50 protein-coding genes (1 of these 50 cut by a window edge) are annotated in these 57,344 nt (G+C 70.6%); 21 read left to right on the top strand and 29 right to left on the bottom strand.

Features of this window, described 5'->3' with window-relative positions:
- Both IEY82_RS01820 and IEY82_RS01815 read left to right on the top strand, forming a co-directional pair.
- Positions 1-95, top strand: the final stretch of a protein-coding gene (locus tag IEY82_RS01820) for a hypothetical protein (RefSeq protein WP_189122146.1). Its footprint begins 547 nt before the window's first position; the window shows 95 of its 642 coding nt (coding positions 548-642); its start codon lies beyond the left edge, outside the window; it ends in the stop codon at positions 93-95.
- Positions 96-682: 587 nt separating this feature from the next.
- Positions 683-1,057 (top strand): STAS domain-containing protein, encoded by a 375-nt coding sequence (locus tag IEY82_RS01815; protein WP_189122145.1) that lies wholly within the window; start codon positions 683-685, stop codon positions 1,055-1,057.
- On the opposite strand, the gene IEY82_RS01810 is transcribed toward IEY82_RS01815, so the two are convergent.
- From IEY82_RS01810 to IEY82_RS01795, 4 genes are all read right to left on the bottom strand, one after another.
- Entirely contained in the window at positions 963-3,230 is a 2,268-nt protein-coding gene (locus tag IEY82_RS01810; RefSeq protein ID WP_225262003.1) for a terpene synthase family protein, read from the bottom strand. The genes IEY82_RS01815 and IEY82_RS01810 overlap by 95 nt on opposite strands.
- Positions 3,227-4,579: a family 2B encapsulin nanocompartment shell protein gene (locus tag IEY82_RS01805; protein WP_225262001.1), complete on the bottom strand. Its 1,353-nt coding sequence runs from the start codon at positions 4,577-4,579 to the stop codon at positions 3,227-3,229. Before IEY82_RS01805 ends, IEY82_RS01810 begins: the two co-directional genes overlap by 4 nt.
- Before the next feature lie 69 nt (positions 4,580-4,648).
- On the bottom strand, positions 4,649-6,055 hold the full coding sequence (locus IEY82_RS01800; RefSeq protein WP_189122144.1) for a family 2B encapsulin nanocompartment shell protein: 1,407 nt from the start codon (positions 6,053-6,055) through the stop codon (positions 4,649-4,651).
- A gap of 103 nt (positions 6,056-6,158) precedes the next feature.
- The gene (locus tag IEY82_RS01795; protein WP_189122143.1) at positions 6,159-7,208 is read right to left on the bottom strand and encodes a polyprenyl synthetase family protein; all 1,050 of its coding nucleotides are present in this window, start codon (positions 7,206-7,208) and stop codon (positions 6,159-6,161) included.
- Between the two features lie 359 nt (positions 7,209-7,567).
- Between IEY82_RS01795 and IEY82_RS01790 the strand changes: the two genes are divergently transcribed.
- Together IEY82_RS01790 and IEY82_RS01785 are read left to right on the top strand one after the other, a co-directional pair.
- Positions 7,568-8,128 carry a DUF4142 domain-containing protein gene (locus tag IEY82_RS01790; protein WP_189122142.1) on the top strand — a complete coding sequence of 187 codons (561 nt, stop codon included), beginning with the start codon at positions 7,568-7,570 and terminating at the stop codon, positions 8,126-8,128.
- A gap of 85 nt (positions 8,129-8,213) precedes the next feature.
- Positions 8,214-9,254, top strand: coding sequence for an NAD-dependent epimerase/dehydratase family protein (locus IEY82_RS01785; RefSeq protein ID WP_189122141.1), 1,041 nt, complete (start codon positions 8,214-8,216; stop codon positions 9,252-9,254).
- 6 nt (positions 9,255-9,260) lie between these two features.
- Here IEY82_RS01785 and IEY82_RS01780 read toward each other — a convergent pair whose 3' ends face one another.
- From IEY82_RS01780 to IEY82_RS01760, 5 genes are all read right to left on the bottom strand, one after another.
- The gene (locus tag IEY82_RS01780) at positions 9,261-9,641 is read right to left on the bottom strand and encodes an STAS domain-containing protein (protein WP_189122140.1); all 381 of its coding nucleotides are present in this window, start codon (positions 9,639-9,641) and stop codon (positions 9,261-9,263) included.
- 124 nt (positions 9,642-9,765) lie between these two features.
- The gene (locus IEY82_RS01775; protein ID WP_225261999.1) at positions 9,766-10,131 is read right to left on the bottom strand and encodes an STAS domain-containing protein; all 366 of its coding nucleotides are present in this window, start codon (positions 10,129-10,131) and stop codon (positions 9,766-9,768) included.
- Positions 10,128-11,438, bottom strand: coding sequence for a PP2C family protein-serine/threonine phosphatase (locus IEY82_RS01770; protein WP_189122139.1), 1,311 nt, complete (start codon positions 11,436-11,438; stop codon positions 10,128-10,130). The genes IEY82_RS01775 and IEY82_RS01770 overlap by 4 nt, the downstream gene beginning before the upstream one ends.
- Positions 11,439-11,584: 146 nt before the next feature.
- Entirely contained in the window at positions 11,585-12,757 is a 1,173-nt protein-coding gene (locus IEY82_RS01765; protein WP_189122138.1) for a glycosyltransferase family 4 protein, read from the bottom strand.
- Complete coding sequence (locus IEY82_RS01760; RefSeq protein ID WP_189122137.1) at positions 12,754-13,593, bottom strand: sulfotransferase family protein; 840 nt, start codon at positions 13,591-13,593, stop codon at positions 12,754-12,756. Before IEY82_RS01760 ends, IEY82_RS01765 begins: the two co-directional genes overlap by 4 nt.
- 101 nt (positions 13,594-13,694) lie before the next feature.
- Here IEY82_RS01760 and IEY82_RS01755 point away from each other — a divergent pair, with 101 nt between their 5' ends.
- The 4 genes from IEY82_RS01755 to IEY82_RS01740 all read left to right on the top strand — a co-directional run bounded on the left by IEY82_RS01755 (position 13,695) and on the right by IEY82_RS01740 (position 17,770).
- Positions 13,695-14,252, top strand: coding sequence for a DUF6624 domain-containing protein (locus IEY82_RS01755; protein WP_308015909.1), 558 nt, complete (start codon positions 13,695-13,697; stop codon positions 14,250-14,252).
- A 23-nt stretch (positions 14,253-14,275) separates the two neighbouring features.
- The gene (locus IEY82_RS01750; RefSeq protein ID WP_189122136.1) at positions 14,276-15,025 is read left to right on the top strand and encodes a metallophosphoesterase; all 750 of its coding nucleotides are present in this window, start codon (positions 14,276-14,278) and stop codon (positions 15,023-15,025) included.
- Positions 15,026-15,244: 219 nt separating this feature from the next.
- On the top strand, positions 15,245-16,753 hold the full coding sequence (locus IEY82_RS01745; RefSeq protein ID WP_189122135.1) for a M28 family metallopeptidase: 1,509 nt from the start codon (positions 15,245-15,247) through the stop codon (positions 16,751-16,753).
- Positions 16,754-16,948: 195 nt separating this feature from the next.
- On the top strand, positions 16,949-17,770 hold the full coding sequence (locus tag IEY82_RS01740; protein WP_225261995.1) for a DUF1206 domain-containing protein: 822 nt from the start codon (positions 16,949-16,951) through the stop codon (positions 17,768-17,770).
- A gap of 65 nt (positions 17,771-17,835) precedes the next feature.
- Here the strand turns inward: IEY82_RS01740 and IEY82_RS01735 are convergent, their stop codons facing one another.
- Genes IEY82_RS01735 through IEY82_RS01725 form a run of 3 tightly spaced genes read right to left on the bottom strand, consistent with a single transcriptional unit; the run spans position 17,836 to position 20,298 of the window.
- On the bottom strand, positions 17,836-19,254 hold the full coding sequence (locus tag IEY82_RS01735; RefSeq protein WP_189122134.1) for a pyridoxal phosphate-dependent decarboxylase family protein: 1,419 nt from the start codon (positions 19,252-19,254) through the stop codon (positions 17,836-17,838).
- 40 nt (positions 19,255-19,294) lie between these two features.
- Positions 19,295-19,669 (bottom strand): MFS transporter, encoded by a 375-nt coding sequence (locus tag IEY82_RS01730; protein ID WP_372459670.1) that lies wholly within the window; start codon positions 19,667-19,669, stop codon positions 19,295-19,297.
- Positions 19,666-20,298 (bottom strand): TetR/AcrR family transcriptional regulator, encoded by a 633-nt coding sequence (locus IEY82_RS01725; RefSeq protein WP_189122133.1) that lies wholly within the window; start codon positions 20,296-20,298, stop codon positions 19,666-19,668. The genes IEY82_RS01730 and IEY82_RS01725 overlap by 4 nt, the downstream gene beginning before the upstream one ends.
- 175 nt (positions 20,299-20,473) lie before the next feature.
- Here IEY82_RS01725 and IEY82_RS01720 point away from each other — a divergent pair, with 175 nt between their 5' ends.
- Positions 20,474-21,703: a PP2C family protein-serine/threonine phosphatase gene (locus tag IEY82_RS01720; protein ID WP_225261993.1), complete on the top strand. Its 1,230-nt coding sequence runs from the start codon at positions 20,474-20,476 to the stop codon at positions 21,701-21,703.
- 18 nt (positions 21,704-21,721) lie between these two features.
- On the opposite strand, the gene IEY82_RS01715 is transcribed toward IEY82_RS01720, so the two are convergent.
- The 3 genes from IEY82_RS01715 to IEY82_RS01705 all read right to left on the bottom strand — a co-directional run bounded on the left by IEY82_RS01715 (position 21,722) and on the right by IEY82_RS01705 (position 23,898).
- Entirely contained in the window at positions 21,722-22,888 is a 1,167-nt protein-coding gene (locus IEY82_RS01715; protein WP_189122132.1) for a class I SAM-dependent methyltransferase, read from the bottom strand.
- Positions 22,889-23,041: 153 nt separating this feature from the next.
- Positions 23,042-23,368, bottom strand: coding sequence for a TraR/DksA family transcriptional regulator (locus IEY82_RS01710; protein ID WP_189122131.1), 327 nt, complete (start codon positions 23,366-23,368; stop codon positions 23,042-23,044).
- A gap of 167 nt (positions 23,369-23,535) precedes the next feature.
- A complete protein-coding gene (locus IEY82_RS01705) occupies positions 23,536-23,898 on the bottom strand; it encodes a hypothetical protein (RefSeq protein WP_189122130.1) in 363 nt (120 codons plus the stop codon).
- Between the two features lie 102 nt (positions 23,899-24,000).
- On the opposite strand from IEY82_RS01705, the gene IEY82_RS01700 reads away from it, so the two are divergent.
- The gene (locus tag IEY82_RS01700) at positions 24,001-24,348 is read left to right on the top strand and encodes a hypothetical protein (protein WP_189122129.1); all 348 of its coding nucleotides are present in this window, start codon (positions 24,001-24,003) and stop codon (positions 24,346-24,348) included.
- A gap of 36 nt (positions 24,349-24,384) precedes the next feature.
- Positions 24,385-26,628: a protein translocase subunit SecD gene (gene secD, locus IEY82_RS01695; RefSeq protein ID WP_189122128.1), complete on the top strand. Its 2,244-nt coding sequence runs from the start codon at positions 24,385-24,387 to the stop codon at positions 26,626-26,628.
- Positions 26,629-26,665: 37 nt separating this feature from the next.
- Here secD and IEY82_RS01690 read toward each other — a convergent pair whose 3' ends face one another.
- Together IEY82_RS01690 and IEY82_RS01685 are read right to left on the bottom strand one after the other, a co-directional pair.
- Positions 26,666-28,414: a glycoside hydrolase family 2 protein gene (locus IEY82_RS01690; RefSeq protein ID WP_189122127.1), complete on the bottom strand. Its 1,749-nt coding sequence runs from the start codon at positions 28,412-28,414 to the stop codon at positions 26,666-26,668.
- Complete coding sequence (locus IEY82_RS01685) at positions 28,411-29,700, bottom strand: MFS transporter (protein WP_225261992.1); 1,290 nt, start codon at positions 29,698-29,700, stop codon at positions 28,411-28,413. Before IEY82_RS01685 ends, IEY82_RS01690 begins: the two co-directional genes overlap by 4 nt.
- Positions 29,701-29,903: 203 nt before the next feature.
- Between IEY82_RS01685 and IEY82_RS01680 the strand changes: the two genes are divergently transcribed.
- The 8 genes from IEY82_RS01680 to IEY82_RS01645 all read left to right on the top strand — a co-directional run bounded on the left by IEY82_RS01680 (position 29,904) and on the right by IEY82_RS01645 (position 39,572).
- The gene (locus IEY82_RS01680) at positions 29,904-30,779 is read left to right on the top strand and encodes an FAD binding domain-containing protein (RefSeq protein WP_189122126.1); all 876 of its coding nucleotides are present in this window, start codon (positions 29,904-29,906) and stop codon (positions 30,777-30,779) included.
- 1 nt (position 30,780) lies between these two features.
- Positions 30,781-31,362, top strand: a complete 582-nt coding sequence (locus tag IEY82_RS01675; protein WP_225261990.1) for a (2Fe-2S)-binding protein — start codon at positions 30,781-30,783, stop codon at positions 31,360-31,362.
- Positions 31,359-33,749, top strand: coding sequence for an aerobic carbon-monoxide dehydrogenase large subunit (locus tag IEY82_RS01670; protein WP_189122125.1), 2,391 nt, complete (start codon positions 31,359-31,361; stop codon positions 33,747-33,749). Before IEY82_RS01675 ends, IEY82_RS01670 begins: the two co-directional genes overlap by 4 nt.
- A gap of 13 nt (positions 33,750-33,762) precedes the next feature.
- A complete protein-coding gene (locus IEY82_RS01665) occupies positions 33,763-34,707 on the top strand; it encodes an XdhC family protein (protein WP_189122124.1) in 945 nt (314 codons plus the stop codon).
- Positions 34,708-34,711: 4 nt separating this feature from the next.
- A complete protein-coding gene (locus IEY82_RS01660) occupies positions 34,712-35,602 on the top strand; it encodes an AAA family ATPase (RefSeq protein ID WP_189122123.1) in 891 nt (296 codons plus the stop codon).
- 12 nt (positions 35,603-35,614) lie between these two features.
- Complete coding sequence (locus IEY82_RS01655; protein ID WP_189122122.1) at positions 35,615-36,394, top strand: SRPBCC family protein; 780 nt, start codon at positions 35,615-35,617, stop codon at positions 36,392-36,394.
- 19 nt (positions 36,395-36,413) lie between these two features.
- Complete coding sequence (locus tag IEY82_RS01650; protein WP_189122121.1) at positions 36,414-37,604, top strand: vWA domain-containing protein; 1,191 nt, start codon at positions 36,414-36,416, stop codon at positions 37,602-37,604.
- A 69-nt stretch (positions 37,605-37,673) separates the two neighbouring features.
- A complete protein-coding gene (locus tag IEY82_RS01645) occupies positions 37,674-39,572 on the top strand; it encodes an APC family permease (RefSeq protein WP_225261988.1) in 1,899 nt (632 codons plus the stop codon).
- A 49-nt stretch (positions 39,573-39,621) separates the two neighbouring features.
- Here IEY82_RS01645 and IEY82_RS01640 read toward each other — a convergent pair whose 3' ends face one another.
- The 6 genes from IEY82_RS01640 to IEY82_RS01615 all read right to left on the bottom strand — a co-directional run bounded on the left by IEY82_RS01640 (position 39,622) and on the right by IEY82_RS01615 (position 48,839).
- Complete coding sequence (locus tag IEY82_RS01640; RefSeq protein ID WP_189122120.1) at positions 39,622-40,854, bottom strand: type II toxin-antitoxin system HipA family toxin; 1,233 nt, start codon at positions 40,852-40,854, stop codon at positions 39,622-39,624.
- Positions 40,841-42,589 (bottom strand): DUF262 domain-containing protein, encoded by a 1,749-nt coding sequence (locus tag IEY82_RS01635; RefSeq protein WP_189122119.1) that lies wholly within the window; start codon positions 42,587-42,589, stop codon positions 40,841-40,843. Before IEY82_RS01635 ends, IEY82_RS01640 begins: the two co-directional genes overlap by 14 nt.
- A 234-nt stretch (positions 42,590-42,823) precedes the next feature.
- Positions 42,824-43,780, bottom strand: a complete 957-nt coding sequence (locus IEY82_RS01630; protein ID WP_189122118.1) for a LysR family transcriptional regulator — start codon at positions 43,778-43,780, stop codon at positions 42,824-42,826.
- Entirely contained in the window at positions 43,777-47,088 is a 3,312-nt protein-coding gene (locus IEY82_RS01625) for a helicase HerA domain-containing protein (RefSeq protein ID WP_225261986.1), read from the bottom strand. Before IEY82_RS01625 ends, IEY82_RS01630 begins: the two co-directional genes overlap by 4 nt.
- Positions 47,085-47,810, bottom strand: a complete 726-nt coding sequence (locus tag IEY82_RS01620; protein WP_225261984.1) for a hypothetical protein — start codon at positions 47,808-47,810, stop codon at positions 47,085-47,087. The genes IEY82_RS01625 and IEY82_RS01620 overlap by 4 nt, the downstream gene beginning before the upstream one ends.
- A 3-nt stretch (positions 47,811-47,813) precedes the next feature.
- The gene (locus IEY82_RS01615; protein WP_189122117.1) at positions 47,814-48,839 is read right to left on the bottom strand and encodes an endonuclease domain-containing protein; all 1,026 of its coding nucleotides are present in this window, start codon (positions 48,837-48,839) and stop codon (positions 47,814-47,816) included.
- A 246-nt stretch (positions 48,840-49,085) separates the two neighbouring features.
- Between IEY82_RS01615 and IEY82_RS01610 the strand changes: the two genes are divergently transcribed.
- Entirely contained in the window at positions 49,086-49,856 is a 771-nt protein-coding gene (locus IEY82_RS01610) for a SigB/SigF/SigG family RNA polymerase sigma factor (RefSeq protein WP_189122116.1), read from the top strand.
- A gap of 66 nt (positions 49,857-49,922) precedes the next feature.
- Here IEY82_RS01610 and IEY82_RS01605 read toward each other — a convergent pair whose 3' ends face one another.
- Positions 49,923-50,477, bottom strand: a complete 555-nt coding sequence (locus IEY82_RS01605) for a hemerythrin domain-containing protein (protein ID WP_189122115.1) — start codon at positions 50,475-50,477, stop codon at positions 49,923-49,925.
- Positions 50,478-50,582: 105 nt separating this feature from the next.
- Entirely contained in the window at positions 50,583-52,241 is a 1,659-nt protein-coding gene (locus tag IEY82_RS01600) for a catalase (RefSeq protein ID WP_189122114.1), read from the bottom strand.
- A gap of 186 nt (positions 52,242-52,427) precedes the next feature.
- Here IEY82_RS01600 and IEY82_RS01595 point away from each other — a divergent pair, with 186 nt between their 5' ends.
- Complete coding sequence (locus IEY82_RS01595) at positions 52,428-53,609, top strand: TerC family protein (protein WP_189122113.1); 1,182 nt, start codon at positions 52,428-52,430, stop codon at positions 53,607-53,609.
- Positions 53,610-54,017: 408 nt separating this feature from the next.
- Here IEY82_RS01595 and IEY82_RS01590 read toward each other — a convergent pair whose 3' ends face one another.
- The 4 genes from IEY82_RS01590 to IEY82_RS01575 form a co-directional block, all read right to left on the bottom strand.
- Entirely contained in the window at positions 54,018-54,566 is a 549-nt protein-coding gene (locus IEY82_RS01590; RefSeq protein WP_189122112.1) for a hypothetical protein, read from the bottom strand.
- A 10-nt stretch (positions 54,567-54,576) separates the two neighbouring features.
- Positions 54,577-55,656: a lytic polysaccharide monooxygenase auxiliary activity family 9 protein gene (locus IEY82_RS01585; RefSeq protein ID WP_189122111.1), complete on the bottom strand. Its 1,080-nt coding sequence runs from the start codon at positions 55,654-55,656 to the stop codon at positions 54,577-54,579.
- A 138-nt stretch (positions 55,657-55,794) separates the two neighbouring features.
- Positions 55,795-56,316 carry a pyridoxamine 5'-phosphate oxidase family protein gene (locus IEY82_RS01580; RefSeq protein WP_225261982.1) on the bottom strand — a complete coding sequence of 174 codons (522 nt, stop codon included), beginning with the start codon at positions 56,314-56,316 and terminating at the stop codon, positions 55,795-55,797.
- 70 nt (positions 56,317-56,386) lie between these two features.
- On the bottom strand, positions 56,387-57,202 hold the full coding sequence (locus IEY82_RS01575; RefSeq protein WP_189122110.1) for a ferredoxin reductase domain-containing protein: 816 nt from the start codon (positions 57,200-57,202) through the stop codon (positions 56,387-56,389).
- Positions 57,203-57,344: the final 142 nt, after the last annotated feature.

Below are 57,344 nucleotides of genomic sequence, written 5' to 3'. Positions count from 1 at the left end.
CCCCTCGCACCTGCACGCCCTGCACGGTGACCCCGCCGGTCCGCACCCCGGGCACCCGCGTGCCGTCCGTCCGCACGCCGCACTCGCGCTACTAGGACGACCACGGTTCCATGCCAAGGGATCTCGGTGTTCGCGCTCGCGCGGGGGCATGAGCGCGCACCCGCGTCCAGCGCCAGAGCGAACCGTGAGGAGCGGATCGCGCCGGGGAGGCACCGCCTGATGGCGGCGGTGTTCCCCAGGCGCGAACTCCGGCGCGCGGGCCGGTGATGGCGGCTTTCAGTAGGCCGTCCGGCCCCGGCCGGTGAAGATCATCATGAAGGTGAGAGCCCCGGACTCCGGCGGCGACGAGCACCACAGTGGCGGGTGGTGTCGGCGACGCAGCCGCCGGCGCGGCAAGGTCCGTCTACAGGGCGGCCGAGCAAGGTAGTCCGCAGGGCAGGCGAACGCCCGGCTGGTCGAGATACCTCGACCAGCCGGGCGTTCTGGCGTTCAGGGTGGATCTACTTAACTGTGCGCTCTAATACCACTATTTTATTGCGAATATCACGAAACAAAACACCTTTCGTGTAATCTGGTTGCGGGTTATCGTCAGCTGTCGATGGCGGTCATCCTCCCCGGTGGCAGGGCCACCGGACGGTCCGGAGACAACCCCCACGCTCGTAGAAGAGGGGGTGTGAGGCCGGTGAGCGATGACGCGGACGTCACGCGACAACTGATCTACGAGGACGACCTCGTCCGGATCACCCTGAGCGGGGCGACAGACCCTCCCCTCCTGACGCTCGTCGGCGAGATCGACGTGACCAACAGCGAGGCGCTGAGGAGGACGCTGACGTGCTGTCACCGGGACCGCGGGCAGGTGGACGTCGACACCGGCGAGCTGGCCTTCATCGACCTGTCGGGCCTGCGCGTGCTGATCATGCCCGCGGTGCCCCCGGCGGAGTGCTGGATAAGGCTGCACAACGTCACGGCGTACCAACGCCGACTGCTGACCCTGATGGGCTGGTATTACCGGACGCACCCGGAATCGGGTGACCCGGCGCTGTGGGCCTACCCATAGCGCCGAAGACGAGGGTCGCGGCCGAGGTGCCGAGACCGGTCGGCCCACCCAGCCGCCACCGCGGTGGCTGGTGGTGGCGGCGCAGGGAGGACTCGTCATAGCGTCGGCAGTCGCGATGCCAGACCAGGATCCCCGACATCCAGTGCTCCAGGTCGCGCACATAGCCGCCCAGCACGCCCCGGGCCTCCTCTGACAGCTCGAAGTCGTCGTACAGGACGGGCAGCTCGTGCTCGGCCACATGCTGGAACTGCCGCATCCGCGACGCGATCAGGTCGGCCACCACGTCCAGCGCGGCCGGATAGCCGCAGCCGAAGAAGCTCTGCACGACCAGCACGCAGTTGTGCACCTCGCCCTCGAACTCGATCTCCTTCTGGTAGGAGAAGACGTCGTTGAGCAGGGCGGCGTAGTCCATGGCTGAGTTTTCCAGCGACCGCATCGGCCCGCTGTCGTAGACCTCGCGGGGCACCTGGTCACCGTGGCTGAGGCGGCACAGGCTGGCCGTGAGCTCGGAGCCGAACGTCTTGCGCCGCATCTCGACGTAGTCGACGGGGTCGGGGATCCGGTTCGCGGTCTGGTTGTCCAGCTCCCACAGCCAGCTGTCGATCATGTCCTCGATGGCCGTGCGGAACCTGCGCCGGGCCTCGGGCTCCATCGGCCCCGCCGTGCGCGACCACAGGTCGGCGAGGCCGCGTTCGAGCGCGCTGGCCGGAGCGGGCAGCGCGGAGCCGTCGAGCGGCATGAACAGGCGGAGCCGCTCGACGGTGATGCGGGCGGCGGCCAGGTTGCGGGTGCGGCCGAAGACGACGGGGAAGTAGTCGTCGCCGTAGGTGCCCCAGGCCAGCCAGGCCGACGACAGGTCGAGCTCCTCCGGGGAGGCGTCGGGGTGGATGCCGGCTGCGCACAGCGGCAGGTCGTAGTCGGCGATCTTCTGCTCGTCCCAGACGGCCGAGCCGGTGACCCCGGGCTGCGCCTCCAGGATGCCCATCTCGTGCGCCCAGGCGATGACGTTGGCGCGGGAGCGGTCGAGGTGGGGCGAGAGGCGGGGCTCGAACGGCATGGGCAGCTCGGGAATGCGCGAGGGCCCGACGGGCTGGTGGGGGACGTGGGTGAACGACCGGATTCGCTGGGCGCCGAGGAGCCCGGTGATCGACGCCGGGCCCAGGACGCCGCCGGTCCGGGCCCGCTCGTTCATGTAGCGGCTGGAGCGCAGGTGCCACTCGTGACCGCCCGACTGCCAGTCCTGCAGCCCCTTCACGTACGCCATCACACCCGCGCAGGAGAGCGGGTCGAGGCCGTGCGCCACGAAGAGCGGGCCCAGCTCGGTGAGGGTGGTGTGCTCGAACTGCTGGAGCCGCGAGGTGAGCAGGTCGTTGACGGCGTCGGCCGCCTCCTGGGTGGTGCAGCCGAGGAACGTCTCCAGGACCAGGACGCCGTTGCTCAGCTCGCCCTCGTCCTCGACCTCCCGCTGGTAGGAGAACAGGTCGTTGCGCAGGTGGACCCCGTCGGAGAACGCGTCGCGCAGCACCCGCATCGGCCGGGAGCCGGCGATGCGGGCGGGCACCTCGGCGCCCACGGCGTGCTCGATCAGCCCCGCCGACCACGGCGCCCCGCCGACCTTGCGCCGCATCTCGATGTACTCGACCGGGTTGGGCACCCGGTGCGCGTTGATGTTGGACAGCTCCCAGAGCGACTCGTTGAGCAGATGCCGGGTGCTCTCGGCGAAGCGGGCCCGCCAGTCGGGTGAGCGGGCGGGCACCGTGCGGGCCCACAGGTCGGCCAGCCCGGCCTCCACGGGGTTGGCCGGCTCGGGCAGGCCATCGGTCAGGTCCATGGGCATGAAGGCGGGCAACCGGTCGAGATAGGCCTTGCCGCCCTTGCGGTCGCCCGACCGCTTGAACGTCTCCAGGAAGTGGTCGTCGAAGAAGAACACCCACACGTACCAGTCGGTGACCAGACTCAGCTCGGGCCCGTCGCAGTCGGGATGGGTGTAGGCGCACAGCAGGGCGTAGTCGTGGGCGCGCAGGTCGTCGAGGGTCCAGATGCCCGAGCCCTCCAGCATCCCCATGTCGTGGGCCCAGCGCTCGGAGTGCTCTCTGGCCTCCTGTACGTGCGGGTTGAGCCGAGCGGGATACGGCTGGTAGAAGTCGGGCAGTTCGAAGGGCTGACCGCTCAAGAGGTGGCTCCGATCTCGACGTGGTCCAGCATGCCGAGCGCGTCGGGCACCAGGACCGCGACGGAGTAGTAGGCGCTGACCAGGTAGGTGACGATAGCCCGCTCGTCGATGCCCATGTCGCGGACACTGAGGCCGGGCTCGCGCTCGCCGGGGAGGCCGGTCTGCCGCAGGCCGACGACGCCCTGATCGGCCTCGCCCGTCCTGAACGCGAGGATCGAGGTGGTGCCGTGGCGGGTGACCGGGAGCTTGTCGCACGGCAGGATCGGCACGCCCCGCCAGCCGGGCACCGTCCTGCCCGCGACCTCGACGGGCTGCGGGTAGACGCCCAGCCGGCTGCACTCGCGGCCGAAGGCGGCGATGGCGAGCGGGTGCGCGAGCAGATAGCGGGTCTTCTTGCGGCGGGTGAGCAACTCGTCGAGGTCGTCGGGGGTGGGCGGGCCGCCTCGGCTGGGCAGCCGCTGACGGGGATCGACGTTGTGCAGCAGCCCGAAGTCGGGATTGGTGAGCAGCTCGCGCTCCTGCGACTCGCGCACCGCCTCGACGGTCAGCCTGAGCTGCTCCTGGGTCTGGTCGATCGGTTCGCTGAACAGGTCGGCGACCCGGGTGTGCACCCGGAGCACCGCCTGGGAGACGCTCAGCTCGTAGGTGCGGGGGCTGAGCTCGTAGTCGACGAACGTGCCCGGCAGCGTGGGCTCGCCCCGGTGGCCGGCGGCCAGCTCGACGGCCGCCTCGCCGTACTTGTTGCGTGGTCTGGACGTCGCGGCCCGGTGCCGTGCGAGGTGGTCCCGGAGGGACGGCGAGCGGTCCGCCGCCACCCGGAACACCTCCCACGGCAGCGCCAGCACCGTGCACGGGGTGCGGGCCTCCAGGGTGAACCGCCAGCGCGCCTGCGGCGACGGGGGGTCGCCCCCGGCGTGGTCGCCGTCGGACAGCGTCGCCCGCACGACGCTGTCGCCGTACTGGCCGGTCTGGAGTTTGGCGGCGCGGCCGTGCACGATCAGGAGCAGGCTGCCGGCCGGCTCGCCGGCCCGCGCGATCGTCTCGCCCCGGTCGAACTCCCGCTGCTCGAACAGCCCGGCGAGCGTGTCGAGCACCGCGGCGTCGTCGAACCCGCGCAGCAGCGGCAGCTCGGTCAGGCTCGGCGGGACCACCCGTACGCGGGAGCCCGCACTCGTGAAACTCACCCGGCCGCCGCCCACCGGGTAGCTGAGCCGCCGGTTGACCCGGTAGCTTCCGCCGGCCACCTCGACCCAGGGGAGCACCCGCAGCAGCCAGCGCGGGGAGATCTCCCGCATCTGCGCGACCGTCTTGGTCGTCGTGGCGAGCGTACGCGCCGCCGCGGTGTCCAAGCTCAGCCGTGTGTCTCTCTGGTCCCGCTCCGTCACACCGAACACCGCCAATCTCCAGACCCCGGTTGTCTAGTCCTCGCGACCGATCTCGACGTCCTCGAGGACGCCGAGCGCGTCGGGCACCAGGACGGCGGCCGAGAAGTAGGCGGTGACGAGGTAGGACATGACGGCCTGCTCGTTGATGTTCATGAACCGGACCGAAAGGCTCGGTTGGTACTCGTCGGGGATGCCCGTCTGGTGCAGGCCGACGACCCCCTGGTTCTCCTGACCGGTGCGCATGAGCAGGATGGAGCTGGTGCGGGTGTCGGTGACCGGGATCTTGTTACAGGGGAAGATCGGCACCCCCCGCCAGGCCGGCACCCGGTGCCCGTTGACCTCGCTGGCCTGCGGGTAGAGCCCACGCTTGGAGCACTCCCTGCCGAAGGCCGCGATGGTCTGCGGGTGGGCCAGGAAGAAGGCCGGCTCCTTCCACACCTTGGACAGCAGGTCGTCGAGGTCGTCGGGGGTGGGCGGGCCGGTGCGGGTGCGGATGCGCTGGCTGAAGTCGGCGTTGTGCAGCAGGCCGAAGTCGCGGCTGTTGATCAGCTCGTGCTCCTGCCGCTCGCGCAGCGCCTCGATGGTCAGCCGGAGCTGCTGGTCGAGCTGGCTCATCGGCTGGTTGTAGAGGTCGGAGACCCGGGTGTGGACCCGCAGGATCGTCTGCGCGACGCTCAGCTCGTATTCGCGGGGGCTCGACTCGTAGTCGACGAACGTGCCGGGGAGCGTCGGCTCGCCGGAGTGCCCGGACGACATCTCGATCGCGGCCTCGCCGTAGTCGTTCTGGGCCTTGCCGCCGCAGTCGCGCAGCCGGTCGAGGTGCTCGCGCAGCTCGGGCGACCGGTCGAGGATCTGCTGGAAGTCCTGGCGGGACAGCGTGAGCACGGTGCACGAGGTCATCGCCTTCGCGGTGAAGCCGAAGCGGCCGGGGTCGGTCAGCAGGCTCTCACCGAGGTAGTCGCCGTCGGCCAGCACCCCGAGGCTCTGCTCGTCGCCATAGGCGCCGTGCCCGATCTTGACCACCTTGCCGTGCGCGATCAGGACGAGCTGGTCGACCGGGCCGTCCTCGGCGACGATCGCCTGGCCGGGCTCGCACTCGCGCTGGGTGAAGCGGTCGGCGAGGGCTTCGAGGATCTCCATGTCGTCGAAGCCGCGCAGCGGGGGCAACTCGGTCAGCTCGGCGGGGATGACCCGCACCTCGGCGCCCGTCGTGGTGAACGTGATGCGGCCGTCGCCCAGGGTGTAGGTGAGCCGGCGGTTGACCCGGAAGACGCCACCGGCGGTCTGCACCCATGGCAGCAGTCTCAGCAGCCAGCGGGAGGTGATCTCCTGCATCTGCGGAGGGGTCTTGGTGGTCGTGGCGAGATTGCGCGCGGCGTCGGTGCCGAGGCTGAGCTGCTGCTGGCCGTTGGGCGCGGTTGATTCGGTCGTTTCGGTCATGCTGCATCACCCATCTTGATCTGTAGGGCCTGGCCGGGGACTGCTGGAACGTTCCAGGGCGCGTGGAGACGCCGGGGGCGCTCGGGCGATGAGGTTGCTCCTTCTAGCGATCGCGATGGGCGAGCTGGACGGCGAGCACGGTGAGCGCGCTGCGCGCCTCGGGGGCGAGCGGCGCGAGCGCGAGCGCGTCGGTGGCCATCCGGACGCGGTCGTCGATCATGTCCTCGACCTCGGCCAGCGCGCCGGTCACGCGGATGATCTGACGCAACTCGGCGGCGTGCTCCTCGGTCAGCTCGGGATGGCCGTGCCAGGCGCGCAGGTAGGCCTGCTGGACGGGCGTCGCCCGCTGCACGGCGTGCGCGAACAGCACCGTGTGCTTGCCCTCGCGCAGGTCGTCGAGCGCCGACTTGCCCGTCTCGGCCGACGAGCCGAACGTGCCCAGCACGTCGTCGCGGAGCTGGAACGCCTCGCCGAGCGGCAGGCCGAAGCGGGAGTAGGAGTCGAGCAGCGCGGGCGACGCGCCGGCCAGCGCGCCGCCGATCTGCAGTGGGCGCTCGACGGTGTACTTGGCCGTCTTGTAGCGGATGACCGTGAGCGCCTCGCGTACGGTGGAGCCGGATCTGAGCTGGGCCAGCATGTCGAGGTATTGACCGCTGATGACCTCGCTGCGCATGGCGTCGAACAGGTGGTGGGCGGCGCGCAGCCGCCCGGGCTCCACCCCGCAGGACGACAGCAGGGCGTCGGACCAGGCCAGGCTGAGAGTGCCGAGCAGGATGCCGCCGGCCTGGCCGAAACTCTCGGCGCCCGGCCCCTCGTGCAGTCGCGACAGGCTGCGGTGGACGGTCGCCTGGCCGCGGCGCAGGTCGCTGCCGTCCATGATGTCGTCGTGGATGAGCAGCCCGGCGTGGCACAGCTCCAGCGCCGCCGCCGCGCTGATGATCTCGTCGCAGTCGTCGCCGCCGGCCCCGCGCCAGCCCCAGTAGCACAACTGCGGCCGGATGCGCTTGCCGCCGTTGAGGATGAAGCCGGTCAGCAGTTGGTAGGCCGCCACCACGTCGGGGTCGCTGACCGGGGCGCGCCACGACTCGAGGAACCGGCCCAGCCGATCGTCGATGCGTGGTCCCACAAGGTTGTGCGTGAAGCCGACCGTCATGGCACACCACTCCTCCCGCAAAGATTTCGCTACGTGTAGTTACTCATTCAATACGGAGCGTGTAAAGCCTCTGGCGTCACTGGAGTAATGATCGGTCCCAGCAGTCACACGCGGCGCGGGGCGCCGGGCGTCCGGACGGGTGACGAAAGCGGCTCCGGCCGACGTTGCCGGAGACGTGCGAACGGCGGTCAAGGGCGTCCATGACCAGGGCAACCTCTGTGGTCCCAACGCCAACGTCCGCCCATGAGAGATGCGGCAGGCGGCCGAAGCGCTGGACGCGACGACTACCCGGCGTATAGGCAGTGTGCCTAGTCGTAGTCGATCGTCGCCTGCTTCAGACCGATGGGGATCCCATGTCCATGCGCCGCTCATACCTGGGCCTGCTCGCCGCCGCCCTCGCCGTCACCGCCTCCGCAGGATGCGGCGGCTCCGTCACCACCGCCGGCACGGGCCTCGCGGCCTCCTCGCCGACCGCCACCAGCGCGGTGCAGCCCTCCGACCGTGACAAGACGTGGCTGCGGAAGACCCACCGGGGCAACCTGGCCGAGATCGGGGCGGGCCGGCTGGCCGAGCAGAAGGGCACCTCACAGCAGGTCAAGTCGATCGGCGAGATGCTGGTGAAGGACCACGGCGAGCTCGACAAGCAGGTCGTGGAGCTCGCCGGCAAGCTGGGGGTCAAGCTGCCGGAGGGCATGTCCGAGGACCAGCGTGCGCAGGCCAAGAAGCTGGCGAACGCCTCGTCGGCCCAGTTCGACCGCGAGTTCGTCACGCAGATGACCGCGGCGCACAAGGTCGCGATCGCCGCCACCAAGCAGGAGATCGACCGGGGCTCCTCGCCGGAGGTCGTGGCGCTGGCCAAGTCCGCGCTGCCCGCTCTGGAGGACCACCTGTCCCTGCTGGAGAAGGCGGCGGGTTCCTGACGCGGATCCCGGTCGCCGCGGGGCCATCGGGACAACACGCGAAACGTCCGGTTTCGGGCCACTGAGCAGGGGCAGCGGGGGACGCATGAAAGTGGTCGTGGTGGGGGCGACGGGGAACGTCGGCACCAGTGTGGTGCGGGCGCTGGAGGCCGACGGCGAGGTGACCTCCATCGTGGGGGTCGCCCGGCGGATGCCGAGCTGGCGCGGCGGACGTACCGAGTGGCGGCGCGCCGACGTGGTCACCGACGACCTGACGCGGATCTTCGACGGCGCCGACGCGGTGGTGCACCTCGCCTGGCTCTTCCAGCCGACCAGGGACGCCACCGTCACCTGGCGGGCGAACGTGCTGGGCAGCATGCGCGTCTTCCGGGCGGTGGCCGAGACGGGGGTGCCCACCCTGGTGCACGCCTCGTCGGTCGGCGCGTACTCGCCGGGGCCCAAGGACCGCGCGGTGGACGAGAGCTGGCCGACCCATGGCTGGCCGGGTGCCGCGTACGGCCGCGAGAAGGCCTACGTCGAGCGGGTGCTGGACGTCTTCGAGAACGACCATCCCGGCATCCGGGTGGTGCGGATGCGGCCCGGCTTCATCTTCAAGCGGGAGGCCGCGACCGAGCAGCGCCGCCTGTTCGCGGGCGCGCTCGTGCCGCGGCGGCTGATCCGGCCCGGCCGGATCCCGTTCGTGCCCGACATTCCGGGGCTTCGGCTGCAGGCCCTGCACGCCGACGACGCGGGCGAGGCCTTCCGGCTGGCCGTCACGCGGCCGGTGAGCGGGGCGTTCAACCTGGCGGCCGATCCGGTGCTCGACCCGGCCGAGCTGGCCCGGCTGCTCGGCGCCCGGACGGTGCCGGTCTCCGCCTGGGTGGCCAGGAGCGCGATGGCCGCGGGCTGGCACCTGCGGCTGCTGCCCGCCGCGCCGGGGTTGCTGGAGCTGGTGCTGCAGATCCCGATCATGAACATGGACCGGGCCCGCGACGTGCTGGGGTGGACGCCGAGGCATACGGCGGGCGAGGCCGTACAGGAGCTCATGGAGGGGCTGCACGACGGAGCCGGGCTGGACACGCCGCCGCTCGCGCCGCGTGGCGAGCCGGCCGGGGAGATCCACGCCGGAGCGGGGGTGTGGCCGTAGGGGCGGTCAGGCGACGCTGCCGCCGTTGTCGGGGGCCGGCGGAGCGAGGACGATGGTCAGGGCCTCCTCGACCGTCGCGTGCACGGGCAGGTGAGCGTCGATCCGGGTGATCTGCACCATCCGGGCGGGCATCGGCCGGAGCGCGGCCAGGCGAATGCTGCCGCCGTGCCGGACACAGTGGGTGTAGGCGTTGAGCAGCACCCTTAACCCCGAGCTGTCGAGAAAGCACACCTCGGTCATGTCGAACACGAGATGGTCGTCGGGCCGCTGGCGCGACTCGTCGATGAAGCTCTCCAGCCGGTCGGCGTTGGTGGCGTCGAGGTCGCCGCCCACAGCGATCACCGTGACGCCCGGGAGGTGCTGGCAGGCGTAGGTCAGCCACGACATCTGGTGCCCCGGGCGTCGGGCAACGGTGTTGGACTGTAGGTCGCCATGGACGAACGATAGCCCTTCGGGGCGCGCCGATCGCGGTGTACCGGGTCCCGGTTTGGCGGCGAGCCGCCGGGACGGCTCAGTCGCTCTCCGCGACGGCGGCGGTGGCCTGATCGGCGCTCGGGTACAAGGGGAACGCCTGGGACAGACCGGTCATCCGGAAGATGCGTTCGAGCCGCGAGGTGAGCCCGGCCAGGGCGATCGAGCCCCCGCGTTCCAGCATGAGCTTGCGGAAGATGAGGAAGACGCGGATGCCGGTGGAGTCGCAGAACTCCAGGCCGCTCAGGTCCAGCACGAGGTTGCGGTGCTCTGGAGCGAGCACGCCCTCGATGTCGGAGCGAAGCTCCGCGGCGTTGATGTAGTCGAGCTCGCCGGTCAGGGACAGGACGCAGACTCCCGCGCCGGTGTCGGCCGAGACCTGCGTCATGTGAACGGGTGCGGTCACCGGGAGTGCCTTTTCACGATCGGAGGTACGGTCAGGGCCAGGACGGCCGTGTCGTCGGTCAGGCCGGGGCCGAAGGCCGAGAGAGTGTCCTCGAACTGCTCCACCATGGCCTCGGCGGACTGCCCGGCGAGTTTGGCGGCCAGACCCATCAGGCTGTCCTCACCGTACATGTGCCCGGCTCGGGTCCGAGCCTCGGTGAGCCCGTCGGTGTAGAGGAGCAGCCCGTCGCCGGGCTCCAGCCGCGTGTTCGCGACGGCGAAGTGGGCCTCGGGCAGCAGCCCGACCAGCATGCCGCCCTCGGTGTGCAGGGCGTCGACGGCGCCGCTGGACCGCACCGCGAGGGCGGGCGGATGACCGCCTCCGGCCAGGCTGACCTCGACCCCGTCGCGGCCGGGCGTGAGCACGCCGTAGACGACCGTGCAGTAGCAGGGGTCGGCGCCGAGATACTCGTCGAGCAGCACCGCGTTCAGGTTGGCCAGCGCGGCGCGCGGGTCGCCGTCGTAGACGGCGGCGGCGCGCAGGGTGTGCCGGGCCAGGGCGGTCACCACGGCCGCCTCGGAGCCCTTGCCGCACACGTCGCCGAGGAAGAACGCCCAGCGGTCCTCGTCCAGGCGGAAGACGTCGTAGAAGTCGCCGCCCACCTGGTCGGCCGAGGCCACGTGGTAGAGCGTGGCGATGTCGAGCCCCGGCACCTTCGGCGGCGACGGCGGCAGCAGCACCCTGCGCAGCGTCGAGGTCAGCAGCTCCAGCCGTCGGCGCTCGGCCTCGGCCTGCTCGCGCAGCCTGCGTTCCAGGGCGACCGTGTTCATGGCCGACAGGCGCAGCTCCAGCTCACCGGCCACCACGGCGGCGAGGTCGGTCAGGGTCCGCATCTCCTGGAAGGTGGTCTCGCGCGGCTGGTCGCCCAGCACGTTGACGGTGCCCAGCCGGTGGCCGTCGGCCGTGATGATCGGGGCGGCGGCGTAGAAGCGCACGCCGAGCTGGCTCACCAGGGGGTTCGCGGCGGTCCGCGGGTCGGTCAGGGCGTCGGACACGCTGTAGGGGTCGGACTGCAGGATCACCGACGCGCAGAGCCCGGGGTGGCGGGGGATCTGGCAGAGCCCCTCGGGCAGGCCGGTGTGCGCCCTGAACCAGACGTGGTCCTCGCCCACGATCGTCACCGAGGCCATGGGCACGTCGAAGACCCGGGCGGCGAGCAGGGCGATCCGGTCGAATGTGCCGTCGGGTGGCATGTCCAGAATCCGGTAACGGCGCACCGCCGCCAGTCTCGCCGTCTCCACTTCGGGGTCGATCAGCGTTGCCGTCATATGGTCGCGGTCACCGTTTCTTAGAGGAGTCTCCCCAAAAGTGTACTAAAACCTCAAAAATGCAGATGTCTACCGTTAATGGAGATAACTTCGCTTGAGTAGTGCACATATCGAGCATACGGCCAGCTCGGCGGCGTTGTGATCGGTCAACTGGTCCAGTGGGTGTCGATGATCGGCTCCCGGGAGAGAAGCTCGGAGAAAAGGTCCTCCCAAAGCGGCATGATGACGTCGGGCGCGTAGTTCAGGGCGGTCTGCGCGGCCGCCGCGCCGATGCGCAGGCGCAGCTCGCGGTCGCCCATCAGCCGGTCGAGGGCCGCGGCCAGCCCGTCGACGTCCTCGGGCGGCACGAGCAGCCCGTCGACCTCGGGCGTCAGGACGTCGGCCGGGCCCGTCGGGCAGTCGAACGCCGCCACCGGCAGGCCCTGACCCATCGCCTCGATCATCACCATCGGCAGCCCCTCGAAGCGGGACGACAGCGCGTAGATCGACGCGTTCGCGAGCTCCTTGTCCAGCCGGTCGGTACGCCCCATCAGCCGGATCCGGTCGCCCATCTCGTGCTCCTCGATGAGCGAGGCCAGGTGGTCCTTCTTCGGACCCGAGCCGAAGATGCGCAACTGCCAGCCGGGATGCCGCTCGGCTGCCCTGGCGAACGCGGGGATGAGCAGGTCGTAGCCCTTCTGCCGGACCAGCCGCCCGGCCGTCACCACGATCGGGTCGGTCTGCCGGGACGGCTCGTGCGAAAGGTGGACGGCGTTGGGGATGCGCACGACGGGCGTGCGGGGCAGCAGCGCGCGGTATTCGCGCTGGTTGGTCTTCGTGAGCACGACCACGGCGTCGAAGCGGCCGTAGTAGCGGGCGATCTCCTTGCGGACCGGCTCGGGATAGGCGGCCAGGTTCATGTGGTCCTGCGCCACCCTGATGACGCCCTTGGGAGTGCGGCGGGCGGAGATCAGGTTGAGGGCCGGCCGGGTGGTCACCAGGATGCCGTCGTCGAGGCCGGACACGTAGTCGATGACCGCCTTCTCCACCCGCTCGGTGAAGTATTCGGCGGCGAACTCGCCCCACGGGACCATCTTGCCCCGCAGCCGCCGCCACACCTTGCGGCCCAGCGAGTCGGCGAGGATCCGCTCACGCTGGTCGACCAGCGTCACGATCTTCACCCGGGAGTCGAGGCCGAACTGCGGGGCGTTGCGCCGGCGGATGACGCTGACGATCTCCACCTGGTGGCCGAGCTCCGCCATCGCGCCCGCCTGGTTGAACACCGTGCGGATCGTGCCGCCCAGTCCGTACGCGTGCAACAGCAGATAGCGGATCTTCACAGGTAACCCCAGCTTTGGCACATCGGCTTGAGGATCTCGGGGATCTCCTCGGGCGTAGGGAGATCGCGGCCGGGCTGCACCGTGCCCGAGCGGATCTTGTCCTGCCAGTCGCCCAGCCCCTTGCGGATGACGCCCGGCTGCCCGTAGTCGAGCATCTCGGGTGCCCACGGAATGGAGAGGAACTCGCAGATGGCCCGCGTCTCGCGCTCGGGATCGGTGGTCAGGCTCTCGTAGCGCACGGTCAGGCCGGTCAGCCCCTTGCGTGCCCGCTGCACCGCCTTCATGTAGCGCAGGGCGTCGGCCGCGGCCTCGGCCCGGGTGCGCTTGTCGGGGCTGGCCTCGTACCAGGAGGTGGCGATGGAGGCGGGGTGACGCAGCAGGAAGACGAAGCGGGCGTCGGGCCAGCAGGTGGCGATGCGCTGGTAGGCGAAGGAGTTGGCGGGGGTCTTGTCCACGATGTACTGCTTGCCGCTTCGTACCAGCTCGCGGTGGAGCACGCGGTCCCACAGCAGGTGTTCGAGGTCGGCCTGGTTGTGGCCGAGCGCTTCCATGGCCTTGCGGGCCAGGGAGGTGCCGAAGCCGACGCTGAGGCGGCGTACGTGGAGCTCGTGCGGCGCGTGCAGGAGCGGGTGGGCGTCGAGCATCGCGCGCAGCAGGGTGGAGCCGGAGCGCACGGGTGACAGGATGAACACCGGCTCGGTGAGAAGTCTGTCGGTGGCGGGATCCGCGGGCGGCCTGACCGCGCTCTCGGGCGGTGGAGTAGCCTTCCTGACCCGCTCGAAACGGACACCCGCGTATCTGCCGAGCGCCGAGTTGAGCTTCGTCTGCCAGGTCATGCGGATGAAGGCTACCCAGAAAACCTGGGCATTCCCTGGGAGCGACCCCTCGCCTACGGTCGTGGTGGGGTTTGCGGGCAGGAGGGCTCGACGTGCGCGCGATGGTGTCATGGCTCCTGGTGTTCGCCGCGGTCTCGATGCTCCCCGCATGCGGCGCCGCCGGACCGCGCGAGCCGGGGCTGAGGAGTGAGCTGTTGCGGATGCTCGACCGCGACCAGGCGTTCAGGACCATGGAGGCGCCCGAGGAACAGTGGCGGCGGGTCGAGGAGGCCAACACCCTGCGCATGAAGCAGATCCTCGACACGTACGGCTGGCCGGGCCGGTCGCTGGTCGGCGAGGACGGCGCCAAGGCGGCGTGGGCCCTGGTCCAGCACTCCGATCTCGACCTCGCCTTCCAGCGCAGGGGGCTCGTCCTGATGCGGAAGGCGGTGGACGACGGCGACGCCGAGCCGAGCGAGCTGGCCTTCCTGGAGGACCGGGTACGGGTCGCCGAGGGCCGCCCGCAGGTCTACGGCACGCAGTGGGAGCTGACGCCCGAGGGCGAGTGGCGTCCGCGGACGCCGATCGAGGACGAGGCCCGCGTGGACGAGCGCCGGGCCGGGGCCGGGATGAAGCCGCTGCGCGAGTACCTGCGTGAGCTGCGCACCTTGGCCGGATGATCCGGTGGTGAAAAAATCTAGACATGATCGTGATTGCCCATCTCAGCGACACACATCTCGACGACACCCCGCGCAGCATCGAGCGGACGCGCAGGGTCGCCGAGTTCCTCGACGGCCTGCCCTACGACTTCGACGCCGTGCTGGTCACCGGTGACATCGCCGACCACGGCCGGGCCTCGGAGTACGAGGAGGCCCGCAAGCTGCTGGACTTCCGTCACCCCACGTTCATGGGCCCCGGAAACCACGACGACCGGGCGGAGTTCCGCCGGGTGCTGCTGGGCGAGCCGCCCAGCACGGCCCCGATCAACCAGGTGCACCGCACGCCCAAGGCCGTCTACGCGCTGTGCGACTCCACCATCCCGGGCGAGGACGCCGGGCATCTGGCCGACGAGACGCTCGACTGGCTCGCCGGCGTGCTCGACGACACCCCGGCCGACGTCCCGGTGATCGTGGCCTTCCACCACCAGCCGATCGTGCTGCACCACCGGGGCATCGACCCCATCGGCCTGCGCGAGCCCGACCGGCTCGCCGAGCTGGTCGGACGGCATCCGAACATCGCGGCGGTCCTGTGCGGCCACTGCCACGCGGCGGTCGCCTCCGACTTCGGCGGGCGTCCGCTGCGGGCGGCTCCGGGCGTGGTCTCCAGTCTGAAGCTGCCGTGGGAGTCGGGCGCGAGCCTGGCCGAGGACATCGACTACGACGTCGCGCCGTCGCTGGCCTTCCACATTCTCGACGGCGGCCGGTTGCTGACCTACTACCGCGTGGTCGGCTGACCGTGCGGTGGCTCTGATCTGCTCCGGGGTGGTTTGCCAGATCTATCGGTGAGGGGAAGAACTTCTCACCGATGTCCGGCTCGTCATGGTGTTCGGGATTCGTCCATCGGTCACCACTCACAGGTTGGGCCCTAGGCGGGCCTTGATTGTGGGGTTAAGTTCCAATAGGCGCTGTCTCGGGGGATCTTGCAGCGCATTTGGTGTCGTTGGAGGATCCACATGCGCGTTTCCCTGATGAAGGGCGTCACTGCCGTGCTCGCGGCACTCGCCCTTCCCCTGGCCCTGGCCACTCCGGCCAGTGCCGGCCCGGTCGACGACGTCTTCGCCAAGCTCCTGGTGAAGCAGGTCAAGGGCGCTAACGTGACAAAGCACCTGAACGCCCTGCAGGCCATCGCCAACGCCAACGGTGGCACCCGTGCGGCGGGGACGCCCGGCTACGACGCTTCCCGCGACTACGTGGCGGACAAGCTGCGCAAGGCCGGCTACAAGGTCACACTCGACGCGATCGACTTCGTCCAGGGCTGGACCGAGAACAACCCGCCCACCCTGGAGATCCCAGGACAGAAGACCTACGTCCCGAACGAGGACTTCCACACCTTCCAGCCCTCGCCCGCCGGTGACGTGACGGCGCAGGTCCAGGGGGTGGACCTGACCCTTCCGCCGACACCCACGCCGACCTCCACCAGTGGTTGCGAGACGTCGGACTTCGCGGGATTCGTCCCGGGCAACATCGCGCTCATCCAGCGGGGCACCTGCGCGTTCGCCGCCAAGATCCGCAACGCCGGGTTCGCCGGCGCCTCCGGCATCATCGTCTTCAACGAGGGCCAGCCGGGCCGCACCGACGCCTTCCCGCTGGACATCGGCGAGTGGCGGGCCGGCGTGCCGATGGTCTTCGCCGACTTCGCGGTGGGCAACGAGCTGGCGGCCACGCCGGGCACGACCGTACGCCTCAAGGTCGACGCCACGCTCCAGCTCGGCACCAACCACAACGTGATCGCCGAGACCCGTGGCGGCGACCCGGGCAAGGTCGTGATGGTGGGCGCCCACCTCGACAGCGTCCCGGAGGGGCCCGGCATCAACGACAACGGCTCCGGCAGCGCGGCCATCCTGGAGACCGCCCTGCAGATGAAGCACTACCCGGTCAAGAACAAGGTCCGGTTCGCCTTCTGGGCCGCGGAGGAGATCGGCCTGCTCGGCTCCGACCAGTACGTCGAGGAGCTCACCCAGGCACAGCGTGACCGGATCAAGGTCTACCTGAACTTCGACATGGTGGCCTCGCCCAACTACGCCTACAAGCTGTACGACGGCGACGACTCCGACGGCGCCGGCAGCCCGGCCGGCCCGCCCGGATCGGCCCAGATCGAGAAGCAGCTCGAATCCTTCTTCGACAGCCGCGGCCTGGCCCACGTCGGCACCGACTTCGACGGCCGCTCCGACTACGGCCCGTTCATCGCGGTGGGCATCCCCTCCGGCGGCATCTTCACCGGCGCCGAGGGCATCAAGACGCCCGAGGAGGCCGCCCTGTTCGGCGGGACCGCGGGCGTGGCCTACGACGTCTGCTACCACCAGGCGTGCGACACGACCGCGAACATCAACGCGACCGCGCTCGACGTCAACGCCGACGCGATCGCCGACTCGACCGCCAGGTTCGCCTTCAACCTCCGGTCCATCCCGGCCCGTGACACCGCCGCCGCGGCGGACCGCGTCGCGGTGAAGTCCGCCGGCTGATCCCGGCTCCGAGGAGGGCGGTCACCTCGGTGGCCGCCCTCCTTCGCGTGGTGGCGAGCCCGCCGCCGTTCCGCCTTCCGCCGGCTGCCGAAAAGGGTTCCCGTCGTGGTCAGCGGCCGGATGCGGTCAGCGAAGGCGTACAACGTCTGTTTCAGGGCACTTTGCCATTCCTTGACCGACACTTGAGGAGGAACGGTGAGCACTGCGGAGCAGGCGGGGCGCCAGGCGCAGTCCATGGCGCGCCGGGCAGCCGACCATCCGGCACTGGACCGGCTCGCCAGGGTCGGCCTGGCGTGCCGCGGGGTGCTGTACGCGCTGATCGGGGTGCTGGCGGTACAGATCGCCATCGGCGGCGGCAGCAAGGAACAGGCCGACAAAGGCGGCGCGATCGCCGCCGTGGCGGATCTGCCGTTCGGGGAGGTGATTCTGTGGATCATGGTGGTGGGCTTCGCCGCCCTGGCGCTGTGGCAGGCCACGGAGGCGCTGTTCGGCGGTCTCAAGACCGCTGACCGCGCCGAGGCGGCCGTCCGGACCGGTGTGTACGTGCTGGTCTGCTTCACGCTGCTGTCGATGCTGCTGTCCGGCAAGGCCACGTCCGACGACGAGAAGTCGCAGGACGTGACCGCCAAGCTGCTCGAACTGCCGGGCGGCCAGCTGATCGTCGGCGCCATCGGCCTCGCCGTTCTCGGCGTGGGCGTCTACTGGATCCACTCGGGGATCAAGAAGAAGTTCCTCGAGGAGCTCAACCTCGGCCAGATGTCGCCGCGCGCCCGCTCGGTCATGGAGCGGCTCGGCATGGCCGGCTACATCGCCCGCGGCGCGATCGCCGGGCTGGCCGGGATCTTCGTCGTCCAGGCGGCGATCACCTACGACCCGGACAAGGCCGGCGGCATGGACCACGCGCTCCGGGCGTTCGCCGACACCCCGGTCGGGCCGTGGCTGCTGGTGCTGATCGCCCTCGGCCTGGTGCTCTTCGCCGGCTACTGCTTCGGCGAGTCGCGCTGGCGCCGCACCTGACCGTCACCCGAAGCGGGTTGGTGGCCGAACCTCACGGAGGTGAGGCCACCCATCCGCTCGCCCGCCTACTGGTAGATCACGGACAGGAATCTCACCAGCACCGCCTCGCGGGTGGCCGCCGGCAGCGCGTCGAGCACGGCGTTGACCACGGCCATCTCCGGCTGCCCGGCGCCCGGCCGGAGGTCCACGCCGACGGAGGCGGCCAGTTCGGCGAAGGTGGCGTCGTCCAGGGACTCCAGGTCGAGCCCGGCGATCAGGTCGACCAGGCCCTCCGGCAGCTCGGCGGGGCCGCGCGACCGGGCCGCCTCGGCCGACTCGGCGATCACCTGGAGCATCGCCTCGACCCCGGCCAGCGTCACCCCGGTCACCGTGATGTGCAGGTTGGCCGGAATGCCGGCGTAGGACAGCTGCGGCTGCAGGAACCAGCCCCGGGCGCGGGCCTCGTCGGCCAGCGTGAACACGTCGACGTCGGTGCCCCGGAAGGCGATGAGCGACGAGTCCGGCTCGCCGAGCACCTCCAGGCCAGGGATCTCGGCGATCCCCGCCCGTAACCGGGCGGCCGCCCGCAGCGTGGACCGGCCGAGCTCCAGGTAACCCTCCCTGCCCAGCGCGCGCAGGGTGGCCCAGGCGCCGCCCAGCGGACCGGCCGACCGGGAGCTCTGCACGGTGGCGTTGATGATCGTGTAACCGGGCCAGGCGGCCGACGCGAAGTACGCCTTGCGGCGCATCGCCGGGTCGGCGAACAGCAGCACCGAGGCGCCCTTCGGGGCGTAGCCGAACTTGTGCAGGTCACAGGAGAGCGAGGTGACACCGGGCACCGACAGGTCGAACGGCGGCACGTCCGCTCCCGCCTCGCGCAGCCACGGCAGCAGCCAGCCGCCCACGCACGCGTCGACGTGGCAGGGCACGTTCGCGGCGGCGGCCACGGCGGCCACCTCCTCGATCGGGTCCACGACGCCCTGCGGGTAGGAGGGCGCGGAGGCGACGACCAGCACGGTGTCCTCGTCGATCGCCTCCTTGATCCCCAGCGCCGGCACCCGGTAGGTGCCGAGGTCCACGGGCACCGGGCGGACGGTCACCCCGAGGTAGTGGGCCGCCTTGTGGAAGGCGGGATGGGCGGTGACGGGCAGCACCAGGTTGGGCCGCTCACGCCCGGCCGCGTCGCGGGCCGCCTTCACCGCCAGCATGATCGACTCGGTGCCGCCGCTGGTGAAGATGCCGTGGCCGCCGCCGAGCAGGTCGGCCACCGCGCCGACGACCTGCTTCTCCATCTCGACGATGCTGGGGAAGGCGGTCGGGTCCAGGCAGTTGACCTCCAGCATCTCGAAGTAGGCACGGGCCGCCGCCTCGTGCACCTCGCCGCGCCCGGTGTCGTAGACGTAGGCCGTGACCTGGCCGCCTCGTACGGGCAGGTCGTGCTCCTTGAGCCGGGCGACCTCCGCCAGCAGCTCCTCGACGGTCGCGCCGGTTTCGGGCAGATTCACACGTTCTCCTTAACTCGTACTCCTTCATTCGAAATTCCGGTCAGCCGGCCGTACCGGACGATGAACGGCAGGCTGAGCAGCATGAGGACCGCGGGCAGCGCGGTGAAGCCGAAGGCACCGCGAACATCAGCGCGAACGCCAGGGGCAGCCCGACCGCCCCGGCCAGCATCAGCCGGGTCCGCCTCCCCATGCGCACGGCCTCGCGGTCGCTGGCGGCGCCCACGAGCGGGTTGAGCAGCACGTCCCAGATCTTCGGCACGACCAGCACGGCGCCGGCCACGGCGGCGGGCACGCCGAGCATGTCGGTCAGGTAGTAGAGGAGGAGCAGCCCGGGGACGGCGGAGAACACGCCGGTGCCGACCGAGCCCGCGCCGTAGCCGAGTAAGCGGCCCCTGCCGAGCCGCTCCGCGCTCACGGGGCGTCGCCCGGCAGGCGGAGCATGCGGTGCACTAGCTGGTGCAGGTGGGCGCGGAAGCGGCGCAGCTCGACCCGGTCGTCGGTGCCGTGACGGTTGCCCTGCTCGTCCAGCACGCCGCCCTTGGCGAAGCCGTGGACGCACCAGACGACCGTCCACACGGCGTACTCCACGTCGGCCGAGGAGTCGATCACGCCGGCCGCGACCACCGGCCGCAGCGCCTCCATCACCGCGGACATCAGCGGCTGCACGTACTGCTGTTCCAGCTCGGTCAGGTCGCTGGCGTCGGACAGCCAGCGGTGCATCCACAGCGCGGGGACCTCGGGGTTCTCCACGCTGAAGTCGAGGTAGTCGTCGACCACCCGGTGGATCGCCAGGACGGGGTTCGTGCCCGACAGGTCGGACAGCGACGCCTCCAGCATCATCCGTTCGGCCCGGTGGGCGCGCTCCATCACGGCCAGGTAGAGCTCGCGCTTGCCGCCCATGTGGTAGTTGACGGTGGCGATGTTCAGGCCCGCCGCGTCGGCGATCGCCCGGGTGGAGGTGCCGTCGTAGCCCAGTGCCGCGAACAGTTGTGTGGCGACCTTCAGGATGAGAGCGACCTGGCCGCGGTTGTCGGCGGATGTCATGTCGCAGAAGGTAGTCGCCGGGCCGATTCCCGGTCAATCGCTTGATGGAAAGATTCGGCCATTATCTTCTCGAATAGGAGCAAAACGGATATTTCATACGATGTGTCACAGGAGGGTACGTCTCCAGATCGGGGTAGAGGACGGAGGCCGGACGACCACCGGGAGGACCAAGGCGATGATCGCCGACCACGGCGTGCTCCGCATGCTCACCGGACTACTGGACGACAGCCACCTGGCCTCGCTGGAACAGCTTCCGGAGCTGGTCCAGAAGCACGCCGCGCTCGCGGGCCTCGACGAGGTGAGCGTCTACCTGGTGGACCTGCAGCAACACCTGCTGCGCCTGGTGACCGGGAGCGGCGGCGACGCGCAGCAGACCTTCGGGGAGCGACCGGCCGAGTTGCGGGTCGAGGCCACGCTGGCCGGGCGGGCGTTCCAGGAGGTGCGGGTGCTTCCCATGCCGGCGACGGAGCAGGGGCCGGCCGGCTGGTGGGTGCCGCTGCTCGACGGCACCGAACGGCTCGGCCTGCTGCAGGTCAGGGTCGCCGACCCGGACGACGGCGTCGAGGAGGTCATGCGGCACCTGGCCTCCCTGGTGGCGCTCATGCTGGTCAGCCTGCGGACGCGCAGCGACACCTACGCCCGGCTGGTGCGTTCGCGGCCGATGCACGTCGCCGCCGAGATGCAGTGGCAGCTGACGCCGCCGCTGACGTTCGCCACCGAGGACGTGACGATCGCGGCGGTCATGGAACCGGCCTACGAGGTGGGCGGCGACGCCTTCGACTACGCCCTGGCCGGCGACGTCGCGCACCTGGCGGTCTTCGACGCCATGGGCCACGACGTCGCCGCCGGGCTGACCGCCAACCTGGCCATGGCGGCCTGCCGCAACCACCGCCGCCAGTACATGGGGCTGGTCGCCAACAGCGAGGCGATCGAGCAGGTGCTGATCGAGGAGTTCGGGCGGACGACCCGCTACGTCACCGCGATCATGGCCGAGCTGAACGTGCGCACCGGCCTGCTCTCCTGGGTCAACCGCGGCCACCACCCGCCGGTGGTCATCCGCGGCGGCCGGTGGGCCACCGTCCTGGAATGCCCGCCCTCCCACCCGCTCGGGCTCGACCTGGGCCTGCCCCTCGCCCTCTGCCAGGAACAACTGGAGCCGGGCGACCGGGTGCTGTTCTTCACCGACGGCATCATCGAGGCGGGCGGCCGCGCCGGCCGGGAGTTCGGCCTGCACAGGTTCATCGACTTCATGATCCGCCACAGCTCCGCCAGCCTGCCCGTGCCCGAGACCCTGCGGCGGCTGGTCAAGAGCGTCATGAAGTACCACCAGGACGAACTCGACGACGACGCCACGGTGCTGCTGACCGAATGGCACGGCCCCGCCGCCGACCGGCTGCGGATCTGAGTCCTCCGGCGGCCGCCCTCAGGTGGCCATCTCGCTGGAGTCGGTCAGGTCACGCGGACCCGCCGGCGCGGACGGCGCGGGCGGCACGGACGACACGGGCGGCAGACCGGCCCGCCGCAGCCGGTGCACCTTCAGCCCGTCGCCCCAGCGGGTGATCGCCTCCTCGTCGGCGAAGGCCAGGGCGCGCATCATGTTGCCGCCGTCGGTCGCGTCCACCGCGCGGCGCAGCCGCCACTGCAGCGGCCCCGCCATCCGGGCGGTGCCCGCCTCGATCGTGTCGCCGTAGTGCGGCGCGTACGCGACCCCGGCGAATCCGGTACGGCGGAGCAGCGTCGGCAGCGTCTCGGACGAGTAGAACATCAGGTGATTCTTGGTGAAGCCGCTCCACGCCGACCCGTACGCCTTGAGCTGCAGCGACCGGGCGTTGACGGTCAGGATGAGCAGCACGCCGCCGGGCGCGAGCAGGTCGCGGAACTTCTGGAAGTCGTCGAGCGGCCTCGGCAGGTGCGCGAGCACCGACCAGAGCGTGATGACGTCGAACCCGCCCGCCGCGATCTCCGGCACGTCCTCGGGCGCGCCGTGGTAGGCCCGCGCCCGGGTGAGCCGCGCGTTGGCCCGCTCGACGGAGTCGGGCGACAGGTCCACCCCGCACGCGTCGAACCCGCGCTGCTCGGCCAGCTCCAGGAACAACCCGACCCCCGAGCCGAAGTCGAGCAGCCGCCTCCCCTCGCCCTGGTCGAGCACGGGTGAGAACGCCTCCATGGTCAGCTGGTAGCGGCGCTGCCGATTGGCCGCGTAGGCGCCGGTCAGGAAGCCGCTGTAACCGGAGGAGTAGAGATCGCCGAGCCGCTCGGGCCGGACGTTGGGATTGCGGTAGAGGAATCCGCACGACGGGCACCGGACGACGTGGTAGTGCCAGCCCTTGTCGCCCCTCGGCTCGAACAGCGGTTGCTGCCGCGGCTCACCGCACAGCATGCAGCTCAGGAACTCCTCGATCTCACCGAGCTCCCGCGTCGCCGCGTACTCCTCCAGGGACAGGACCGGCGTCCGGCGCAGCCGCCACCGCCACTGGACCTGGCGGGCGAACCGCTCGCCTGGACGTACGTAGACGCGCTGCCCCACGGGCAGGCGGTCGTAGCGGGAACCGTAGGCCAGCCGGCCGAGGACACGCCGGGCAGAGATCATCGCAGAACACCCCAAATGAAGTCGGATGCCTTGAGGCCTTGCCTGCGCTGACTAGGCGTAGTCCATGCAAACGGTCTAGGAACGGTCCGGTAAGCGCCGATCTCCGCGCCGACCCCCGGCCGCGCCGCTCACGGGCGGCCGGGGGCGGCGCGCTCAGGCGGCTTCGTGCCGCCGCTGGCAGGTGATGCAGTAGCGCGACAGCGGGCGGATCTTCAGCCGCTCGTACGGAATGCCGGCTTCGCAGTGGGCGCAGCGGCCGTAGCTGCCGTCGTCCAGCCGGTCGAGGGCCTGCTGGGTCTCGTTGATCGCCCGGTCGGCGGCGGCGATGGCGGCCATCAGGTCCTGCCAGCCCATGTCGGCGCCGTTGCCGCTGTCCGCCGACGACTTGAGGCTGTCCAGCTGGGTCTCCCGGCGCCGCAGCTGCTCCCGCAGCTCCTCGCGCAGGGTCTGGATCTGGATGCTGCTGAGTTCGATGATCATGTGAAGTCCTTCCGGAAGGTACGTCTCAGCCGGTGGTCACCTGCGCCGCGTGGCTGGGCAGCACGCGTGGGCGGACGCTCGCGGGACCCACCGGTGATCGGATGCGGGCACGCGCGAGCGCCCGCGGGCCATGGGCCTGCGCGGGCAGGGAGAGATGCGGGAAACGGTCAGATCAGCGGAGGACTGCGCGAGTCGGCCGAACGGTAGGCGAACTGCTGAGGGCTGCGGATCGAGCCGGTGTCGGCGCCCGTGGCGGCCGGCAGCGGAAGGCGGGGCGCCTCCGGCCGCGACCCGCGGCGGAGCGGCGGCCACAGGGAGGGCAGGTGCTCGCGCGCGCCGGCGAAGGCCGACGGCATGCTCGACGACTGCGCGATCCAGTCTCCGGACCCGATCGGGTCGGCCCAGCGGCGCGAGGGATCACCCCCGGCCCAGGCCGGGGTGGAGACGGTCAGGAACATGGACAGCACGAGCAGGCCCACCGCGACCGAGAAGGCGGTGGACCGGCGTGGAACCTGCCACGACCTGCCCATGAGCTCGACCATAGCCCAGCCCGCGCGGAAAGGCATGTGGGTAATACCCCGGGTAGATTGACGGCCGGGGTACGGTTGGCCGAACCGGTCGAGGAGGGGATCATGCGCACCAGGCTGCCTGCCGCGCTTCTCCTCCTGCTGTCCATGTTCGCGCTCGTGGGCGGCCACAGCGCCGACGCCGCCGGTCACGGCAAGGCCGTCTCCGCTCCGATCGGGGTCTGGCAGAACGACTTCGCGTTCGGCGGCCTGATCCCGGACGACGGCGTGCCCCGGATGCACGCCCACACGGGCGGGCACGCCGTGGCGGGCGCCATCGCCGTGCTGCCCGTCACCTCCTGGCACGCGCGGGACCTCCGGTCCGTGCCCGCCGGGCTCGTCGGCGAGGTCCTCCCCTCGCAGCCGGGCCACCGGGTCGCCCCCGCCCGCGCACCACCCTCCACGACGCTCTGACGTCCTCTTTCTCATCCGAAGCCCGTGGAGGCTCCCATGTCACGTGCGCCGTTGTGGCGCGCGCTGGTCGCGTGCGTCATCGTGGCCGCCGCATTTCTGATCGCTTTCACCATGTCGCCACGCCTCGGCCTCGACCTGCGCGGCGGCACCCAGCTGGTCTTCGAGACCCGCGACACCCCGACGGTCAAGGCCGACTCCGAGGCCACCGACCGTGCTCTCGACGTGCTCCGGCGCCGGGCCGACGCGCTCGGCGTGGTCGACCCCACCTTGGTCCGGTCGGGCGAGCAGCGGATCATCGTGGAACTGCCCGGCGTGCTCGACCCGCGCCAGGCCGCCGAGGTGATCGGCCGGACCGCGCAGCTCACCTTCCACCCGGTCACCGGCGAGGCGAAGCCGGACGACAAGGAGGCGCTGGCGGACGAGTCCGGGCAGCGGCTCTCGCTCGGCCCCGCCGCGATCACCGGCGACGGGGTGACCGACGCCGCGGCGGCGACCGACCCCCAGATGGGGCCCGGCTGGTTCGTCACCATCGACTTCCGCGAGGCCGGCGCCTGGCAGAAGCTGACCGGGGCCGCCGCCTGCGAGGCCGTCGGCGACCCCAAGCGCCGGGTCGCGATCGTGCTGGACAAGGAGATCATCTCCTCGCCGCAGGTCGACCCGTCCGTGCCCTGCCGCGGCGGCATTCCCGGCGGCTCGACGCAGATCACCGGCTCCTTCAGCTCGGAGGAGGCGAAGAACCTGGCCATCCTGGTCAAGGGCGGCGCGCTGCCGGTGCCGCTGGAGATGATCGAGCAGCGGACCGTCGGTCCCACGCTCGGCTCGGCGGCCATCGAGGCGAGCGCCAAGGCGGGCATCGCCGGAGTGATCCTGACGGCGCTGTTCATCATCGCGATCTACCGGCTGGTCGGCCTGATGGCCGCGATCGCGCTGGGCGCGTACGGGCTGATCTCCTACGCCGCGCTCGTCGCCCTGGGGGCGACGCTCACCTTGCCGGGTCTGGCCGGCTTCGTGCTGGCCATCGGCATGGCGGTGGACGCCAACGTGCTGGTCTTCGAGCGGGCCAGGGAGGAGTACGCCGTATCGTCCCGCCGGGGGCTGAGATCGGCCCTGGACCGAGGGTTCAAGAACGCCTGGAGCGCCATCGCCGACTCCAACATCACCACGCTCGTGGCGGCGGGCCTGCTGTTCTGGCTGGCCTCTGGGCCGGTACGAGGCTTCGGCGTGACGCTGGCCATCGGTGTGATCGCCTCGCTGATCTCGGCGATGATCATCACCCGGGCCCTCACTCAGCTGATCATCAGCCGGGTCGGCCCGCGCATGTCGGGGCTCGGCGACGTCGGCCGGGTCAGGACCTGGATCACCAGGCGTAACTTCGACCTGATGCGGCGCGGCCGGCTCTGGCTGGCCATCTCCGTCGCGGTGCTCGCCACCGCCGTCGCCGGGCTCTCCTTCCAGGGCCTGAACTTCGGGGTCGAGTTCACCGGCGGCCGGATCGTCGAGTTCGCCACCCAGCGACCGGTCGACGCCGAGACGGCCCGGCAGGTCGTGGCCGACGCCGGGCATCCCACGGCGGTCGTCCAGTCGTCGGGCGACGCCATCTCGGTGCGCACCGGGCAGATCACCTCCGACGACGTGGTCGCCATCGAGAAGGCGCTCGACACCGAGGTGGGCGAGGTGAACAAGCAGCGCGACGAGCTGATCGGCCCCAGCCTGGGCGAGGAGCTGCGCCGCAACGCGCTCATCGCGCTGGGCGTGGCCCTGGCCGCCCAGCTGCTGTACCTGGCGGTCAGGTTCAGGTGGACGTTCGGCACGGCCGCGGTGCTGGCGCTGGTGGTGGACACGGCCGCCGTGGTCGGTGCCTTCGCCTGGCTGGGCAAGCCGATCGACGGCGTCTTCCTGGCGGCGATGCTGACCATCATCGGCTACTCGGTCAACGACAAGGTGGTGGTGTTCGACCGGGTGCGGGAGATGTGGGCGGCGCAACGCAAGGCGCCGTTCGCGCAGGTCGTCAACGGCGCGATCCTGCAGACCGTGCCGCGTACCGTCAACACCGGCCTGGGCGCGCTGTTCATCCTGGCCGCGCTGGCCGTCTTCGGCGGTGACTCGCTGCGCGACTTCGCCATCGCGCTCATCATCGGCATCGTGGCCGGCACCGCCTCCTCGTCGTTCGTGGCCGGGCCGCTGGCGATCGAGCTGGAGAGGTTCAGCAAGCAGCCGCCGCCCGAGCCGCCCAAGGCGCGGACGCCCCGATCCCGCGACGGCAGCGGGGCGGTGGTGTAGCCCGGCGCCCGGCCGTCCTTCGTGGACGGCCGGGCCGTCAGCCCAGGCGGAGGCGGGCGTTGACCCGGCGGACCAGCTCCTCCGGGAGCTTGAGCACCCTGCGGTCGTAGGTGAGCAGGCCGTTCAGCTCGTCCTCGACGTCGGAGAGCTGGGTGTAGACGGTCGCGCTCAGCCCGAGGGGGATGGCCGGCGCGATCTGCTCCTCGTGCAGCCGCTCGAACGCCTCGCCCAGCTCCTCGGCCGTGTCGTGCCTGCGATAGCCGAAGTTGCGGTCGTTGAACGTGTGCCCGTCCACCCGAAGGCCGTAGCCGCCGTACTCCGACAGCACCAGGACCCGGCCGTCGCGGCGGCGCGGCACCCGGAAGCGGCGGAAGTAGACGTGCAGGCTCCGCAGGTCGCCCGCGCCCTGGTCGTGCCAGCCACTGGCGTGGTCGATCGTGCGGGTGGGGTCGAGCTCGGCCAGCTCGGCGGCGATCTCCGCCGCGTCGAACTGGCCCCAGCCCTCGTTGAACGGCACCCACACGGCCAGGCTCACCACGTTGCGCAGGTGTTCCACGGTCTCGTGGAGCTCCGCGCGGAACCGGGCCCGGCCATCCTCGTCGGCGCGGCCGAACCACCGGTGCCGCCGGTCGCTGAGCCGCAGCGGCGTGACGGCGGGCGCGGTGATCACCAGCGGGTGGTAGTGGCCGCCGCCGTTGACCAGGTCCTGCCAGACCAGGATGCCGAGCCGGTCGCAGTGGTAGTACCAGCGCAGCGGCTCGATCTTGATGTGCTTGCGCAGCATGGTGAAGCCGAGCCGCTTCATCGTGGCGATGTCGTGCACCATGGCCTCGTCGGAGGGCGCGGTGTACATGCCGTCGGACCAGTAGCCCTGGTCCAGGATGCCGGCGTGGAAGTAGGGGGCGCCGTTGAGCGTCAGCCGGGGCACGCCGTCGGCGTCGGGTCCCACGGCGAACGAACGCAGCCCGACGTAGCCGTCCACGCGGTCGTCTCCGAGGCGTACCGTCACGTCGTACAGGAAGGGGTCCTCCGGCGTCCACGGCCTCGGGTCGGGGACGGGCAGGCGGACGGGATGGCCCGCCGGGACGGTGGCGCGGGCCACGGTGGTCCCGTCGGCGCGCAGCTCGACGTCGGCGTCGCCCGCTCCCGAGGCGTGCACGGTCACCTCGACGCAGGAGTCACCGAGGTGCGGGGTGAGGGTCAGTCGTTCCACGTGCAGGGCCGGCACGCACTCGGCCCAGACGGTCTGCCAGATGCCCGACTGGGCGGTGTACCAGATGCCGCCGCGCTTCAGCCGTTGCTTGCCGCGCGCGTGGTGCCCGGTGTCGGACAGGTCGCGCACCTGCACGACCAGGGTGTTGGCGCCCTCGGTCAGGGCCTCGCCGAGGTCGCAGGTGAAGGGCAGGTAGCCGCCGGTGTGGCCGCCCACCTCGACGCCGTTGAGCAGCACCCGGCAGGTCTGGTCCACCGCGCCGAAGTGCAGCAGCACCCGGACCGGCCGGCCGTCGGCGGGCAGGAAGCCGTCGGGCAGGGTGAGGGTGCGCCGGTACCACAGTGTCTGGTCGGGCTGGAGCTGCCGCTCGACGCCCGACAGGGGCGACTCCGGCGAGAACGGCACCAGGATGACCCCGTCGTACTCGGCCGGTTCCTCGCCGGCGGGCGTGATGGCGTACTCCCAGCGGCCGTTGAGGTTGAGGTGGCTGTCGCGGACGAGCTGCGGCCGGGGATACTCGGGCAGGATCGCGTCGGGGTCGAGCGCGGCGCCCCAGGGCGTGGGCGGGTTCACGTCGTCGCCTGCCGTCTGCGCAGCGCGAGCACGGTCGGCACGACCAGCACCAGCATCGCGGCCGAGGCCAGGAAGATGGCCGGCGTGGGCACCTGTTTGAGCACGCCCAGGTCCTCGTAGTACTCGTCGGCGCCCCTGATCACCAGCGCGCCCAGAAAGGGGCCGGCGACCATCGGGATGAGGATGCCGAAGACCATCCGCAGCCCCTGGACGTGCCCGGCCCGGTCGGCGGGCGTGTGGTCGCGGATGATCGCCCCGACCGGGGCCATGACCAGCATCAGGCCGGACATGAGCACCAGCCCGGCGGCTATCGCGGGGACCAGGCCGCGCACGGCCCACATCAGCAGCAGACCCAGCCCGTACACCCCGATGGCCGGCAGCAGGAAGCGCACCTTGCCCACGCGGTCGATGAACCGGCCGGCGACCACGCTGACGATCGAGGCGCCGGTCAGGACCACCCCGAGCACGACGGCGTACGCCTCGATGTGCAGGTAGCGCTGGACGTAGATGATCAGGTACGGCAGGTAGATCTGCGTGGCGATGCCCGAGAGCGCCGCGACGGACAGCGCGAGGTAGAGCGGCGGGTTGGCGCGCATCACCGAGGGCCGCAGGCCGTGCAGCACGGAGGCGAGGTAGCCGCCCCGCTGGCGGACGAGGTGCGGCCGGTCCTGGACGAGGAACCAGGAGGCGAGGCCGACCAGGGTGATGGCGCCGCCGACGAGCAGGAAGAACAGCCGCCACTCGCCGGCCCGGGTGAGGGGGTCGAGGGCGCCGAAGACGGCCAGCATCGACACCAGCGGCATGATCGCCAGGACCGACTCGACCCGGCCGCGGTTGTCGGGCCGCGTCACGTCGGTGACCCACGCCTGGAAGGCGGCGTCGTTGGCGCCGGCCCCGAGGAAGGACATCAGGCAGTCGAGCGCGATCACGGCCAGCACGGCGGCGGTGACGGCGCCGGCCACGGGGCCGACCCCGGCGAGGGCGTCGACGGTGACCAGCCCGAAAGCGGCGGTGGACAGACCCCACAACACGTATCCGGCCGAGACGAACACCCTGCGCCGGCCCGTCCGGTCGGAGGAGGCGCCGATCACCAGCGTCGCCAGCGTCGCGGCCACCGCGCTGGCCGCCACCATGGCCGCGATGACGCGCGGGTCGTCGCTGATCGTGTCGTGGACGAACACGTTGAGATACATGTTCTCGACGGTCCAGGCCACCTGACCGACGAAGCCGAGGACGATCACCGCGGTCCAGAGCCGGGGCGGCAGCCGGGAGGGAGCCGTTGTCACGCGCGAGAGCCTACAAGGGTCTCCAACTCCAACAGGCGCCTGCTTTATCACAGTTTGGAGTGCTTTTATGTGACGACTTTTCCCGCTATGTCGGAAGTAGGGAAAGCGCTGGGCGACCTTATTAAGGGAAACCTTAGGTGGGCGTTGACATCCCCGGTGCGCGGCGTTCCACTTGGCCTCCACGACCAGCGAAGGGGTGTTGGATGCAGGTTCCAGCGCCGTTGGAGTACGAACGCGCCACGAGTGTCGATCACGCGATCGGGCTCCTGGAGCGGCTCGGAGACTCCGCGAGACTCGTCGCGGGCGGCCACAGTCTGCTCCCGATGATGAAGCTCCGGCTCGCCACGCCGGAGTACCTGATCGACATCAACGATCTGCACGCCCAGCTCGGCTACATCAAGGTGGAGCAGACCCAGATCCGCATCGGCGCGATGACCCGGCACCGAGAGCTGCTGGAGTCCGAGGCGCTCGCCGACACCTTCCCCATCTTCCGTGACGCCGAGCGCGTCATCGCCGACCCCGTCGTCCGCAACCGGGGCACCCTCGGTGGCTCGCTCTGCCAGGCCGACCCGTCGGAGGACCTGTCCGCGGTGTGCACCACGCTCGGGGCCAGCTGCGTGATCCGCAACAGCGGCGGCGAACGGGTCGTCACGATGGAGGAGTTCCACCGGGGCCCGTACGAGACCGCGGTCGGCGACGCCGAGATGCTGGTCGAGATCCGCGTTCCGATCAGGGGCAACGGGTCCAGCGCGTACGAGAAGGTCGAGCGGCGCGCGGGCGACTGGGCGATCGTGTCCGCCGGGGCGGCCGTCTGGCTGGACGGCGGAGTCATCTCCGACGCCCGCGTCGGTCTCGCCGCCGTCGGCCCCAACACCACCGGGCTGCCCGCCGTCTCCGAGGCGCTGCGCGGCCGGGAACCGTCCGAAGAGGTCTACCAGCTGGCCGGCGACCTCGCCGCGCGGCACTGCAGCCCCGCCACCGACACGCGGGGCAGCGCCGACTACAAACGCCATCTCGCCATGGAGCTCACCAGGCGGGCCCTGCGCCGCTCCGTCGCCCGGCTCAACGGGAGGGTGTGACATGCACGTGACCATGAACGTCAACGGCGAGGAGGTCACCGGGGAGATCGAGGGGCGGCTGCTCCTCATCCACTTCCTGCGCGACCACCTCGGACTGACCGGCACCCACTGGGGCTGCGACACCAGCAACTGCGGCACCTGCGTCGTGTGGCTCGACGGCGAACCGGTCAAGTCCTGCACCGTGCTCGCGGCCATGGCCGGCGGCCACGAGGTGCGCACCGTCGAGGGGCTGGAGCGCGACGGCGAGCTCGACCCCGTCCAGCGCGGCTTCATGGAGTGCCACGGCCTGCAGTGCGGGTTCTGCACGCCCGGCATGATGATGACGGCCAGGGCGCTGCTCGACCGCAACCCCGACCCCTCCGAGGGCGAGATCCGCGAGGCGATCTCCGGCCAGATCTGCCGCTGCACCGGCTACGCCAGCATCGTCCGCTCCGTGCGGTGGGCCGCCGCCCACGAGGCCGCCGACCGGGAGCCCGCCGACCACGAGCCCGCCGACCGGGAGCCCGCCGACCACGAGCCCGCCCCTCAGAAGCCCGTCGTCCTGGAGCCCGCCACCGACGTCACCAGCGGAGCCACCCCATGACCGCGACCGACCACCGGCCCGCCGGATTCGAGAACAACGACCAGAAACCGCTCGGCTACGGCCGGATGCTGCGCAAGGAGGACCCGCGCTTCATCCGCGGCCGGGGCCGCTACGTCGACGACGTGCAACTGCCCGGCATGCTGCACCTGGCCATCCTGCGCTCACCGGTCGCGCACGCCCGCATCGTCAGCATCGACGTCAGCGCGGCGCAGGCGCACCCCAAGGTCAAGGCCGTCGTCACCGGCGCCGACCTGGCCGAGCAGGGCCTGGCCTGGATGCCGACCCTGTCCAACGACGTGCAGGCCGTGCTCGCCACCGACAAGGTCCGCTTCCAGGGCCAGGAGGTCGCCTTCGTGGTGGCCGAGGACCGCTACTCCGCCCGCGACGCCCTCGAACTGATCGACGTCGAGTACGACCTCCTCGACCCGGTGATCGACGCCCGCACCGCGCTCGACCCCGGAGCCCCCGTCATCCGCGACGACCTCGAGGGCAAGACCGACAACCACTGCTTCGACTGGGAGACCGGCGACGAGGCGGCGACGGAGGCGGTGTTCGCCTCGGCCGACGTCGTCGTGAGCCAGGACATCGTCTACCCGCGCGTGCACCCCGCGCCGATGGAGACCTGCGGCTCCGTCGCCGACTACGACCGGGTCGAGGGCAGGCTCACCCTCTGGTCGACCACTCAGGCGCCGCACGCCCATCGCACGCTGTACGCGCTGGTCGCCGGCCTGCCCGAGCACAAGATCCGGGTCATCTCGCCCGACATCGGCGGCGGCTTCGGCGGCAAGGTGCCGATCTACCCGGGCTACGTGTGCTCGATCGTCGCGTCGATCGTGACCGGCAAGCCGGTGAAGTGGGTCGAGGACCGCGCCGAGAACCTCACCAGCACCGGCTTCGCCCGCGACTACATCATGCGCGGCGAGATCGCGGCCACCAGCGAGGGCCGGATCCTGGCCATCCGCACCAACGTGCTCGCCGACCACGGCGCCTTCAACGGCGTCGCCGCGCCGACCAAGTACCCTGCGGGCTTCTTCGGCGTCTTCACCGGCAGCTACGACATCGAGGCCGCCTACTGCAAGATGACGGCCGTCTTCACCAACAAGGCGCCCGGCGGCGTGGCCTACGCCTGCTCGTTCCGCATCACCGAGGCCGTCTACCTGGTCGAGCGCATCGTCGACTGCCTGGCGTACGAGCTGGAGATGGACCCGGTCGAGCTCCGGATGAAGAACTTCATCCAGCCCGACCAGTTCCCCTACACGACCAAGACCGGGTGGGTGTACGACTCGGGCGACTACGAGCCGACCATGCGCGAGGCCCTGCGCCTGGCCGGCTACGACGAGCTGCGCGCCGAGCAGGCCGAGCGGCGGGCCCGGGGCGAGCTGATGGGCATCGGGGTGGCGTTCTTCACCGAGGCCGTCGGCGCCGGGCCGCGCAAGGACATGGACATCCTCGGCCTCGGCATGGCCGACGGCTGTGAGCTGCGTGTCCACCCCACCGGCAAGGCGGTCGTCCGGCTGTCCGTGCAGAGCCAGGGACAGGGCCACGAGACCACGTTCGCGCAGATCGTGGCCGAGGAGATCGGCATCCCGCCGGACGACATCGAGGTGGTCCACGGCGACACCGACCAGACGCCCTTCGGTCTCGGCACCTACGGCAGCCGTTCGACGCCGGTGTCGGGCGCGGCGGCGGCCATGGTCGCCCGCAAGGTCCGCGACAAGGCGCGGATCATCGCCTCGGGCATGCTGGAGGTGTCGGTCGCCGACCTCGACTGGACCAAGGGCTCCTTCCACGTCAAGGGCGACCCGTCCAAGTCGGTCACCATCCAGGAGATCGCGTTCCGCGCGCACGGCGCCGGAGACCTGCCCGAAGGCATCGAGGGCGGCCTGGAGGCGCAGATCTGCTACAACCCCTCCAACCTCACCTATCCGCACGGCGCCTACATCTGCGTGGTCGACATCGACCCCGGCACCGCCCACGTCAAGGTGCGCCGGTTCATCGCGGTCGACGACTGCGGCACCCGGATCAACCCGATGATCATCGAAGGCCAGGTGCACGGCGGCCTCACCGACGGCGTGGGCATGGCGCTGATGGAGATGATCGCGTTCGACGAGGACGGCAACTGCCTCGGCGGCTCGCTGATGGACTACCTCATCCCCACCGCGCTGGAAGTGCCCGACTGGGAGACGGGCTTCACCGTCACCCCCTCACCGCACCACCCGATCGGAGCCAAGGGGGTCGGCGAGTCGGCCACCGTCGGCTCCCCGCCGGCGATCGTCAACGCGGTCGTCGACGCGCTCAAGCCGTACGGCATCCGCCACGCCGACATGCCGCTCACCCCCTCGCGGGTGTGGGACGCCATGCGCGGCGTGCCGACGCCGCCGATCTGACAGGAAAGACGCGATGCGGTCCAGCAGACGGATGGAGGAACTGGTCGCCGGCCGGGTTCCCTTCGTTCACGCGGTCGTGGTCCGGGCACAACTGCCGACGGCGGTCAGCCCGGGCGACGACGCGATCATCCTGCCCGACGGGTCCATCGAGGGGTTCGTCGGCGGGCAGTGCGCCGAGAGCTCGGTCCGCACCGCCGCCCTCGGCGCGCTGCAGGACGGGCGTACCGTCCTGCTGCGCGTCCTGCCCTCCGGCGAACAGGACTTCCCCGACTCGCCGGGCGCGCGGGTCGTGGTCAACCCCTGCCTGTCGGGCGGCGCCCTGGAGATCTTCCTGCAACCGCTGCTGCCGCCGCCGGTGCTCTGGGTGTCCGGCGACTCGCCGATCGCCATGAGCCTCGCCGACCTCGCCGCGACGGTCGACTTCACGGTACGGCGGGCCGCGGAGGGGCGGTCGCCCGATGGCGCCTCGGCGGTCGTGGTGGCCGGCCACGGGCGAGACGAGCAGGCCGCGATCCGGGCCGCCCTCGACGCGGGCGCCGGCTACATCGGTCTCGTGGCCAGCCACCGGCGCGGCACCGCCGTACTCGACGAGATGGGGCTGACGGACGACGAACGCCGGCGGATCCACACGCCGGCCGGTCTTCGGATCGGCGCCCGCACGGCACCGGAGATCGCCCTGTCGATCCTCGCCGAGATCGTCGCCACCCTCCGCGGCGGCGACCTGGCACCGCCGGGTCCGCCCGCGACGCCTGGCTCGCCCGACTCGGTCGGTTCATCCGGTTCGTTGAGGGGCGCGTCCGTGGGCGCCGGCGAGGAGCCCGTGCTCGCGGTCGATCCCGTGTGCGGGATGAGCGTGACCGTCTCGGCGGGTACGCCGCACCTGGTCGTGGACGGCGAGGACGTCTGGTTCTGCGGCACGGGCTGCCGTGATCATTTCGCGCGGACGGCGGGGCGGTAGCGAAGTGGCGGAAAGCGGCGGCCTCACGAGCCCGGCGTTCACCGGGGCCGACGACATCAGGCGCCGCCTCGACGAGCTCGACTACCTGGTCGACGACGGCACCGCGGCGGCGCTGTTCTTCGCGCTCAGCCTCGGCCGGCCGCTGCTGCTCGAGGGCGAGCCCGGAGTCGGCAAGACCACGGCCGCCAAGGCACTGGCCCGCGCCCTGGCCACCCCGCTCATCAGGCTGCAGTGCTATGAGGGGCTGACCGCCGGCGAAGCCCTGTACGAATGGAACTACCAGCGGCAGATGCTGGCCATCCGCCTGGCCGAGGCCCGTCACGACCGGCTGAACGACGCCGACCTGTTCACCGAGGACTTCCTCCAGGAACGCCCGATTCTGCAGGCAGTCAGGCACCGCGGCCCGCAGCCGCCGGTGCTGCTGATCGACGAGATCGACCGCGCCGACGACGAGTTCGAGGCGTTGCTGTTCGAGTTCCTCGGCGAGGCGTCGATCACCATCCCGGAGCTGGGCACGTTCACCGCCGAACGCCGTCCGGTCGTCGTCCTGACCTCCAACCGCAGCCGCGACCTGCACGACGCGCTGCGCAGGCGCTGCCTCTACCACTGGATCGACTTCCCGGCCCCCGAGCGCGTGGTAGAGATTCTGCGCCGTACGGTGCCCGGCGCGAACGAGGCGCTCATCCGCTCGGCCACCGACTTCGTCGGCCGGATCCGCCGCTTCGACCTGGACAAGGCGCCGGGCATGGCGGAGACCATCGACTGGGTCTCGGCGCTGTCCTCGCTCGGCGCGACCGAACTGGTCAGGGAGGACGTCCTGCGCACGCTGAGCACCGTCGCGAAGACCCTGGACGACCGCGAGGTCATCACCGCCGCGCTCGACCAGTTGACCTGAGGAGACACCCAAATGAAGATCGACAACGAGTTCACGGTCGGAGTGCCCGTCGAACGAGCCTGGGAGGTGCTCACGGACCTGGAGGCGATCGCCCCCTGCATGCCCGGAGCCCAGCTCACCGGCGTGGAGGACGAGGTCTACACCGGCAAGATCAAGGTGAAGGTGGGCCCGGTCGTCGCGCAGTACGCGGGCACGGCCAGGTTCCTGGAGAAGGACGCCGTCAACCACCGCGCCGTCATCGACGCCAAGGGCCGTGACTCCCGGGGCGCGGGCACCGCCTCCGCCGCCATCACCGCCCACCTCCGTGCCGACGGCGACCACACCGTCGTCACCGTGAACACCGACCTCAAGATCTCCGGCAAGATCGCCCAGCTGGGCAGCGGCATGATCAAGGAGGTCTCCACCAAACTCCTCGCCCAGTTCGTCACCTGCCTCGAATCCAAACTCACCACCCCGGCAGGCCCGGCCGATGGCGCTGCCGTGTCGGTGTCGGCGGAGGATGCGGCGGCGTTGGCCGCCGCTGACAGTGCGACGGCGCCGGTCGCTGAGTCGTCGCCCGCGCGGGATGACGCAGCCGTGCCGACCGCCGCACAGGACGGGGGTGGCGTCGCGTCGGCCGACGCGCGGGCCGCTGGTGCGGGTGGGAGGCGGGTCATTGATGATGATGAGGTGGAGCCGCTCGACGTCATGAGCGTCGCGGGCGGGTCGGTGTACAAGAGGGTGATACCCCTCGTCGTCGGGATCGTGGTCGTCATCGTGGCCGTGATCGTCGTCTGGACCCTTGTCACCTAGCCGCCCCACGCGCCCGGCGATGCTGCCGGGTGTCGATCGGGCCGCCTTCGCCGCCTCGCTGGCCGCGCGGTTGCGGCGGCGGGGCGTGCCCGTGGGACTGACCGGCGTCGATGACTTCCTCCGGGCGATCGACGTGGCGCAACCCAGGACGCTGCCGGAGCTCTACTGGACGGCCCGCATCACCCTGGTTCGGCGACACTCCGAGATCGCGCTCTTCGACGAGGCGTTCGCGGAGATCTTCGAGGCGACGGGTCCCGCGCTCGACCCGCACGCCCGGCGCCGGCCGCTCGCCCGGAAGAACGGCGCGGACGACGCGTTCGCCCCCCTGCCGGACGCGCGAGCGGGCGGCGACGACGCGGGCGGGCTGCCGTGGACGACGCTGCCGGCGGTGGTCGCCGGGGCCGAGGATTCGGACGGCCCGGCGCGTGTGCCCGAGTTGTCGCCGAGTGATGTCGAAGCGCTGGGCGACGTGCCGTTCGAGCAGCTTGACGAGCGGGAGTGCGAGTTGCTCGGCGGCTGGCTGGAGGAGGCGGCGGCGAGCTGGCCGACCCGGCGCAGCCGGAGGTTCCGGGTGTCGTGGAAGGGACGGGGGATCGCGGTGCGGGCGACGCTGACCCGCTCCCGCCGTACCGGATGGGAGCCGTTCCGGCTGGCCGGGAAGGAGCCGGTCGTGCGGCCACGGCGAGTCGTGATGCTCTGCGACGTGAGCCAGTCGATGCGTGCACAGGCCTCGGCCTACCTGCATCTGATGCGGGCGCTGACGATGACCGTGGACGCGGAGGTGTTCGCGTTCGGGACGACGCTGACCCGTCTGACGCCCGTGCTCGCGAGCCGTTCGGCGGCCGCGGCGGTCGAGCTGGCGACCGAGCGGGTGACCGACCGGTTCGGCGGGACGCGGATCGCCACCAACGTACGGGCGCTGCTGTCGTCGCACCACGGCGCGAAGGTCAGGGGCGCGATCGTGCTGGTCGGCTCGGACGGCTGGGACGGCGATCCGCCCGAGGAGCTGGGCGCCGCGATGGCCAGGCTGAGCCGCCGGGCGCACCAGGTGATCTGGATGAATCCCCGGGCCGCCGCCCCCGGCTTCGAACCACGGGTGGCGAGCATGGCGGCCGCCCTGCCGTACTGCGACCTGATGCTGCCCGCGCACACGTTCGGCTCGCTTCGAGACGTGATCGGCGCGGTCGCCGGGTCGCGTTTCCGCTGGTAGCCATGGCCGGAAGCCGGGTATAGGGCATCGGGGAAGTTCGGGGCACACGACGATGGATCGGGCGGGGCTGTGCGGACGGGGGATCCGGACGGGCACGCGGGACACCGGGTTCTGCCGGCTGGCCGCGCGGTCGCCACAACGAGCGGGCTGCTGTCCAGCCGGCGGGGGCCGAAGGTCCAGCTTCGGCATGGCGAGGGTGACCGGGCGCATCTGACCAGCCTGCAGGGGCTGGTGGCCCTGTCCCTCGACGCGCTCAGCTCCGTCGCCTACGGTCCAGAGGCGATCGCCGTCGTGCTGGTCGCCGCGGGCAGCGCCGCCATCGGCTACACCCTGCCGATCACCATCGTCATCGCCCTCCTGCTCGTCATCCTGGTGACGTCCTACTGCCAGGTGATCGCCGCCTATCCGGACGGCGGCGGCTCGTACGCGGTGGCCAAGCAGGACCTCGGTCAGCGGGTCAGCCTGCTGGCCGCCGCCGCGCTCATCGTGGACTACGTCCTGACCGTGGCGGTCAGCCTGACGGCGGGCGCCGCGAGCCTGGCCTCCGCGTTCCCCGTCCTCGCCCCGCACCTTCTCGAAACCTGCCTGGTGGGGCTTGCCGTGCTGACCGCGGTGAACCTCTACGGCCTCGCGGACAGCGCGAAAGTGCTGCTGCTGCCGACTCTGCTGTTCATCGCGACCATCCTCGGCATCGTGGTCGTGGGCCTGCTGCGGACCCAACCGGCGGCAATGGTCGGGACACCGGAGCCGCTGCCGGCCTACGAGGCGGTCAGCGTGCTGCTGATCCTGAAGGCGTTCTCCTCCGGATGCTCGGCCCTGACCGGGGTGGAGGCCATCGCCAACGGCGTGCCGATGTTCCGCCGGCCGAGGGTCCGGCGTGCCCAGCGGACGGAGCTGATGCTGGGCGCGCTGCTGGCCACGATGCTGGTCGGGCTGGCCGCCCTCATCCGGCGTGACAGCGTGGTCCCCCGGGCGGACGTCACCATCCTCGCCCAGCTCACGGCCGGTGCCTACGGTACGGGCTGGCTGTACTACGCGGCCAACATCATCGTCGCGTTCGCACTCGGGCTGGCGGCGAACACCAGCTTCGGCGGCCTGCCGGTGCTGATGAGCCTGCTGGCCAAGGACAACCGCCTGCCCCATCTGTTCTCGCTGCGCGCCGAGCGGCCCGTCCACCGGTACGGGGTCGCCGCGGTGGCGATCACGGCCGCGGTGCTCCTGATCGCGGTCGACGCCGACACCCAGCGGCTCATCCCGATGTTCGCCATCGGGGTGTTCATCGGGTTCACCATCAGCCAGGTCGGACTGGTCCGCCACTGGACGATACGGCGCCCGCCGAGGTGGGTGGGCAAGGTGACGCTCAACGGTGTGGGCGCCGTGATCACCGCCATCGCCGCCCTGGTGCTGCTCTTCTCGAAGTTCACCGAGGGCGCCTGGGTGGTCGTGGTGGTGGTGCCCCTGCTCATGCTGATGTTCAGCCGGATCCAGCGTTATTACACCAAGGTCGACGAGGCGCTCCAACGGGGCAGGCCCCAGCCGGTGCCGCACGCCCCCGATCCGGCGTCCGCGCTGGTCATCGTCCCGATCAGCCCGACGCACGCGGTCAGCGCGCTGACGGAGAAGGCGCTCAGCACGGCGCTGGCCTTCGGCCACGAGGTCATCGCGGTCGCCGCCTCCGACAGCTCCGAGACCACCGAGGACATCCGCAGGAGATGGGACGACTGGAGCCCGGGAGTCGGCCTGGAGGTCATCGAGAGCCCCCGCCACCTGGTGGTCCGCCCCGTCATCGAGTACGTCAAGCGCAAGGAGGCGTCCGGCAGATGGCTCATCGTGGTCATCCCGGGCGTGGTGCCGGCCCATCCCCGCTACCGGATCCTGCACACCCAGCGGGATCTGCTCCTGGCCGCCGGCCTGCGTGACCACACGAAGGCCGTGGTGTGCTTCTCGCAGTTTCAGATCCGGGTCTGATCCCCGGTCCGCCGCGAGCCCCCGTTCTCACGTACTCCAGCGGTCAGCCTCAGGTCTTCAGCAGTGTTCGACTCCGCCTGTGGATGCTTGCGGAGACGGCGTCCCGGATCAGAGGTGCTTCGGTGAGCGATTCGGACTGCTGTGCCCAGGCCACGGAAATGTTCTTCACGAGATCTGACACGACGTCGGCGAGTGCCGCGCCTTCGGCGCCGAGGCGGCGCTCCAGTCGTTCGAAGGTCCGGACCGTGACCGCGTCGAAACGGCGGGAGCCCGCGAACTTCATCCCCAAAGTCTCGTTGTCTCCCATGTACGCAGACGTACACACCAGGTCATAAGCGGGAGACAGGGTCGGCACCCGTGGATCGAGATACAGGAGCGACCAGTTCTTGAGATGAGCGTCCCCGTTGGCGATCAGAACGGTGAAGGCGAGCCGCCGGGCGAACTCACGCAACCCGTCGAGATCTCGGCGGCGATAGATCAGCGCGGCCACCGTCTCGTAGTTGCCGAGGTACTTCTCATTCGGATACACCCCTCGTACCTGGGCGAGATCCTCCATGTGAATGGGATGCCGATCGTTGTCGCGGTCGAAGCGGCGCACGGCGTAGGCCAAAGTCTCCGCTCCTGGCCACATCCGTGACGGCAGCGTGTCCAACTCGTCGCGCTGGTAGAGCCGCACCTCAGGAATGTCGATCCCCACGGCTGCGGCAAGGGACATCATGGCGTGCTCGTTGCGTGGCACTTCGGCATAGGTCCGGTCGGGCAGTTTCACGATCCAATCACCGCCCTGCCCGAAGGCAGGCAAGGTGAGGCGGTCGTTCTCGGCGAGCATGGAAAACTTCAGCGCGACGCCGGCCAATGAGAAGCGCAACTCCTGGTGCCCTTCGGCAGGATGCCCGCCGGGGTGCTCGCTGCTGCTCCCCCACACCTCATCGATGAGGGAATCGTCGTCTTCACACGGAAGCACCCTGACCGCACCCGGGAGATCATGGCCTACCTGGGCCAGTAGTTCCATCTCCCGATCCGCCGACACCCCCCGGTCGGTCGCGATCCAGTCACGCATGACTCCCTCGGGGAGGAGGTTGGAGAACCAGGGCGGAAGTCTGAGGGCGGCAGCCTGCCGACCCCTGAGATTCTGCTCGAAGGCGAGCCCGAGTATGGCTCTGTGTGGATCGCTGAGGTAGCCCTCGCTGAAGATGAAGCGCGTGTGGTCGCCACGCTGTAGCAGCGTTCCGACGCGACCCTCGCCGAGGAGTACGGCGAAACGGTTTTCAGCCAGAGCCATATGCTGCCTCGTCCGGTAGGGCCTGCTCGTCCTCCGGCAGGTCTTCGATCACCAACTCGGACAGGGGCGGGGTGTTCTCGAAGCCCCACTCGCACATCCGCTGGAGGAAACCCGCCAAGTTACGCACCAGTTCCTCCTGCCTAGCCTGGAGGAAGGAGGTGAACTCGCTCGCCCGCAGCAAGGAAATCGCCTCGGGAGAGATGAGGTGTGACGCGAGCACATCGCTCCACGCGGTGTCCTCCAGGAACAGTGGTGGGGTGACGAGCAGGCCACCGATGTCCTTGCCCGCCTCCCTGGCCATGGTGGGAACGAGGACACGGTTGGCGGCCCAGAGGCGGTATTTGGCGTCGACCAGTCTGGAAGGGACGACGTACCGGACGGCGTCGGCAGGCGTGGGGCGATCAACGAGGCATTCGGCGAGGTCGCCGATCTCGGGCCGCTCACCCGAGCTGGGATCGCGCGGCTCCAGCGCCCACCAGGCGCACAGCGTGATCTTCGCAGCGGCCTCGTTGGTCTTGAACCGCCGCAGTTCGGGCAGGGGCGGAGCGGGCCGGTCGACCGTGCTCAGAAGCCCTTGAACCGATCCGGTGAGATCGTGCGGATGGATCTTCGCGCAGAGTGTGCGGACTGCGCCCGTGGTGCTTCCGCGGAAGATTTCGGGCCCGATCAGGGCAGCACGCCAGAACCAGCGCCGCAACAGCCGTCTGTTCGCGGGATCAGGCTCGGGGAAGTGTGCGAAGAGGCGAGCGAGAACCACGAGGAGATAGCGGAAGGGGAGGAGCGTGAAATGTGGCACCCCCGCGTCACTCTGTAGGAATTGCACGGCGCGCCGGATGGCCTCTTCGCCTGCCTGGAAAGCAGTGTCGCGATCCTCTCCCGGAAAATCGCTCACTCCGCGCCGGTCGTCGTCGTCGAACTCCAGGCGGATCTCGCGCTGGACGTCGTGACCGCGCCGAGCCAGAATCGCGTAGAGAACAGTGTCATTGTCGATCCGGCCGAAGTCGAGTTGCTCATCAATGTGCGCGGAGATCTCGTCGATCGTCAGCGCCGGCTGCTCCTCGTCACCCGCGTAGAGAGCGGAGAAGATCTCGGCCCGGCTCAGTCGCTTACCGTAGTTGTTCATGCGGTCGAAGATGTCCTGCAGGACTTCGGCGTTCTCCTGCTCGACCTGATAGGCGGGCATCGGGTACTGGCGCAGAATCGTGGTCAGGTTGAACGCCTTGTCCTGGTAGTCCGCAGCCTCGGGATAGGTCGAGAACCACTTCAGCACCCGGCGCAGATCGAACAGCACCGGTAGGGGGACCACGAAGGGGTCGACTGTGGACGGACGGGAGACGAAGCCGATGTCACGCCCGGGCATCCGTTCGTTCTCGCGCAGGTCGTAGGCCAGGGCGAAACGTGGCTCGTGTGCCGCGTCCTCGTGCAAAGCGTTCGCCAGGCTCGTGATGCGCTGCTGCCCGTCCACGACCCACAATGCCTGGTCCATGCGTGGTGCTTCGATCTGGAGGGCGCCGAGTCTGATGCGTTTCGGAGGAGCCGACCGTACCCAAAGCAACAGGCTGCCAACCGGATACCCTTTGACGATGCTGTCGAACAGGCGGACCACGTCCGCTCGATTCCAGCGGAAATCACGCTGAAAGTGCGGCACCCGGATCTGGCCCCGCCACGCCATGCCGACGAGTTTTTCCAACTCGTACGTAGCCGCACTGGGGCGGGTATCCAATCCGGTCATCATGGATGCTCCTGTTCTCGGGCCTGGATGGAGACGAACACCGGCCCTCTCACCTGATTCTCGCTGACCGGCGTGAACCGGCCGAATCGACGACTGACGTGAGTGACGATCACGTTCAGCCACCGGTTGTTCGCAATGGTCATCCATCATCGGGCTGTCCAGTTGATCGTATAGACGGGACCTGACCTGGGGACGCGATCAGGAAGCACACGTCACCGCCACTGGATGACCGACTCTCTAGCTCCAGAGCGTGATGTGGATGGACGGGCGGAAGCGGCCGACGTTCACGCCCGGGCCGCGCAGCATGGCCTGGGTGGCGCGCGGGCTGGTGACGAACCTGACGAGTTCGGCCGCCGCCGGGGGAGCGCCGCGTTCGGCCAGCGTGAGCGTCACCCAGGTGCCGTCGAAGCGGAGGGACTGGCCGGTGACGCGGGTCAGCCGGCCGTTGGCCAGGTCCTGTCCCACCGCGAACGAGATCGCCGCCGCGACTCCGCTGCCGCGCTTGGCCTCCTCCAGCGCCGCCGCGTGGCTCTGGTAGATCTGCTGGTGCTCCTCCGGCACGTTGAGCCTGCGCAGCATGGTGGGCACGGCGCCGAGGTCGGTCGCGGCCGACGGGCCGAGCAGCCACATCTGCTCGCGCAACTGGTGGAAGCCGACGTCGCGGCCGGCGAACGGGTGGTCGGGCCCGCAGACCACCACGATCTGATAGTTGAGGAACGGCTTGGAGACCAGGGAGCCGTCCACGTTGCCCGGGTTGGGGCCGATCGCCACGTCGACGGTCCGCGAGTGCAGCAGCGCGCCGAACTGCCTCGGGTCGTGCACGCTCAGCTCCACGTCCAGGTCGGCGGCCCGTCCGGCGAACAGCCCGATCAGTCCGGGCGCGGCGTGCTCGGCGAACAGGCTCGACGCGGCGACCCGCAGCAGTCTGCGGCCCTGGGCCGCCTGGCCGACCTCGATGATCGTGCGTTCCTGCAGGCTGAGCAGCTCTGCCGCGCGGCTGGCCAGCCGCAGCCCGCCGGGCGTGAACGCGAGCCCGGAGGCGGTCCTGGCGAACAGCCGGTCGCCGAACTCCTTGCGCAGCTGCCCGATGTGCAGGGAGACGGCGGCCTCGGAGACGTCGAGCTCCGCGGCGGCCAGCTTGACCGAGCCCAGACGCACCACGGCGGCGTACGCGCGCAGCTGGGTGGGGGTCATGGCGCGGACGCCGCCGCTCTAGCGATGACCTCCTCGGTGGTGAGCGGGGTCTTGGGGTGGTGGCTCAGGCACATGGGGACCCGCGTCTTGACGAAGGCACGGCCCTCCGCCGCGAGGTAGAACTCACCGGAGGTCAAACGGGATATCTCGGGCACGCTGCCGCCTTTGGCCTGGGCCATCTCCTTGGCCGTGTTGATCTGGATCGGCGCGTTCAGCAGGCCGAAGAACTGGGTCGCGGCGTTGCCGGGGATCTGGTTGTGCAGCCCCTTGGGCGCCTGGGTGGCGAAGACGAGGCCGAGGCCGTACTTACGGGCCTGGGAGGCGAGCGCCAGCGTGCTGCGCAGGCAGGCGGTCGCGCCTCCGACGGCCGGGGCGAACGTCTGCGCCTCGTCCATCACGAACAGGCCGCCGAGCGGCCGGTCACCGGCGGGGTGCTTCTTGATCCAGGCGAACAGCGCCATCTGGAGCCGGCCGACGAAGCTCTGCCGCTGCTCGTCGGCCGGAAGCCCGGCCAGGCTGATCACCGAGACGCGGGCCCGCTTGCCCGGAGGCGGGGTGAGCAGCAGGCCGGGGTCCACCGGCTCGCCCTCGCCACCGAACAGCGGGTCGTTGTCCATCGCCGCCGTCAGCGACTGGGCCAGGCCGGCCGCGATGCGCGGGGCGTCGGCCAGCTCGCTCACGCCCTCGGGCAACTCGGACAGCAACGCGACCAGGCCCCTGAGGCGCGTCCCGCCGGAGCGGCCGTAGTGCTCGAGCGCCTTCCTGAGCACCGCCTGACCGAGCTGCGCCTTGCCGGTGGAGGCGTTGAGCTTGACCCGGGGCACGATCGAGGCCATGGCCGCCTCCACGGCCTCGGCGAACTCGTCGGGATCGTCGGCCACGTCGGCGAAGTCGGGCAACGGGTGGAAGCTCAGCGGCCTTCCCGTCGCTCGTCTCGGGGTCCAGACGATCACGTCGGTGTTCGCCAGGTACTCGTCGGCCCGGCGCGCGTCGCCGTCCTCCCAGTGCGCCGGTGGCGCCGGCCACCTGTCGCCCAGCCGGGCCAGGTCGTTGTTCGGGTCGAGGACGATGGACGACACCCCTCGCAGGGCGCACTCCTCGATCAACCGCCGGATGAGCACCGTCTTGCCCGACCCGGAGCCGGCGAAGATCGCGGTGTGCTTCCTGAGTGCCTCCAGCTCGACACTCGCCGGCGCGCCGCCCTCCACGGCCCGCCCGACCACGATCCGCGCCGCCGCCTCTGCCCGCCCGAAGCCCGCCGATCCGGTCTGAGCGGGCTGCGTGGGTCCGGTCTGAGCCGATCTGGTCTGCGCGGGTCCGGCCTGCGCGGGTCCGGCCTGCGCGGGTCCGGCCTGGGTGGGTCCGGCCTGCGCGGGTCCGGCCTGCGCGGGTCCGGCCTGGGTGGGTCCGGTGTGGGCGGGTCCAGTCTGGGTGTGTTCGTCCCGAACAGATGCGGTCTGAGCGGGTTCGGGATGAGTGGGAACGGTCCAGGGGGCGGAGAGGGCCTCGGTGAGGAAGGCGATCTGCCGGGTGGGCCGGCGGGAGACCAGCCAGGCGGCCAGGTGCGGCGGCCCGGCCGCGAGCAGCTCCTTGAGCACGGCCAGCTCCCGCAGGTCGTCGTCGCCCAGGGCCAGTGTCCGCCCGCCCGCGCGCTCGAACGCCTCGATGACCTCCCTGGTGCGAGGCCCCCTCGACCACGGGGTGTTCCGCAGCACGAACAACCGCCGCTTGGGCACCTCGGCGTCCAGCCCGGCGGCGACGGCCGCCTTGCGCACCCGGTTCAGCGCCGCGACGGCGTTCTCCGCGCCGACCGCGCGGAACCCCCAGTGCATCTCGTCCTCGGTGGCCTCGTCGAGGGTCCGGCGCAGCCGCGCGTGCAGGGGCGGCTTGGAGCTGGGCGGAGGGTCCTGGCTGAACTCGCGCCCCGCGTCGCCCTGCTCGGCGATCCAGGCCGACAGCCCGGCCGACAGCAGGGCGGGCATGATCGCGTCCTCGGTGGCCGAGTCCGGCACGGGCCGGGCCACGGCTTCGCGCAGCTTGGCGTACAGGGCGTCGATGTCGGCGAGTTCCGCGACGTCGGCGAGCTGAGCGAGGTCGGTGGCAGGCGCCGCCGGGGCCGGGGTGGTGCGCCGGAAGCCGTCCAGCTCCCTGACCTCGCCGTCGTTCAGGCAGGCCTGGACGTGCCCGTCGATCCGGATGAGCAGCTGACGCGGGGTGAAGCCGGGGGCGTCCTCGAAGGCCGAGGGCCGCACCGGCCACGTCGGGTACGGCGGCTCGATCCCGGCCGCCTGGTACTGCACCTCGAACCGTCTGGCCACCAGCCGGCGCCCGGTCTCGGCGTCGGGGATGGTCATCAACGGCGCGGCCTGCCGGAAGCGGTCGCGGACCGTGTCGGTCGCCACCTTCTCGATGAGGGTCCACGTCGCGGGGATGCAGGACACGACGGTGAGGGTGCGGCGGGTGTATTCGCGCAGGGCCATCAGGCCGCCGGCGATCCGCTCGATCATGAGGCGTTCGCCGGCGTCGTGGACCGTCGTGGGATCCGTCGAGGTCAGCGACTGGGCCACCAGCGCGTCGATCTGGTCGACGGCGACGACCGTGGGGCCGGTGAGCGCGAGCAGGTGCGAGATGTCCCTGACGATCTCCTGCGGGGTCCGGTCGACCTGCCTGATGCCCCACCGCGCGCGCTCGCCCGGCTCGCCCTCGGGCACCGACGACAGGTACGCCTCGCCGAGGTCCTGCAGGCCGAGGTCGTCGGAGGCGTAGAGCACGAGCGCCCGCGCGGCGTCCTGGGCCAGGCTGCCGACCTTCCGGTCGAAGCGGCGGAGCGCGCCGACGAACGTTTCGAGCTCCTCCCGGGTGACGGACTTCTTTCCGGTCACCGCCCGTCGTACCATCCTCGGCACGTCCGCCACCGCCGCCAGACGGGACAGGAACACCTTGAGCTGGCTCTCCCCGTTCGCGCCCTCACGGGCGAGGCTGTCGAGGAGGGACACGACCATGCTCTCCCAGAAGCCCTTGGCGTCCAGCAGCCCGGCCAGGACGAAGTAGCCCCCCTCCCGCTGCGTCCGCTCGCGCATCCAGCCGAGCAGGTGCGTCTTGCCCGCGCCGCGCTGGCCCTGCACGACCACGCCGATGGGGCTGGCGTCGGGCCGGCTCCCGGCCTCGGCCAGGCCGTCGAGCAGCACCTTCGTGGACGCGCCGTGCAGGCCCTCCACGTGGAAGTCCGAGTGCCGCCACACGTCGTCGGCGCCTTCGGTGTAGTTGAAGCTGAGTGCCTCCAGGGCGTCGGCGCCGGGGGCCGTCACGGCTTGCCGATCCAGAGCAGGTGCTTGTCCTGGTCTCCGATGATGACGGCCGCCTCCCGATCCTGCGCCGTGAGAGCCTTCTGGTTGGACTCGGGGACGAGGTTGACGTCGGCCAGCCGCTCCATCCGTACGAGGGTCTCGTCGACCCGCTGCCTCGGCGCGTCGCCCAGGAGCGGGCGGAGCCTCGTCAGGCTGACCCAGGCGCCGGGCTCGGCGGCCAGCTCGGCGTAGGCGGCGCGGACGCGCGCCTCCAGCTCGCCCGGCTCCTCGCCCGGGCCCTTCCCGCGCAGGACCTCCTCGGTCGGAACCTCACCGGTCGGAACCTCACCGGCCGGAGCATCCTCGGCCGGAGCCTGTCCCGCCTCGACCTCGGCGGGCTGGAAGACGTCGGCGAGTCGCTGGTCGGTGCGCTCCAGGAAGGCGGGCAGCCAGCCGAGCAGCGCCCGTGCCAGCACCCCCGACGATCCGGTGAACGCCGGGACCCGGCCGGCGCGGAGGTCCTCGGCCAGGCGGGCCCAGCCGGAGTCGGTCAGCACGTGGACGAACGTGCGCCCCTGCTTCCAGCTGTCGACCAGCTTGAGCTCGTTGAGTCTGCGCCGTTTCGCACCGTCGATCGTCAGCCCGCAGCGCTCCTTGAGCTCGCTGTTGGAGATCTCACGGGCCTCCACGGCCAGCACGACCAGGGCGGAGAATTCGGGGAGCGACAGTGCGCGCTCTGACATCGGTCATCCTTCCGGTGTTCCACGGCGACGGCTGAGATACAGCTCGATCTGGCGGACCACGGCTTGCGGGTCGGTCAACACATGGGAATCGGTGAAGCGGAGTACGGCGTAACCGGCGAGCTGGAGGCGTACGTCGCGCCGCCGGTCCTCGTCGAACGTCCGGGGGCGGCGGTGCTCCGGGCCGTCGATCTCGACGACGCACCGTTCGTCCTGCCACAGGAGGTCGACCCGCACCGGGGCGGCCAGGGGGTGCGGCCGGTAGGTCTGGTTCCAGGCCCGTCCGGCAGCCCACGCGTACCGCGCCAGCGCGGCCTCCAGCGCCTGCTCGCTCCGGCTCCCCGGATGCGGCCGCCCGGCCACCGCCGGATAACTCACGCGCGGCCGCCCCTCATCGCCGTCGAGTGGAGGTGTCACGTGCTGGATGCGCTTGGTGTCGAGTGGAGGTGTCACGTGCGGGACGCGGTCGGTGTCGAGTGGGGCGCCGGTCAGCCAGACACCCAGCTGGCCGCGCTGGGCGAGCCACTCGCAACCCGCGACGAGCACCTCCTGGCCGGCCGGTGAGAGCCCGGCGGGCACGTCGACCAGGAGTGCCGCGCGTGACCTGCCGAAGCTCGTGGCGATCACTCGGGCCAGCCCGGCGGCCCGTGTCTCGGGGGAGAACCCGCTGGGCGCGTCAGGCCGGCCGGACAGCGCCAGCTCGGCCAGCTCGGCCAGGAACGGCCCGAAGTGGTCGCTGGCCGACGCCCGGCGCAGAGCCAGCGTGCGTACGGCGGCCATGCCCGCGCCTCCCGGCCCGTCGAGCCCTTCGGCGCCGGGCAGCCAGGCGGGGAACAACGCGACGGCGGTGCGCTGGAGCTCGCACAGCACGGCGGCGACGAAGCCGGTGGTGGAGCGCGCGTCGGCGGGCAGGTAGGTGACGAGCGCGGGGGCGTCGTCAGGCAGGGGGTCGGTCGCCAGCGCGACGGCCTCGGTGTCGGCGCCGTCGAGCCATACTGGCCGGCCGACCGGTAACCGCGCCCACGACCGCACCGACTCGCCGCCTTCGACTGCCCGAACACCTCAGTCTTGGCGACGGTATACGGCCCGCCCGGGAAAGAGAAGCGGGACGGCCTGACGTGCCTCCTCCACTTCGCCGCCAAAGTCGGCGGAATATTCTGCGAGAAATGGGTACATACCTATCGAAGTCCAGCAGAGGGCTTCGCCTCGAGAATGGGTGAGGCGTGCTTCTGCCTGGACTTTTCCTGCATGTGGCCGCCCGCTGAACAAGGAGCAGGTATGGCTGTCCAGGAACTCGTGCTCACCGAAATGACCGCCGAACAACTCCTCACCGAGATGGTCAACCCGGATACGCCCGAGAGCGCCCGCGAGCGGTTGCGTGAGCGGTTGGTGGAGATGCACGACCGGCTCGCGCACGAGATCGCCCGGCGCTACCGCTACCGGGGCGAGCCCATGGAGGATCTGCTCCAGGCCGCGTACGTGGGCCTGATGAAGGCGATCAACGGCTTCGACGCCTCCCTCGGCCACGAGTTCAGGGGATACGCGGTCGTCACCATGACGGGCGAGGTCAAGCGCCACTTCCGGGACCGCACCTGGGCCATCAGGGTGCCCCGCGTCTACCAGGAGCGCCGTTCCGAGCTCAACAAGCTCAGCTCCGACCTCTCCCAGGACCTCGGCCGGGCGCCGACCGTCGCCGAGCTGGCGGCCCGGATGAACATCTCGCAGGAGGACGTGCTGCTGACGCTCGACGCGTCGGCCGCCTACAGCACCCTGTCGCTCGACGCCCCGCTGGGCGGCCCCGACGACGACGCCACGCTCGGGGACGTCATCCCCGAGGAAGACCACTCGCTCAGCGTCCTGATCGACAAGCACGCCGTGAAACCGCTCATCGACTCCCTGCCCGCGCGGGAGAAGAAGATCCTCCTGCTGCGCTTCTACGGCAACATGACGCAGTCGGAGATCGCCGCGGAGTTCGGCATCTCGCAGATGCACGTCTCCCGCATCCTGCGCAACGTCCTCTCCCAACTGCGCGCCGGGCTGTCGGACTAGCGGCTGCCGGACCAGCGGCTAGTCGGACCAGCGGCTCGTCCGACCAGCGGCTCGTCCGACCAGTGGTCAGTCCTGCTCGGCCATCGCCTGGCGGATCAGGTCGCGAGCCCGGTCCATCATCGCGATGGGAGCGCCGAGCACCATATTGGTCACCGCCGACTCGATCCCCGGATGGGGATGGGTCGGCGCCAGCGCGGCGGCGGCCTTGACCCAGGCCGCCAGCGCCCGGCGCTGGGCCACCGACGTGGTGGCGCGCAGCCTCGGGAACTCGACCCTCTCCTCGTTGCGGGCGTGCTCGGTGACGGCGGCGCGCAGCGCGGCGAGGCGCGTCTCGAATCCGCGGGCGTCCGGCCCCGTCCGGTCCAGGTCCCTCAGCAGTTCCTTGGCCTCCCTCTCCTCGGTCAGGCGCTCGTCGACGACCGCGTCGCCGTCATGGAGCACCAGCCGGGCGTAGGGGTGGACGATCTGCTCCTCGATGGTCTCGTGTACGGCCAGCAGCCGCACCAGGCGGGTGAACGACTCGTACCGGCGGCCGGCGGACGCCCGCTCGACCTCGTCGAACAGGTCCTGGATCATCACATGCTGGGCCACCAGCAGATCGACGACATCGGTCTCTTCCATGGTTTCCGGCATGACGGGGGACTCGGGCATGGTGTTCCTCTCGCGGGGTCGTCGAACGTGGCGGGCCCGCGCCGCCGGGCGCGACGGCCGGGCCCACGTGAGGAGCTATCCGGCGTGAGCGGCCCGCTCGTTGGGCACGCAGTGCGTCATCTTCAGGTCGCTGACGTCGCGCGGCCCGTTGGCGCCCAGGTTCGACAGGCGTGCCCGCTCCTCGTCGGTCAGGGTCTGCGTGTCGAGCGGCGGGAGGTCGGCGACGTCCTCGGGACGGATGCCGAGCCCCTCGCCGACGCGCAGGCCGAGGTCGTCCTCCACGAGCAGAAAGTGCCAGACCATCCGCTCCTGGACGCGCGGGTCGCACTGCTTGAGCGCGGTGATGAAGTTGTCCACCAGGTCGTCGCGCTCCCACTGCTCCATCAGCAGGTAGCGCTGACCCGCCTGGACGTAGTCGTTGGTCCGCGGGATGCGCTTGCGGGTGAGCCGTCCGGAGATGACCGGGCCCTGCTCGTCCACGGTCGGGTAGTCGGCCTCGCGCAGCCCGTCGACCAGCGATGGCTCGTAGTTGATGTGCGGGCTCTCCCCAGCGGTGTCGACGAAGTAGGTCATCTGGCCGTCGCGCTGGTTGGTGCGGACCGGAGAGTTGCGCGCCTGGTTGATCGGCAACTGCAGGTAGTTGGGGCCGACTCGGTAGCGCTGGGTGTCGCTGTAGGAGAACGTCCGGCCGACCAGCATCTTGTCGTCGGAGAAGTCCAGGCCGTCGATGAGCACGCCGGTGCCGAAGGAGATCTGCTCGTTCTCGGCGAAGTTGTTGTCCACGTTGCGGTTGAGCACCATGCGACCGACCGGCCGGGCCGGGAACTCGTTCTCGGGCCACACCTTGGTGTCGTCGAGCGGGTCGAAGTCCAGCTCGGGGTGCTCGTCGTCGCTCATGACCTGCACCAGCAGCTCCCACTCGGGGTAGTCGCCGCGGTCGATCGCCTCGTGCAGGTCTCTGGTCGCGTGCCCGAGGTCGTTCGCCTGTACGGCCGCCGCGTCGGCCTCGGTCATGCTGCGTACGCCCTGCTTGGGCATCCAGTGATACTTGACCAGGACCGTCTCGCCCTGCTGGTTGACCCATTTGTAGGTGTTGACGCCGAAGCCCTGCATGTGCCGGTAGTCCGCCGGGATGCCGCGCGGGCTGAACAGGTTGACCAGCATGTGGATGCTCTCGGGCGTCTGCGACATGAAGTCGAAGATCCGCGCGGGCTCCTGCCTGAAGGTCACCGGATCCGGCTTGAGCGCGTGGATGACGTCGGGGAACTTGATCGCGTCCCTGATGAAGAAGACGGCGAGGTTGTTGCCGACCAGGTCCCAGTTGCCGTCCTCGGTGTAGAACTTGATCGCGAAGCCGCGCGGGTCGCGGGCGGTCTCCGCCGAGTCGCGCCCGCCGATGACCGTGGAGAACCTGACCGCGACATCGGTGCGCTTGCCCTCCTCCTGGAAGATCTTCGCTCGGGTGTAGCGGCTGATCGGCTCGTCGCCGAGTCTGCCGTACGCCTCGAAGAAGCCGTGGCTGGTGACCCCGCGGGCATGGACCACGCGCTCGGGGATCCGCTCACGGTCGAAGTGGCTGATCTTCTCGAGGAACTGGTAGTTCTCGAGCGTCGCCGGGCCGCGCGCGCCCACGGTCCGCTGGTTCTGGTTGTCGTAGACCGGATGTCCCTGCCGGTTGGTCAGCACCTCGCGCTTGCCGCCCAAGTGGGATCCTGTGCTCGGATTGTCAGTCATGTCCCCGGTTTCCTCTCCCTCGATGGGCCTCTTCCCACCCGGTCATCAAGGCCCGATGCCCCGAGAGCAAAGAGTCATCCCCGATCCGGCCGGAGAGTGCGCGCGGCTTGAGGGGATGTTCGCCGGGTAACAGACGCGGAGCAAACCCGATCAAGGCAGGTCGCAGCCGAACCATGGAGTCGTGAAATGGACGTACCCGCTGTCGTCTGGTGGCTGACGGTCATCGGGATCGCCGGCCTGCTCGTGTTCGACTTCGTCTTCCACGTGCGCAAGGCGCACGCTCCGACACTCTCCGAGGCCGCGTGGTGGTCGGCCGGCTACGTGGGCGTCGCCCTGCTCTTCGGGGTCGGCGTGTGGTTCTTCGGCGACGCCGAGATGGGTGTTCAGTACTTCGCCGGTTACGTGACGGAGAAGGCGCTCTCGGTCGACAACCTGTTCGTCTTCCTCGTCATCATGTCGAGCTTCAAGGTGCCCCGGGCCTCCCAGCAGAAGGTGCTGCTCTTCGGCATCGTCTTCGCGCTGGTCGCCCGGACCGGGTTCATCTTCCTCGGCGCCGCGCTGATCAACACGTTCGCGTGGGTGTTCTACCTCTTCGGCCTCATCCTGCTGATCACCGCCGGCCAGCTGCTCAAGCCCGAGAGCGAGGAGGGCCACTCGTCGGACAACCTGGTCGTCCGCGTCGCCCGCAAGATGCTGCCCGCCTCCGACACCTACGATGGCGACAAGCTCTTCACGGTCGCCAACGGCAAGCGGGTCATGACCCCGATGCTGCTGGTCATGATCGCGATCGGTGGCACCGACCTGCTCTTCGCGCTCGACTCCATCCCGGCCATCTTCGGCCTGACCCAGAACGTCTACCTGGTCTTCACCGCCACCGCGTTCGCCCTGGTCGGGCTGCGCCAGCTGTACTTCCTCATCGACGGGCTGCTCGACCGGCTCATCTACCTGGCCATCGGGCTGGCCGCCATCCTCGCCTTCATCGGCGTGAAGCTGATCCTGCACGCCCTGCACGAGAACAACGTGCCGTTCATCAACGACGGCGAGCCGGTGAAGGTGGTCGAGATCAGCACCGGGCTGTCCCTCGCGGTCATCATCGGAGTCCTCGTCGTCACCGTGATCGCCTCCCTGGTCAGCGCCAAGGGGCGGGCGCAGAACGCGGTGTCCTGCGCGCGCCGCCACGCCACCGAGTACCTGTACGTCGAACGCGACCCGGTCCGGCGCGAGGAGATCTTCCGCGACCTGCTCGCGGAGGAGGCCGCGATCCGCAAGCTGCCGGAGAAGTACCGGGCCAGGATCCGCGACGAGGAAAAGCTGATGGACCTGCTCCGCAGGGCGCACGCCGAGCACGACTCGCACGCGCCGGGCTGACGCCGTCCCCTCGGTCGCGGCTCACCCGATGAGCAGCAGGTGGCCCAGGGAGTCACCGGCTCACCTGATCCGCGCGGCTGTCCCGAGCGGCTCCGGCCGGCTGAAAGTTTCATGTCGGAGGGCTGATGAGGCGTGCGGGAGGGGCCGTCAGGACGGCGTGCGTTGACATCCGCCACCGCGTGCCAAGACCCTGTTGGGAGCGCTCCCACACGTAGGTCCCGTGAGGAGGTGACGCCGCCAACCGTCGTGCGACCGTTCCACGACACCATCCCGCCCGGGTGGCTGACGCGGCCGGCGGGGAGAACCCCTCCTCTCCCCGCCGGCCGCGTTCCGCGTGCCGGGTCCCGGCCTCCCGCCGCTCCACGGGGCCGCCGCCTCGCGTGTCGGTCAGCGGGCCGCCCGGATCCGTCAGCGGGTCGCCCGGACGAATCTCTCGCGGGCCGCCTCGATCGCGTCCTCGTCGCCGAAACCGCCGAACGCCTCGTCGTGATAGCGCTCGGGGATCAGCTCCCTGACCCGTTCCGGGTAACCGGCGCCGGACTGCGGCACCCGTACCCGGTCGGGGGTGCCCAGCCGGACGGCGATCGGGCCGGACGCGCGCACCGAGACCGACCATCCGGCGCCCGGGCCGGTGATCGCGCACATGTGGTGCGCGTAGACCCACGTCACCTCCGCCACCGTGCCGGCGTCGGCCGGGTCGGTGCCGAACACGTCCACCGCGCAGACCACGCGCCCGGCGTCCGGCCCGAACTCGTGCCCGTGCTCGTGGTGCTCGGCCGGTGAGGCCCGCTCCAGCAGGGCCGTCACCCGGTCGGTGAGCCGCGCGCGCAGCTCCTGCCTCCCGGACAGGTGCAGGTGGACGACCAGCGCCGCCCCGGCGAGGACGGCCAAGGCCACGGCGGCGGCCACCACCGTCCTCGTCCGGCGCGGCGCCGGCCGGCGAACTTCCGTCGTCATGCGCCGACGCCTACGGGCTTGAGCAGGTCAGCGCGGGCGCGGGATCCGGAGCGGTGCCCGTGGCGTTGAACCCGAACGTGGTGGTCGAGTTCGCCGCGAGCTGCCCGTTGTACGCGGCGTTCTTGACCGTCACGGACGGCGGTTGCCCGGTCAGCACGCCGTTCCAGGGCGAGCCGTCGAACCCCTGGCCGCCACCGTACGTCCAGCGGACCGTCCAGCCGTTCAGCGTGCTCGCCCCCTGGTTGCGCACGGTCACCTCGGCCTGGAAGTGGCCCGGCCAGTTCGGGGTGGCGATGGTGCGCCAGGTGGCGGCGCACCCGCCGCCGGTCGGCGTGGCGGTGGGTGTGACCGTGGGCGTGACGGTCGGGGTCGGCGAGGACGTGCCGCCCGGGCCGACACCGGTGACCTCGCCGTTGCCGCCGTCGAAGACGACGTCGGAGCAGCTGTAGAAGTTCTCCTGGCTGTCGGCGCGGATCCAGTGGATGTAGATCATGTGCCGGCCGGTCTTCCCGGACGGCAGTTGGACGTTCCAGTGGTAGTAGTTGAGCCCGCCCGGCCCGCCGGACTGCGGCGGGTCGGTCACGCTGCCGAACGACTCCAGGTCGGACCACTTCAGCGGCCCGTTGGGGTTCCAGCCGTTCTTGGTGACGTAGTAGACGAACGAGCCCGGGTGCGAGGCCCAGTTGCTGTGCTTGACCTGGATGGTGGCGCCCGAGGTCAGGTGGGTCAGCGGCCAGTCGGAGCGGACCGCGTTGTAGGCGCTGAAGTCGTACGGCCCGCCGGTGCCGCCGCTGCAGAGCTGCCCGTCGGGGATGAACCCCGAGGTCCGGCCGCCGCCGTCGGAGCGCAGCACGGCGAACCAGTTGTACAGCGGAGTGGTACCGCTCTGCGCGACGGCCGCCGCGCACGCGGGGTTGTAGGAGATGATCTGCCCGTTGTCCCGGAGCCCGTCCTGCCAGCACAGGAAGGTACGGGCGCCGGGGAACATCGTGACGCCGTGGGCCTGGGCCTGACGCGGGATCATCAGGGCGGTGGTGACCAGGGCCACGGCCAGCGCGGCCACGAGGGCCGCCGACCGGAAGAGTCTCATGGGGATTCCCTTGTTCGAACGACAGAGGAACCCGCCCACGACCTACCCGCCCGGCAGCAGTCGCGCGAACGCATTGAAACACGTACGAACCGGACCGGCAACGTGCGGTGAAACTTTCAGCCGGACCCGGCCGGTCGATCAGTCCTGCCGCCGCCCGTCGACCAGCCGGATCCCGCTGATCATCTCGATCTGGATGGAGATGACCTGGTCCATCTCGGGCTCGACCCAGGGCCTGAGCAGCTTCCGGTACCGGGTGACGGCGGCGGGCTCGGTGACGAGCCGGGCGGTGCCGGTGACGATGACGCTCCAGCCCACGTGCTCGACCGGATCCAGGTCCTCGGCCTCGTAGGCCACGACCGCGCCGCCCCGTACCGCCGAGTGGGAGACGATGGCGGCCCCCAGATGGCTGCGGATGATCACCGCTTCCTCGTCGACGATGTGGTTCACCGGGCGGATCGCGGGCAGCGCATGCTGGGTGAAGACGACCCGGCCCAGCGTGACGCTGCGGAGGAGGTCGAGGGACTCGCGCTCGGTCAGCTTCAGCGTGCGCCGCGGCGAGGGGGCCGTCGTGAGGGACTCCGCGGGGGAGGTCGCGGGGGAAGGCATGGTGTCTCCCGTCTCGTGATGCTGCTCCAGGCGGACGCCGGGGGGCGTGCTCATCTCGGCTCCAGGCGGCCGGCGGGTGGTGTGCTCATCTCGGCTCCAGCGGGCGCTCGGGGCCGTGCTCAACTCAGGCACCTTGCATGATCCGGTCGTAGGCGAGGACCGGGCCGTCCAGGCAGGCCCGCAGCACGCCTCCGGAAGGGGCGAGCCGGCACCGGCCGCAGCGCCTGTTGCCGCACCGCAGGAACGAGTGGGCGGCCAGCTGGACCGACGCGGCGGGCAGCCCACGGTCGATCAGCGCCCGCGCGGTGTCGCAGGCCATCGGCCAGGGGCCGGCCACCAGGGCGATCGTGTTGCCGGGGTCGAGGTCCAGCTCGCCGGCGGCGGCGCTCATGTCCGGTCCGGGCGACAGGCGCACCCCGTCCCGGCCGGCCAGGTCGCGCCACTCGGGTCGCGACAGCCAGCGTTCGCAGCCCCCGGCCCACATGCGGACGCTGCGGACACCCCGCGCCTCGGCCTGCTCGACGAGCGGGCTCAGCAGGGCGACCCCGGTGTCCCAGCCGATGAGCACCAGGTCGCGACCGGTCACGGACTCCAGGTCCCAGCCCGCGCCCATCGGCCCCCTGACCTCGATCAGGTCGCCGACCACGCCCATGGTCTGCCCGCACGGCACGCGCAGCGTGGTCACCTGGACCACCGCGTCGCCGCACGCCTCCGTCAGGTCCGTCACGTCGACGGCGGGCACCTGCACCCCGCCCTCCAGGTCGAGCACCCAGTACTGCCCTGGCAGCGGCCGGGTGGCCGGTCGGTCCGCGCCGGCCTTGGGCGGGGACGCCGGTGTCAGGGACAGGGTCACCCGCCCCGGCCCGTCGGTCCGCCGCTCCACGACCCGGTGCGGCCGGGGAGCCGTCGCCCATCTCCGATCACGCTCGTCACCAGGCACGACAGCCTCCTCACGGCCCATATCCGAATGATTTTCAGCACAGCGCACCATCAGGGTTCCGGCTGGTTCCGGGGACGGCTAGGGTCGAAAGTCCCCTCTTCGTGTTCCCGGTTTTCGTGTCCTCGGCCTTCGCGTTCCTCGG

The sequence above is a fragment of the Nonomuraea cavernae genome, from assembly GCF_014646355.1.
GTDB classification, from domain to species: domain Bacteria; phylum Actinomycetota; class Actinomycetes; order Streptosporangiales; family Streptosporangiaceae; genus Nonomuraea; species Nonomuraea cavernae.
This window is presented reverse-complemented; position numbering and strand designations above follow the sequence as displayed.

Bases quoted from the DNA above. Each gene is read 5' to 3' on its own strand.
- IEY82_RS01710 (WP_189122131.1), bottom strand. From the start codon at position 23,368: ATGATCATCGAACTCAGCAGCATCCAGATCCAGACCCTGCGCGAGGAG.
- IEY82_RS01770 (WP_189122139.1), bottom strand. From the start codon at position 11,438: ATGACGGCAACGCTGATCGACCCCGAAGTGGAGACGGCGAGACTGGCG.
- IEY82_RS01755 (WP_308015909.1), top strand. From the start codon at position 13,695: ATGGTGTCATGGCTCCTGGTGTTCGCCGCGGTCTCGATGCTCCCCGCA.
- IEY82_RS01610 (WP_189122116.1), top strand. From the start codon at position 49,086: ATGGCTGTCCAGGAACTCGTGCTCACCGAAATGACCGCCGAACAACTC.
- IEY82_RS01620 (WP_225261984.1), bottom strand. From the start codon at position 47,810: ATGTCAGAGCGCGCACTGTCGCTCCCCGAATTCTCCGCCCTGGTCGTG.
- secD (WP_189122128.1), top strand. From the start codon at position 24,385: ATGTCACGTGCGCCGTTGTGGCGCGCGCTGGTCGCGTGCGTCATCGTG.
- IEY82_RS01700 (WP_189122129.1), top strand. From the start codon at position 24,001: ATGCGCACCAGGCTGCCTGCCGCGCTTCTCCTCCTGCTGTCCATGTTC.
- IEY82_RS01580 (WP_225261982.1), bottom strand. From the start codon at position 56,316: ATGAGCACGCCCCCCGGCGTCCGCCTGGAGCAGCATCACGAGACGGGA.
- IEY82_RS01600 (WP_189122114.1), bottom strand. From the start codon at position 52,241: ATGACTGACAATCCGAGCACAGGATCCCACTTGGGCGGCAAGCGCGAG.
- IEY82_RS01595 (WP_189122113.1), top strand. From the start codon at position 52,428: ATGGACGTACCCGCTGTCGTCTGGTGGCTGACGGTCATCGGGATCGCC.
- IEY82_RS01725 (WP_189122133.1), bottom strand. From the start codon at position 20,298: ATGACATCCGCCGACAACCGCGGCCAGGTCGCTCTCATCCTGAAGGTC.
- IEY82_RS01630 (WP_189122118.1), bottom strand. From the start codon at position 43,780: ATGACCCCCACCCAGCTGCGCGCGTACGCCGCCGTGGTGCGTCTGGGC.
- IEY82_RS01675 (WP_225261990.1), top strand. From the start codon at position 30,781: ATGCACGTGACCATGAACGTCAACGGCGAGGAGGTCACCGGGGAGATC.
- IEY82_RS01680 (WP_189122126.1), top strand. From the start codon at position 29,904: ATGCAGGTTCCAGCGCCGTTGGAGTACGAACGCGCCACGAGTGTCGAT.
- IEY82_RS01670 (WP_189122125.1), top strand. From the start codon at position 31,359: ATGACCGCGACCGACCACCGGCCCGCCGGATTCGAGAACAACGACCAG.
- IEY82_RS01715 (WP_189122132.1), bottom strand. From the start codon at position 22,888: ATGATCTCTGCCCGGCGTGTCCTCGGCCGGCTGGCCTACGGTTCCCGC.
- IEY82_RS01760 (WP_189122137.1), bottom strand. From the start codon at position 13,593: ATGACCTGGCAGACGAAGCTCAACTCGGCGCTCGGCAGATACGCGGGT.
- IEY82_RS01745 (WP_189122135.1), top strand. From the start codon at position 15,245: ATGCGCGTTTCCCTGATGAAGGGCGTCACTGCCGTGCTCGCGGCACTC.
- IEY82_RS01605 (WP_189122115.1), bottom strand. From the start codon at position 50,477: ATGGAAGAGACCGATGTCGTCGATCTGCTGGTGGCCCAGCATGTGATG.
- IEY82_RS01785 (WP_189122141.1), top strand. From the start codon at position 8,214: ATGAAAGTGGTCGTGGTGGGGGCGACGGGGAACGTCGGCACCAGTGTG.
- IEY82_RS01780 (WP_189122140.1), bottom strand. From the start codon at position 9,641: ATGTCGTGGCTGACCTACGCCTGCCAGCACCTCCCGGGCGTCACGGTG.
- IEY82_RS01655 (WP_189122122.1), top strand. From the start codon at position 35,615: ATGAAGATCGACAACGAGTTCACGGTCGGAGTGCCCGTCGAACGAGCC.
- IEY82_RS01650 (WP_189122121.1), top strand. From the start codon at position 36,414: ATGCTGCCGGGTGTCGATCGGGCCGCCTTCGCCGCCTCGCTGGCCGCG.
- IEY82_RS01750 (WP_189122136.1), top strand. From the start codon at position 14,276: ATGATCGTGATTGCCCATCTCAGCGACACACATCTCGACGACACCCCG.
- IEY82_RS01705 (WP_189122130.1), bottom strand. From the start codon at position 23,898: ATGGGCAGGTCGTGGCAGGTTCCACGCCGGTCCACCGCCTTCTCGGTC.
- IEY82_RS01665 (WP_189122124.1), top strand. From the start codon at position 33,763: ATGCGGTCCAGCAGACGGATGGAGGAACTGGTCGCCGGCCGGGTTCCC.
- IEY82_RS01585 (WP_189122111.1), bottom strand. From the start codon at position 55,656: ATGAGACTCTTCCGGTCGGCGGCCCTCGTGGCCGCGCTGGCCGTGGCC.
- IEY82_RS01795 (WP_189122143.1), bottom strand. From the start codon at position 7,208: ATGACGGTCGGCTTCACGCACAACCTTGTGGGACCACGCATCGACGAT.
- IEY82_RS01640 (WP_189122120.1), bottom strand. From the start codon at position 40,854: ATGGCTCTGGCTGAAAACCGTTTCGCCGTACTCCTCGGCGAGGGTCGC.
- IEY82_RS01590 (WP_189122112.1), bottom strand. From the start codon at position 54,566: ATGACGACGGAAGTTCGCCGGCCGGCGCCGCGCCGGACGAGGACGGTG.
- IEY82_RS01800 (WP_189122144.1), bottom strand. From the start codon at position 6,055: ATGACCGAAACGACCGAATCAACCGCGCCCAACGGCCAGCAGCAGCTC.
- IEY82_RS01720 (WP_225261993.1), top strand. From the start codon at position 20,474: ATGATCGCCGACCACGGCGTGCTCCGCATGCTCACCGGACTACTGGAC.
- IEY82_RS01635 (WP_189122119.1), bottom strand. From the start codon at position 42,589: ATGATGACCGGATTGGATACCCGCCCCAGTGCGGCTACGTACGAGTTG.
- IEY82_RS01790 (WP_189122142.1), top strand. From the start codon at position 7,568: ATGCGCCGCTCATACCTGGGCCTGCTCGCCGCCGCCCTCGCCGTCACC.